Annotated in this window: 41 protein-coding genes (1 of these 41 only partly in view); 17 read left to right on the top strand and 24 right to left on the bottom strand. The window is 42.0% G+C overall.

Going from position 1 to position 57,671, the window contains the following annotated elements:
• Nucleotides 1-607: 607 nt before the first annotated feature.
• The 4 genes from C4F40_RS10995 to C4F40_RS10980 form a co-directional block, all read right to left on the bottom strand.
• On the bottom strand, nt 608-1,540 hold the full coding sequence (locus C4F40_RS10995; RefSeq protein WP_196939454.1) for a dihydrodipicolinate synthase family protein: 933 nt from the start codon (nt 1,538-1,540) through the stop codon (nt 608-610).
• A 36-nt stretch (nt 1,541-1,576) separates the two neighbouring features.
• Nucleotides 1,577-3,127, bottom strand: a complete 1,551-nt coding sequence (locus C4F40_RS10990; RefSeq protein ID WP_196939453.1) for a sodium:solute symporter family protein — start codon at nt 3,125-3,127, stop codon at nt 1,577-1,579.
• Nucleotides 3,128-3,232: 105 nt separating this feature from the next.
• Complete coding sequence (locus C4F40_RS10985; RefSeq protein ID WP_196939452.1) at nt 3,233-4,840, bottom strand: fucose isomerase; 1,608 nt, start codon at nt 4,838-4,840, stop codon at nt 3,233-3,235.
• 428 nt (nt 4,841-5,268) lie between these two features.
• Nucleotides 5,269-5,520: an RNA polymerase sigma factor gene (locus tag C4F40_RS10980; protein WP_196939451.1), complete on the bottom strand. Its 252-nt coding sequence runs from the start codon at nt 5,518-5,520 to the stop codon at nt 5,269-5,271.
• 332 nt (nt 5,521-5,852) lie between these two features.
• On the opposite strand from C4F40_RS10980, the gene C4F40_RS10975 reads away from it, so the two are divergent.
• The 6 genes from C4F40_RS10975 (at nt 5,853) to C4F40_RS10950 (ending at nt 16,206) form a co-directional block, all read left to right on the top strand.
• On the top strand, nt 5,853-6,905 hold the full coding sequence (locus tag C4F40_RS10975; protein WP_196939450.1) for a FecR family protein: 1,053 nt from the start codon (nt 5,853-5,855) through the stop codon (nt 6,903-6,905).
• A 118-nt stretch (nt 6,906-7,023) separates the two neighbouring features.
• Nucleotides 7,024-10,500, top strand: a complete 3,477-nt coding sequence (locus C4F40_RS10970) for a SusC/RagA family TonB-linked outer membrane protein (RefSeq protein WP_196939449.1) — start codon at nt 7,024-7,026, stop codon at nt 10,498-10,500.
• 18 nt (nt 10,501-10,518) lie between these two features.
• The gene (locus tag C4F40_RS10965) at nt 10,519-12,489 is read left to right on the top strand and encodes a RagB/SusD family nutrient uptake outer membrane protein (RefSeq protein ID WP_196939448.1); all 1,971 of its coding nucleotides are present in this window, start codon (nt 10,519-10,521) and stop codon (nt 12,487-12,489) included.
• Between the two features lie 20 nt (nt 12,490-12,509).
• On the top strand, nt 12,510-13,868 hold the full coding sequence (locus tag C4F40_RS10960) for a DUF4959 domain-containing protein (protein ID WP_196939447.1): 1,359 nt from the start codon (nt 12,510-12,512) through the stop codon (nt 13,866-13,868).
• Nucleotides 13,869-13,907: 39 nt separating this feature from the next.
• Nucleotides 13,908-15,386 (top strand): metallophosphoesterase family protein, encoded by a 1,479-nt coding sequence (locus C4F40_RS10955; protein WP_196939446.1) that lies wholly within the window; start codon nt 13,908-13,910, stop codon nt 15,384-15,386.
• A 7-nt stretch (nt 15,387-15,393) separates the two neighbouring features.
• A complete protein-coding gene (locus C4F40_RS10950) occupies nt 15,394-16,206 on the top strand; it encodes a sialate O-acetylesterase (protein ID WP_196939445.1) in 813 nt (270 codons plus the stop codon).
• 22 nt (nt 16,207-16,228) lie between these two features.
• Here the strand turns inward: C4F40_RS10950 and C4F40_RS10945 are convergent, their stop codons facing one another.
• The 10 genes from C4F40_RS10945 to C4F40_RS10900 form a co-directional block, all read right to left on the bottom strand.
• Entirely contained in the window at nt 16,229-16,840 is a 612-nt protein-coding gene (locus C4F40_RS10945; protein WP_196939444.1) for an RNA polymerase sigma-70 factor, read from the bottom strand.
• A 339-nt stretch (nt 16,841-17,179) separates the two neighbouring features.
• Nucleotides 17,180-18,496 (bottom strand): sugar MFS transporter, encoded by a 1,317-nt coding sequence (locus C4F40_RS10940; protein WP_196939443.1) that lies wholly within the window; start codon nt 18,494-18,496, stop codon nt 17,180-17,182.
• 13 nt (nt 18,497-18,509) lie between these two features.
• Nucleotides 18,510-21,062: a family 20 glycosylhydrolase gene (locus C4F40_RS10935; RefSeq protein ID WP_196939442.1), complete on the bottom strand. Its 2,553-nt coding sequence runs from the start codon at nt 21,060-21,062 to the stop codon at nt 18,510-18,512.
• Between the two features lie 10 nt (nt 21,063-21,072).
• Nucleotides 21,073-22,620: a beta-N-acetylhexosaminidase gene (locus tag C4F40_RS10930; protein ID WP_231390022.1), complete on the bottom strand. Its 1,548-nt coding sequence runs from the start codon at nt 22,618-22,620 to the stop codon at nt 21,073-21,075.
• A gap of 10 nt (nt 22,621-22,630) precedes the next feature.
• The gene (gene nagA / locus C4F40_RS10925) at nt 22,631-23,833 is read right to left on the bottom strand and encodes an N-acetylglucosamine-6-phosphate deacetylase (protein WP_196939441.1); all 1,203 of its coding nucleotides are present in this window, start codon (nt 23,831-23,833) and stop codon (nt 22,631-22,633) included.
• A gap of 32 nt (nt 23,834-23,865) precedes the next feature.
• Entirely contained in the window at nt 23,866-24,627 is a 762-nt protein-coding gene (locus C4F40_RS10920; protein ID WP_196939440.1) for a 6-phosphogluconolactonase, read from the bottom strand.
• 8 nt (nt 24,628-24,635) lie between these two features.
• On the bottom strand, nt 24,636-25,409 hold the full coding sequence (locus C4F40_RS10915; protein WP_231390021.1) for a glycoside hydrolase family 16 protein: 774 nt from the start codon (nt 25,407-25,409) through the stop codon (nt 24,636-24,638).
• Nucleotides 25,410-25,427: 18 nt separating this feature from the next.
• Nucleotides 25,428-26,870 (bottom strand): CBM96 family carbohydrate-binding protein, encoded by a 1,443-nt coding sequence (locus tag C4F40_RS10910; RefSeq protein WP_231390020.1) that lies wholly within the window; start codon nt 26,868-26,870, stop codon nt 25,428-25,430.
• Between the two features lie 39 nt (nt 26,871-26,909).
• Nucleotides 26,910-28,283, bottom strand: a complete 1,374-nt coding sequence (locus C4F40_RS10905) for a RagB/SusD family nutrient uptake outer membrane protein (RefSeq protein WP_196939438.1) — start codon at nt 28,281-28,283, stop codon at nt 26,910-26,912.
• A gap of 11 nt (nt 28,284-28,294) precedes the next feature.
• Complete coding sequence (locus C4F40_RS10900; protein WP_196939437.1) at nt 28,295-31,411, bottom strand: SusC/RagA family TonB-linked outer membrane protein; 3,117 nt, start codon at nt 31,409-31,411, stop codon at nt 28,295-28,297.
• Nucleotides 31,412-31,753: 342 nt separating this feature from the next.
• Between C4F40_RS10900 and C4F40_RS10895 the strand changes: the two genes are divergently transcribed.
• Nucleotides 31,754-32,794 (top strand): LacI family DNA-binding transcriptional regulator, encoded by a 1,041-nt coding sequence (locus C4F40_RS10895; RefSeq protein WP_196939436.1) that lies wholly within the window; start codon nt 31,754-31,756, stop codon nt 32,792-32,794.
• A gap of 153 nt (nt 32,795-32,947) precedes the next feature.
• Here C4F40_RS10895 and C4F40_RS10890 read toward each other — a convergent pair whose 3' ends face one another.
• The 7 genes from C4F40_RS10890 to C4F40_RS10860 form a co-directional block, all read right to left on the bottom strand.
• Nucleotides 32,948-33,187, bottom strand: a complete 240-nt coding sequence (locus C4F40_RS10890; RefSeq protein ID WP_196939435.1) for a hypothetical protein — start codon at nt 33,185-33,187, stop codon at nt 32,948-32,950.
• A 64-nt stretch (nt 33,188-33,251) separates the two neighbouring features.
• Nucleotides 33,252-34,028 (bottom strand): SDR family NAD(P)-dependent oxidoreductase, encoded by a 777-nt coding sequence (locus tag C4F40_RS10885; RefSeq protein WP_196939434.1) that lies wholly within the window; start codon nt 34,026-34,028, stop codon nt 33,252-33,254.
• Between the two features lie 335 nt (nt 34,029-34,363).
• Nucleotides 34,364-36,376, bottom strand: a complete 2,013-nt coding sequence (locus tag C4F40_RS10880) for a RagB/SusD family nutrient uptake outer membrane protein (RefSeq protein ID WP_196939433.1) — start codon at nt 36,374-36,376, stop codon at nt 34,364-34,366.
• A gap of 20 nt (nt 36,377-36,396) precedes the next feature.
• The gene (locus C4F40_RS10875) at nt 36,397-39,624 is read right to left on the bottom strand and encodes a SusC/RagA family TonB-linked outer membrane protein (protein WP_231390019.1); all 3,228 of its coding nucleotides are present in this window, start codon (nt 39,622-39,624) and stop codon (nt 36,397-36,399) included.
• A 698-nt stretch (nt 39,625-40,322) separates the two neighbouring features.
• The gene (miaA, locus tag C4F40_RS10870) at nt 40,323-41,198 is read right to left on the bottom strand and encodes a tRNA (adenosine(37)-N6)-dimethylallyltransferase MiaA (RefSeq protein WP_196939431.1); all 876 of its coding nucleotides are present in this window, start codon (nt 41,196-41,198) and stop codon (nt 40,323-40,325) included.
• A 32-nt stretch (nt 41,199-41,230) separates the two neighbouring features.
• Nucleotides 41,231-42,403: a Gfo/Idh/MocA family protein gene (locus tag C4F40_RS10865; protein WP_196939430.1), complete on the bottom strand. Its 1,173-nt coding sequence runs from the start codon at nt 42,401-42,403 to the stop codon at nt 41,231-41,233.
• Between the two features lie 100 nt (nt 42,404-42,503).
• Nucleotides 42,504-43,259: a hypothetical protein gene (locus C4F40_RS10860; RefSeq protein ID WP_196939429.1), complete on the bottom strand. Its 756-nt coding sequence runs from the start codon at nt 43,257-43,259 to the stop codon at nt 42,504-42,506.
• 135 nt (nt 43,260-43,394) lie between these two features.
• On the opposite strand from C4F40_RS10860, the gene def reads away from it, so the two are divergent.
• Nucleotides 43,395-43,982: a peptide deformylase gene (def, locus tag C4F40_RS10855; RefSeq protein WP_196939428.1), complete on the top strand. Its 588-nt coding sequence runs from the start codon at nt 43,395-43,397 to the stop codon at nt 43,980-43,982.
• A gap of 46 nt (nt 43,983-44,028) precedes the next feature.
• Here def and C4F40_RS10850 read toward each other — a convergent pair whose 3' ends face one another.
• On the bottom strand, nt 44,029-45,081 hold the full coding sequence (locus C4F40_RS10850; RefSeq protein ID WP_196939427.1) for a sugar phosphate isomerase/epimerase family protein: 1,053 nt from the start codon (nt 45,079-45,081) through the stop codon (nt 44,029-44,031).
• 306 nt (nt 45,082-45,387) lie between these two features.
• On the opposite strand from C4F40_RS10850, the gene C4F40_RS10845 reads away from it, so the two are divergent.
• Nucleotides 45,388-45,813 carry a hypothetical protein gene (locus C4F40_RS10845; protein ID WP_196939426.1) on the top strand — a complete coding sequence of 142 codons (426 nt, stop codon included), beginning with the start codon at nt 45,388-45,390 and terminating at the stop codon, nt 45,811-45,813.
• A 41-nt stretch (nt 45,814-45,854) separates the two neighbouring features.
• On the opposite strand, the gene C4F40_RS10840 is transcribed toward C4F40_RS10845, so the two are convergent.
• Nucleotides 45,855-47,120: a glycosyltransferase gene (locus C4F40_RS10840; protein WP_196939425.1), complete on the bottom strand. Its 1,266-nt coding sequence runs from the start codon at nt 47,118-47,120 to the stop codon at nt 45,855-45,857.
• A 186-nt stretch (nt 47,121-47,306) separates the two neighbouring features.
• Between C4F40_RS10840 and C4F40_RS10835 the strand changes: the two genes are divergently transcribed.
• The 3 genes from C4F40_RS10835 to miaE all read left to right on the top strand — a co-directional run bounded on the left by C4F40_RS10835 (nt 47,307) and on the right by miaE (nt 50,370).
• Nucleotides 47,307-49,043 (top strand): GMC family oxidoreductase, encoded by a 1,737-nt coding sequence (locus tag C4F40_RS10835; RefSeq protein ID WP_196939424.1) that lies wholly within the window; start codon nt 47,307-47,309, stop codon nt 49,041-49,043.
• Nucleotides 49,044-49,050: 7 nt separating this feature from the next.
• The gene (locus tag C4F40_RS10830) at nt 49,051-49,683 is read left to right on the top strand and encodes a gluconate 2-dehydrogenase subunit 3 family protein (protein WP_196939423.1); all 633 of its coding nucleotides are present in this window, start codon (nt 49,051-49,053) and stop codon (nt 49,681-49,683) included.
• Nucleotides 49,684-49,788: 105 nt separating this feature from the next.
• Entirely contained in the window at nt 49,789-50,370 is a 582-nt protein-coding gene (gene miaE, locus C4F40_RS10825) for a MiaE family protein (RefSeq protein WP_196939422.1), read from the top strand.
• Here miaE and C4F40_RS10820 read toward each other — a convergent pair whose 3' ends face one another.
• Nucleotides 50,371-51,009, bottom strand: a complete 639-nt coding sequence (locus tag C4F40_RS10820) for a DUF6266 family protein (protein WP_196939421.1) — start codon at nt 51,007-51,009, stop codon at nt 50,371-50,373.
• Between the two features lie 287 nt (nt 51,010-51,296).
• Between C4F40_RS10820 and C4F40_RS10815 the strand changes: the two genes are divergently transcribed.
• From C4F40_RS10815 to C4F40_RS10795, 5 genes are all read left to right on the top strand, one after another.
• Nucleotides 51,297-52,334 carry an LLM class flavin-dependent oxidoreductase gene (locus C4F40_RS10815; RefSeq protein WP_196939420.1) on the top strand — a complete coding sequence of 346 codons (1,038 nt, stop codon included), beginning with the start codon at nt 51,297-51,299 and terminating at the stop codon, nt 52,332-52,334.
• Between the two features lie 248 nt (nt 52,335-52,582).
• Entirely contained in the window at nt 52,583-52,969 is a 387-nt protein-coding gene (gene apaG, locus C4F40_RS10810) for a Co2+/Mg2+ efflux protein ApaG (protein ID WP_196939419.1), read from the top strand.
• Nucleotides 52,970-53,205: 236 nt separating this feature from the next.
• Nucleotides 53,206-55,074, top strand: coding sequence for a ribosomal protection-like ABC-F family protein (gene abc-f, locus C4F40_RS10805; RefSeq protein WP_196939418.1), 1,869 nt, complete (start codon nt 53,206-53,208; stop codon nt 55,072-55,074).
• A 53-nt stretch (nt 55,075-55,127) separates the two neighbouring features.
• On the top strand, nt 55,128-56,987 hold the full coding sequence (mnmG, locus tag C4F40_RS10800; RefSeq protein WP_196939417.1) for a tRNA uridine-5-carboxymethylaminomethyl(34) synthesis enzyme MnmG: 1,860 nt from the start codon (nt 55,128-55,130) through the stop codon (nt 56,985-56,987).
• 199 nt (nt 56,988-57,186) lie between these two features.
• Nucleotides 57,187-57,671 carry the 5' end (the start) of an Ig-like domain-containing domain gene (locus tag C4F40_RS10795; RefSeq protein WP_231390017.1) on the top strand. 1,072 nt of this gene lie beyond the right edge of the window, so only the first 485 of its 1,557 coding nucleotides appear in the window; the start codon lies at nt 57,187-57,189; the stop codon falls past the right edge of the window.

The raw sequence follows: 57,671 nt of genomic DNA, 5'->3' as shown, positions 1-57,671 counted from the left end.
CTCAAAAGGCCATCTCATACTGACTAATAGCGAAAAATGGAATCCCTCCGTGATATTTGTGAATCATGTGTAATCATCACATCCTTTGCTATATCATGAATTTGTTAAGGAAATATTAAATGAATAATCTGTCTATGCAGATGTAAAAAATCGCCCGTATATTCGCACAGGTTATATTGAATTGACCGTCCGCAGAGCGTTAGCCGGTAACGTTCCGAAGGTTCGAATCCTTCCTCTGCAACTATCATAAGTTAGGTTTATAATTGGTTAGTAGATCAAGCCCCTTCTCCCCGTTGGGGCTTGTCGTATATTTGGTCGTTTTTTACTAAAGTAGATGCTAACGTTTACGTGTTTATAGCCGTGAAAAGTTGGTCATAGTTTAAGATTGATTGTACACCACAAAATCTCCATCTGGTGAAAAGGACGGTGTGCGATGATCGGTAATCAAGTCAAAATTACCTCCCTCTCGTTTTACTAGCGTTATACGAGTCGTCAAAGATACCCAATATATTTGTTAAACATTCTTCCTAACTGTACACTGCAACAATAGCAGTGATAGGTTCCTTGTTCTCACCATATTTTGTTTATAATTGTATAACAAAACTATTTATATCTTTTGGAGAATATTGATTTCTTGGGCTAACGATTCATAATTTGCTAATAACTGATCGAGCTGCGCGGCTATAGCGCCGTCTGGCAGTAGACTTCCGTTTCTACAAGGCAACCCTATGTCCAGCCCACGTTGTCCCAGAATATATTTTGCACTAGCCGGATAAGTCTCATGCATGACATCCATATTCGTTGCGAAAAATTCCTGTACTTTGGTTACCTCAGCCTGCCTTTCTGTGTTTGCGTAGTTGTCGCATAACCACACCACAAGCTCCGGGAAATAGTTTCCTTGAATACAGGATAGACCTGCAGATCCAGCTTTTAGCGATTCCACAGCATGCACCATATAGGCATCGTATAGTCCAAAAGTGGGTTCCGTTTGGGTATTGGCGATTTTTTGACGCACATTTACGATATCCAGACAGGTATCTTTATGGTATTTTACGCGGCCTGTGCTGACCAATTCCCCTAACAATTCAGGAGATATAACACGCTTGTAGGGCACGGGGCATTCATAAAATCCGACCGGAATGTCTCCAGTTAAGTCCAGTAATTGATGAACATTCTTGCTGAATACCATTTCGGAGTCCTCCTCTTTCGCCAACAGACCGGATATTAAAATAATCGCAGAAACACCTGTTTTATATATTTTCTTCACATTTTCCGCCTGCTTTGCTATGGTTTCGCCAAAAGAACCTGTTGCGACGATGGGAACACGTCCATTGACACGCTGCACAATATAACGCACAGAATCCTCCATTTCTGCTACCGATAGTTGGTACATTTCGCTGGAAAGACAGTTGGCAAACAAGCCCCCTGCCCCACGCTCCAAATAAAAGTCAACCAACTGACCCAATACATCATAATCAATAGATAAATCTTCTTTAAACGGCGTTAGCATTACCGGTATAAATTTTTTGCTGTTACTCATTGTTAAAAATATTAATATGTTTTTTACTTTCACTCATTACGCTTCACGCCTTAACCGCTGCCTGATATTCCCCACCAAGAGGATTGCCATCGTTCCAACCACGATAATCATGTTTGCATGAAGCATATTTTTGAGAAAGGCGTACTCCTCCGGGAGTAGATAGGAAAATGTCATCCATAAAATAACGGCTATTCCTACTCCTGTCGCGAGCATTGCATCGCTATTGCCTACTTTTTTATTGGTAATCCCTAGCAGGAACAAACCGAGCATACCCCCGGCAAAGATTCCCGACAGGGTCCACCATACATCCAATATACTCTGCACACCGATCATCGCAATTCCCGCAGACATCCCTATCACACCAAATACACCTGTACCAATCAACAATAGACGCAGGTTACCTTTGTCCGAAATATTCGGATTAATATAACGCTTATAGATATCTTCTGTAAAAACGGTGGCCGAAGCATTCATTCCCGAACTAATGGTGCTCATGGCTGCTGCCAAAATTGCCGAAACAATCAGACCCAAAATTCCCACCGGAATGTTATTCACCATATAATGAGGCAATACTTTATCTCCATAATCTGCCGGCGTCAATGTCTTCACCACATTGGCAAGATCCCCACCTGTTACACCCATCCTCTCTATCGCTGCCTGTTCTTTAACCGTTGTTAACAATTCCGGATTAACGTCGTAATACGCATATAAACATGCTCCGATAATGAAAAATAGCAAAGAAATCGGTAGATAAAGCCAAGTACACAACCACACGGACTTAGCTGCTTCTTTCGCATTTGACGCAGCATGATAGCGTTGGACATAGTTTTGGTCCATCCCGAAGTTCGTGAGGTTCATAAAAAAACCATACAGCAAGATCACCCAAAACGTAGAAGAGGAAAAATCGGTCAGCGAGAAGGATCCTAAACTAAACTTGTTGTCCCGCAGACCAATATCCACAATGGTAGTTACACCCCCTGGAATACCATATACCAAGGTTCCGATCACAATCAGTGCGCCTATCGTCAATAATATGCCCTGAAACACTTCTGTCCATATTACCGCCTCCAATCCGCCCAAAATCGTATAGATGATAATACACACCCCAGTCACCAGCATAATTAAGGACATATCCAGCCCCGTCAGAGCCTGAAGGGTGAGCGATATTCCGAAAAAAATCGAGCCCATTCTCGCCACTTGGGTTAGCAGAAAGCATATAACAGCGTAGCTCCTCGCCCAAGTACCAAACCTATTTTCTAAATTCGTATAAGCAGAAACTTGTGTATGCTTGCGATAAAATGGGACAAAATATTTTGCTGCTATGAACGCTGCTAGCGGCATCGATAAACTAAAAACAAAAGCATTCCAATTAGATCCGTAGGCTTTTCCGGGAACGCCTAGGAACGTGTTAGAACTGAGGAATGTTGCATACAACGAGATACCTATCGCCCAGGCTGGAATCTTCCCAGTAGCCTTTGTATAGGCCTCAGAGGTTGTATTTTTTCTCGAAAAATAGACACCGACCAGCATCATCGCCAGCAAATAAACTGCTATGACAGCTAAATCTATGATTGGTAAATTATTCATAATACATTTATAATGTCGTTAATGTCGTATATCGATGGTATAAAACCTCATATATTTTTTGAGTTGACAAATTTGGTCGATAGGTTCCTGCATCTATCTGTTACTTTATATTCCGCAAAAATTAACCTTAATTCCCAGCGCTTGAAGTGCTGCCGCTTTAATTTCCGCTGCTCTTCTCACATCAAAATCGCCATCTACATAAGCCACCTGTATATGGTTAGCCTTATGCTTTGCCATCATCTGGTCTCTACTTACGCCATCCAGCACACCGTGCATAATCGGCCATTGTACATCCGTAAGTGCCCATCTTCTTTCTGTTTCCTCTTTCGGTAATTCTACGGCCCGTCCGGTACCGATATCACACCACAATTCATCCCGCTCCATATATATTCTGCTCCACACTATTTTACCCGGGCGACTGACACCACGAAGCGTTCCTCCTCCTTTTTTGAAGAACATAGGTGGTTGGCGCATGCTGCTCGCATTGGCATATCCGTCAACAAAATGGGACGCAGGCACCGCCCCGGATATCAAGAATACCCAGACAAACTCCTCTTTTCCATCCACAATAAAATTTTCGCCGTAACGTAAGTCATGCAATGTATTATCACCGTTCAACCCTAACTGTCTCCAAAGGTGGTAGGTGACATATCCGTCGATACCCGCACATTCATCTACTTCATTAAAATGCGGTAAAGCCACGCCCGGATATAGTTCTTTTCCTTTTTCATCATAAACAGGGGGGCGTTCTGTATTGTTTAAAAGACCTTCTACCAAATCGCTCGCCGCCACTAAGTCTTTCAAGCCCTGCTGGTATTGTATACCGATAGTATCACATCCAAATTCATCCGCCAAACGCAGCGCTGCAATGTACATTTTACATTGTTCCAATGTCTGCTCTTTGGTCAGTTCGTTAACAGGATCTGTTCCCCAATCGAATTTCATTCCTTTTTTCAACAGCCAGTCCAGAATAGTGTGCGCCTCTTCATCCGAGACAGTCAACATCTTTGCATATAAAGTCGACTGGCTGAGTCGTTCCTTGAAAATGCCCAACTGATGGATCAATGCATCGGGCACGATAGCATTGAACATCCCCATACAGCCTTCGTCAAAGACACCCATAACCACCTGGTCATGTTGTAGTTTTGCGGCGAATCCCGCCGCTAATTCATGGTCTGCTACCGTCATCGACGTTGTTTCAAAAGCACGTACATGAGTATAATCGTGAATCACTGTGCCTGTATCCAGCCAGTCCTGAAGTTTGTTGATAAAAAAGTCGTCCGTGAAATCCTTACTCCAGAGAAAACTATATTGTACGTTGGCTTTCGTAAGCGATCCCGTCAGGTTCAATGCACCGACTAATCCAGGATAGGTACCATCCCAATTCGTTACGATCAGAATGGGCCCTTCATGAGCAATTAGTCCCGCTAAAACATGATGGCTATACTGCCATACACTTTCAGCAACAATAAGTGGGGCTTTTTTATCAATTCCTCTAAAGATTTTGATCCCCACATGCTGATAGTCAATAAAACCGTGTCCTTTTTCTTCGTCGTATGTATGCGCTCGTTTGATCGTCCAACCTAACTTTTGCAAGGCAATATGGAGCTTTTCTTCCATTTGCTGTTGCATCGGCCAACACTTGATATTCGCTGAAGGTCTTAAGTCTCCACTACATACTAAATAAGCTTGATTATTATTCGTTGTCGTCATGTGATTTGTATTTGGTATTACAAAGATGCATTCGAAAAGCAGCTATTTCTTAGCATAATTTTCCCAAAGTATCCAACATCTTATCACATATTCGGGGGAAAACGAAACTTTGACTAAATTAGATGGCACCATTTATAAATAATGTGATGAACCCGACATGATTAAAACAATCATTAAGCATAGAGCGCAATGAATATTTATTCTCGGGTGACTCAGAATTTACCATGCAGCATATTGCAATAGAAAAGCGGTTTTGAAAAAACCTCCAATTTTATATACATTTCAGTACACTTTAGCCGACATTCTTTGTCAAAATCTATAGAAAGATACAGTTCGACAACTCACGTTCATAAGCAGGCATTCTCCCTTGAAGTAACGGATCAGTGCATTTCTTGATGGTCGGTTATTTTTATTTATTCTTTACGGGATTACATAATGCCCTGACGTAAGATACCAAAAAGATATTCATCCGGTTTCGAGACGTCTACCAACCGACGTTTGTATTGCCATAGTTTTAAAAACGAATTCATCACCAGCTCTTCAGCATCTTCTCGATTACGAACCATTTGTAGTGCGAAGTCGAGCATTTGATGGTAATAGTGATCCACCACACCATTGAACGCCAATTCGTCTCCTCTCAGCCACTGCTCAATGAATCCTTCTATTTGCCTCTTTCTCATACTGGTTTGTACAATTTCACGAAAAAGTTAGCCAAACATAAAATCAGTCATGGATTATGTTTTTGTTAACTTGCTATTAAAACAGGGTATCATCATGTAGCGCGCTATAACATACAACACAGTGCTTTGTTCTTTCCGCTCATTAGTGTAATTATGCGCACATATACGAATCGATTTTTGGCCTTGCCAACTTTGGTCCGCGACCTGCGCGCCAAATATTTTTAACACAATAAAATTGGCGCTTTAAAAAATAACTAATTAAAAAACAACACCTTACATGTTTTATCAGATTTAGACCCCTACCGATCTTTCACTTTGGGATACTATAGGGTATGGAGGACAAAGAGATCTTAATCCTAATCGGGAAGCTACGCTCAAAAACCATCTCTTCAGAAGAACTGAAGGAGCTACAACATATATTGTATAGTAGCCAGAAATCGAGAAAGTTGCTGGAACTTATGCATGATGCATTTGAAGATGCTACCGAATTGTCGTCGTCCCTACCGGAATATAAACACAAAGATCTTGTCAAAGACCGTTTGGCAAGACAGATCTCTCCTAGAAGTCAATCTCGTCACAAAGGACGGACCAACCTGTTATATTGGGCAATCTCAGTCTCAGCGGCATGCATAATCGCAAGCTTTATCTTCGTTTCGTCATTCAGAAAAAATGTATCTCATGACATAATTTGGGAAGTGGTATCTACAAAGCATGGCGAGCGGAAGCGGGTATCGCTCAGCGATGGAACCCATATATTACTGAATGGCAACACTTCCTTAACATATCCCAAGCACTTGATAAATAATTTGAGATTGGTAAAACTGGATGGAGAGGCATTTTTTGATGTTGCCGAAAATTTGGAGAAACCGTTCTTGATTATTTCGAAAGACTTTACCACACAGGTTGTAGGCACATCGTTCAATATCGATTCAGATATCGGAAAAGTTGTCGAAGTAAACACAGGAAAAGTAAATGTCTTTGCAATGAGTGGCAACGAGGTACTTCTATTGGTCACTCAAAATACCACCGAACAAACGGATATTTTAGGACAAATAGCAAACAAATCCACCAATAACGTATCGTTAATAAATGGACAGCGAGCTCAATTAGATATCAATAGCTTCTGGAGCATTTCGGCCTACCAATATAAAAACTGGTTTAACAATGAACTTATATACTTAAACGAACCAATGTCCCAAGTCATCAAAAAAGCTTATCGGAACTTTGGCGATTCGATAACTGTGCATCCAGATTTAGCACAAAAAAACATCACAATCACTTTCCGGGATAAAAACAAATCACAGATTTTAAATACCCTCGCAGAGCTATCAGGAGGAACGTTAACACTAAATCACAAGACAAAAATTTGGGAGATTAAAAAATAAAAAAGCCAGAAATGCTAGGCATTTCTGGCTAGACCAATGAAGACAATCGGTGCGCCTGAGAAACTCGCCGACTGTCGAACTATTAACAAAGTATCAACCTTTATTAATTATTGCAAAGATGCAAAAAAAAGGACATAATTATTATATTCCTAACTTAAGACAAATCATGAAGATCTCATTTATGCTCTGGGGATCGCTTCTTACAACTTGTATTGTATTTGCCAGCAATGAAAGCTATGGGCAAAAAGAGTTGGAGAGAACTATTCGCGTAACCTTCGAGAATGTCAGTTTGAAACAGGCCCTCGAACATCTTCAAACAGCGCATCGTATCCCGCTAGCGTATAACAATGATGCGAGTTATCTAACCGCTAAGGTCAACTATTCGGGAAACAAATTGGCCCAAGAAGTACTGAAGGATATCCTCCATCCACACAACCTCACGTACGAGACCCGTCACAACTTTGTACGGTTGATTAAACGGGTTTCTACTCCATCCGTTCTAGATATAGATAAGCAGTCAGACCAAGAAAATATAGTCACCGGACTAATAATAAATAATATAAATCAACCCTTGCTGGGTGTTACTATTGCGGTAAAAGATAAAGTCAATAGCAAAACGAGCACAGACTTTAACGGTCGGTTTGTCCTGAATATCGCTAAGGGAGAGACAATTGTCGTTTCTTTCGTCGGTCACATCACACAGGAAGTACTTATAGGCGACCAACGGGAGATCACGATCACCATGGAAGAAGACCTTGCCGGTCTTGAGGAAGTTGTGGTTGTCGGCTTCGGCACACAGAAGAAAGAAAGTGTAACCTCTGCTATTACTACAATTTCACCCAGTGATTTAAGAGTGCCGAGCAGCAACCTGACAACCGCCTTGGCCGGTCGTATCGCAGGAATGATTGCCTACCAGACCAGCGGTGAACCGGGGCATGATAATGCAGACTTCTTTATTCGCGGTGTTACTACGTTCGGTACAGGTAAGGTTAATCCCCTCATACTCATTGACAATGTGGAAGTATCTACATCTGATCTATCAAAGATGCATCCTGATGATATTCAGAGCTTTTCTGTTTTGAAAGATGCAACAGCAACTGCTTTATACGGTGCACGCGGAGCAAATGGAGTAATTCTTATCACGACCAAAGAGGGCAGGGAAGGAAAAGTTATGGTGAATTTCCGTGTGGAAAACTCTTTTTCGCAACCTACCTCTACGATTGAGATGGCAGATCCAATCACTTATATGCGCCTGGCAAATGAAGCGGCTTCCACCCGTGATCCGTTAGCATCAGTTCCCTATTCTAACAACCAGATCGACGCGACCATGAACACGGATAGGAACCAATTTGTATATCCTGCGGTTGATTGGACCGATATGCTAACGAAGGATGTTGCGATAAACCATCGGGCCAATCTAAATATTTCTGGTGGTGGCCCCGTGGCACGTTATTACATAGCAGGTTCCTTTGCAAAGGACAACGGTATACTCAAGGTGGACGAGCGCAATAACTTTAATAGTAATGTCAACTATGAGCAATACCTAATCCGTTCCAATATCAATATCAACCTTACCCCATCTACAGAAGCGGTTGTCCGCCTACATGGCACGTTCGACGATTATAACGGCCCCATTACAGGGGGTAGTGATATGTACAGAAAAGCACTTCAGGTAAGCCCGGTCCGTTTTCCGGCTTATTTCGAACCAGACAAAACATTCAGCGGAGCTGACCATATCCTATTTGGCGGGTTTGAGGGCGACTCATACATGAATCCCTATGCAGAATTGCTGAGAGGCTATAGACAGGAAAGCAGATCCAAGATGATGGCGCAAATGGAATTGAAGCAAGATCTGGGTGGCATTATACAAGGCCTTACCGGTCGTGTACTAGGGAACACAACCAGAAACTCGGGTTTCGACCTGACTAGGGCCTACAGTCCCTTTTATTATCAGATACTACCGGGCCAATACGACAGGTTTACTGATGAGTACAAGTTGATCGAATTGAATCCGACTACCGCAAACGAATATGTTGAGTATACGCCTGGGTACAAAGCTGTAGAGAGTTCATTTTATGGAGAAGCCTCTCTGGCCTATAACCGGACTTTCAATGAAAGGCATGCTGTTAGCGGTATGGTTGTGGGGATTGCCCGCAATTCGCTTACGGCGAATGCTGCCACGCTTTCCGCGTCGTTGCCACAACGTAACCTTGGCTTGTCTGGAAGGCTCACCTATGGATACGACAGCCGTTATTTTACGGAATTTAACTTTGGCTACAACGGGTCTGAAAAGTTTGACAAAGGACATCGTTGGGGCTTTTTCCCATCTGTCGGTGTAGGTTGGTCCATAGACAGGGAGAAATTTTGGAGTGGTAGATTGAAGGAGATCGTTTCCAAACTGAAACTCCGTGGTACGTATGGCCTAGTAGGAAATGATGAAATTGGCGCACAACGCTTTTTTTATCTTTCGGAAGTGACTATTGGCGGTGGTGGTAATTTCACCACAGGTTATAACTTCAATGGCATCGACCATAATGGTGTCCTTATCAGAAACTACGCCAACCCGGATATCGGATGGGAAATAGCCCGTAAAACCAACTTAGGTATAGAACTGGGGCTATTTAACGGGAAGGTGGACATTATAACAGACCTGTTCCACGAGCACAGAAGCAATATTCTTCAATCGAGGGCAGATATTCCTTCGGAAATGGGCTTGTGGGGAACGCCACAGGTTAATGTGGGCGAAGCGCAAGGACGAGGTTTAGATGCTTCCGTAGATTACAAACACAGCCTCACAGGGGGTGCCTGGTTGGTCGGGAGAGCAAACTTTACATTTGCGCGCTCAACCTATCTGTATTACGAAGAAGCCGAATATTCCCTACTCAATATGGAATGGCTGTCGCGTAAAGGTCATGCGATATCACAGCGGTGGGGACATGTTGCAGAAAGGTTGTTCATTGATGAGGCAGACGTAGCCAATTCCCCGCGTCAGGATTTTGGTGAATATATGGCAGGCGATATCAAATACAAGGATATCAATGGCGACAATATCATCAATGAACTAGATAGGGTGCCGATCGGCTACCCCACTACTCCTGAAATAAATTATGGCTTCGGACTGTCCGCAGGATATAAAAACCTCGATATATCTATCTTTTTCCAAGGTTCGGATCGGTCTTCGTTTTGGGTTGATGCCGCAACCATGTCGCCTTTCCGCCAGCACTCTTCTGGAGGAAAGACGCTAGAGACAGGTCTAGCGCAGTTTATTGCGGATGACCATTGGACAGAATTATCGCAAGACCCCAACGCCGCATGGCCCAGGTTGTCGAATATACTTATTGATAACAACAATCAACGTAGCACTTGGTTCCTTCAAAATAATTCGTTTTTACGTCTCAAAAGTGCGGAAGTCGGTTTTGCTCTTCCCGAAAAGTGGACCGAGCGTGTTAATTTATCCTCTTGTCGTCTTTATCTCAGCGGTACCAATTTGTTATTATTTAGCAAGTTCAATCTATGGGATGTAGAAATGGGTGGCAATGGATTAGGGTACCCTCTTCAACGGGTGTTTAATTTAGGTATCAATGTTTCGCTTTAACAAAAAAACTCAATGAATATGAAATATATAGTGATAAGTGGAGTTAAAAATAGAATTTTCATGTATCTGTTGTGTATATCGTGTTTTTCAACGATATCATGTGGGGATTTTCTGGACGTCGTGCCCGATAACACCCCTACCGTTGATCATGCATTTAAAACCCGTTACCAAGCAGAGCGCTTTTTATATGGCTGCTTCAGCTTTCTTCCCAATTTTGCTGATGCGGGTTCCAATCCTGCGATGCTAGGTGGTGACGAAACCTGGTATATAGACCCTGTTGATGGAATGAATCCACGGCTTTGGTATATTGCAAGAGGTGCACAGGGCACCAATTCACCGTTGGCCAATTATTGGGCGAGCGAGCAAAATCAAACCGCTTATAGTTTGAATGGTGGAAAAGCGCTATTCACCGCACTGAGCGATTGTAATATTTTTCTAGAAAACATCCACAAACCTTATGATCTATATGACGAAGAGCGAACGCGCTGGATCGCTGAGGTCAAATTTCTCAAGGCCTATTATCATTTTTGGCTGTTCCGCATGTATGGTCCCATTCCTTTGATCAAGGAAAATCTGCCACTCAGTGCAAAGGGAGAAGAAGCCCAACGATATCGTGAGCCGATCAACGAGGTAGCTGAATACATTGTATCACTGCTAGATGAAGCTGTAGAAGATTTACCCCTGTTGATAGAAGACCAAACCAACGAACTGGGGCGCCCGACCAAGCCTATTGCTTTAGCGATCAAAGCCCAAGTGTTGACATTGGTTGCCAGCCCCTTATTTAATGGCAACCCGGATTATTCCGCTATTGTAGATGATCGCAATATAGCGCTTTTCCCGCAGGCCTACAGCAACGAAAAATGGCAGAAAGCGGCTGACGCATTGAAAGTGGCCATTGATGTGGCACATGAAGCGGGACATAAGCTGTATGATTTCAGCTTTACAAACCCTGCTAATGCTGCTCTTTTAAATGAAAAGACCATTTTAGCCATGCAGGTTAGGGGAGCTGCTACCGAACAATGGAATGAGGAAATTATTTGGGGGAGCTCCGAATCGAATACACTCGCTTTACAGAGAGCCTGCCATCCTGTCTTTTTTGTAGCGCAAAACGGTGGAGGTTTAAATAGGACATTTGCACCTACCTTGCAGGTTGTTGAACAATTTTACACCAAGAATGGGGTTCCCATTGAAGAGGATAAAGCATGGATAGGTGTCGATCCGATGGAGATAAAAACAGCTACCGCAGCTGACAAATATTATATCCGCGAGAATCATCCTACCATCCAGCTGCATTTTGACAGGGAATCTCGTTTTTATGGATCAATCATGTTTGACGGTGGTACACTATATGGCAACAGCAGAATTACATCCGATAACAATATGTGGGTAACCGATCTACTGGCTGGAAAAGTGGGAGGGGGTGGCAATCCGGTGCAACGTTATCCTTCTACAGGTTATATCTGCAAAAAATGGCTCCATTTCCGTTCGGCGGTCCCCGATAATAACGCCTCGTTTAGCGCCCATCGCTATGCCTTCCCTATTATCAGGTTGGCAGACCTCTACCTGATGTATGCCGAAGCACTAAACGAAACGCTTTCTTCACCGACAGATGAAGTATATTATTATATAGATCTCGTGAGAGCACGCACCGGGCTGACTAATGTTGTAGAGAGCTGGCGCGATCATGCTATTGATGCCAACAAACCATCGACTAAAGATGGTATGCAAGAAATCATCCGACGCGAACGCCTGAACGAACTGGCCTTTGAAGGTGCGCGTTTTTGGGATCTAAAACGCTGGAAACTTGCAGAGACATATATGAACCGTCCTGTACGGGGCTTGAACGTGCGTGGAGAAACGCCTGAAGAATTTTATCGGGTAACCGAAATATATCCTTTGACCTATAGCAAAAAAGATTATCTGTGGCCTCTCAAACAAAGCACATTGCTTACTAACAGGAAATTGGTGCAAAATCTGGGTTGGAACTAAAAAATTGAAAACAAATACTCATGAAAAAGTTATCGTTATTTATAGCTGCACTTCTGCTGGCTCTCTCTTGGGGTTGTACTGAGGTACAGGATTGGGCGGATCCAATGGATAATGTCCCCCCAGGTACAATTACCAATGTACGGGTAAAAAATATTAATGGCGGAGCGGTCCTTTACTATACGCTACCCCATGACAGCGACTTATTAGGGGCAAAAGCTGTTTACAATTTTAGTGAAAGTGAAGAAATCTTAGAAGTTTATGCGTCTGCGTTCAAAGATTCTATAGTACTCGACGGATATGCGGATACCGACGAGCATATTGTCCAGCTATATGCGGCAGACAAAAGCAACAACCTATCGAAGCCCGTACTTGTGACCATTCGCCCGCTAACTCCACCTGTGGTGGAAATACGCGAAACATTAACAGCGCAGACCGCCTTCAGTGGAGTGCGTGCATTATGGAATAACCCTTTAAAAAAACCTGTAGCTATATCCTTATACACAACTGATTCCGCTGGCGATAAAGTACTCTTCGAAAGACATTATTCAAGCGCAGAAAACGGTGGTTACACCTTTAGAAATTTCGATGCTGTTGAACAAACTTTTTCGTTTGAGGTGAGCGATCGATGGAACCATATTGCAGCTCCTTTGGACACTGTATTGACGCCTTTATATGAAATACAGATTCAAGGGATGGTCGGCACGACATATCTATGGGACCTGTATGATTACAGCAACAATATATACAGAGGAGAACCCCTACAAACCAATGCAGGCTCTCAGTCGGCCTACCGTGGAAAAGTTCGGAATCTTTACGATGGAAATACGTGGGATAATTCTAACTATTTCTATTATAGACCTGGCACGATGAATCAATTTGTTCCGGGAGCAATTTCATCGGTGTATACGCTTCCTGCGTATATGACAATTGATATGGGAGTAGCTGCCAAATATAGCAGGTTTAAATATTTTACCAGGGGGCGTTCGCCGGTTTATTCTGCTTGGGCATGGTATGAATTTGAAGTTTGGGGCACCAATAATCCGAAAGCCGTTACTGAAATTGGCGACGGAAGTCAGGCGGATAACCTAAAATATTGGACCTCATGGCCTGAGGCCGGCGGTACGGACGAGTGGAAAAACGACTGGGAAAAACTTGCTGATTGTACGGTTGAATTTCCATCAGGAACGCCTAATAATTCGCCACAGGTCGAAAGTGCCGAGGATATCGCTTTCGTGATGGATGGTTTCGGCTTTGATATTGACCCTGACAAGAATGACAAAGCGTTTCGCTATATACGGTTTGTACTTAAAAAGAATAGTACGGACAATGTTCCTTACATCCAATGGAGCGAATTGCAATTTTGGGGTTCCTATGATTAATAAAAGATGTTGTATTTAAAGAAAATTAACCACAGTAAAATGAGACGTTTTATTTTTGCATTTTTAAGTATTCTCTGCGCATGCACTTCGGTCAATGCCAACCAGATTGTATATCCTTGGCGGGCTAGTCCAGCGATCTTAGCAACGGGACAGACAATCGAGATCCTATACGACAATACCGCCGGTATGCCGATCGATTCTATCCTGCTAAAAGGACCGTACAATCGCGTGGTTTTGCAAGTTGATACAGTCAGGATAGGGCGGTTCGAATATGATACGTTTACAAAGGCAACCGTCAGCAATCAGATCCGAGTAACTATTCCGAAAGGCACTCCTGAGGAATTGTATGACCTGATCGTAATGAGTGGAGGTGAAACCAATATTTCAAAACGATCCGTGAAAGTGCTGAAAGCGTTTCGTAATCCGCATCGCTTTATTCATATTAGCGATCCGCATACCTCTCGGCAATGGATAGGAACGCCCGAGAACGGCTATGCGAAAGAACTGGAATTACTCGATCGCTTTATTGAAGTAGCAAATATTATTCATCCCGAATACATTATCGTGACTGGTGATATTATTCATGATTATACCCGTTATGATGCCGATTCGCTGGGTTGGGGTGGAGTGGTTCGCTCGGGGTTCGACAACCCGCCACTGGCGGAGGAAAAATATAAGAATTACTTTGAAGGAGCAGGTGGATTTTCGGGTATTTACGGTTTTAATGCTCCTGTTTTTTCTATTCCTGGCAACCATGATTTTTACGGGCCAAAACCAGATAATTATCCCGCTAAAGCGGCCCAATGGAATCGATTGATGGGGAAGCGGGTGTACGGTTTTTCCTATCTAGATACCAGAATCATAGGTTCAGACGATTATTTGGGAGATCCTGTTGCTGATGTTCCTGATCTTGCGCCGATGTCGGGATTACAGGGGATGTTGTTAGATAGCTTTCTGAACACAGCGGGGCATGGCAAATTACGCATCATGGCACAGCACAGGCATAACCGAATAGATACCGCTTTTGTCGATCGCAATAAAATAAATATATTGCTCAACGGGCACAGCCATCGACCACATCAGGAGCTTGTTGGCACTACGCCCACGCTCAGTCTACGACCGGGGGTCGTGGTTAGAAGCGGCGAGATTGCCAACTGGGAAAAAACACTGGGTTTCTTCCGTATTTTCACGATTGATAGCGATACTTTCCAGCACTCCCCTCCGCTTAGGTTCTGTAAAAATCCTACGGCAGCTTATGATGATTTGATTATGAACCTGACGTTGGATTTCAAAAAGAACAATACAGGCGAAGAAACGTCTAATGAAGCGCTCATCACCAATGATTTCGAAGTAGACTTGCCAAATTGTAATGTCCGCTTTGTTATGGCGAAAGGGAAATACAAGGTGTCAGAGGGAAGTATTCATCAGGTTATCGAAACATCGGAATTCTCGGTATTGGATGTACGCGTGGATGTGGATGCGCAGCGTAGCAAATCAGTAAAAATTACAAAACAATAATGTCAACATGCAAAAATTCCTAGCTTTTTTATTTTTCTGTACTTTGGCCGATGAAATATGTGCACAAACCGCAGCAATACCTCATGAGCGAGAAAAAGTTGAAATAGCGGTTGCGAAAGAAAATTTCCATCTTTACCTCTTAATCGGTCAGTCAAATATGGCTGGCCGAGGTATAGTAGAGCCACAGGACACCGTTGGGAGTCCTCGTATTTTAAGACTAAATAGTGAGGGTGACTGGGAAATCGCCAAAGAACCCATACATTTTGACAAACCCGCTGCCGGTGTTGGTCCTGGTCTTGCTTTCGCTCGAGAGATGCTCGCTGGCAACAAGAAGGAAATAGTCATCGGGTTGATCCCTTGTGCTGCAGGGGGCTCTAGTATTGATATATGGAAACAGGGAGTCTATTGGCATCAAACGAACTCGTATCCCTACGACGATGCGCTGAAAAGAACACAGAAAGCCTTGCAAAAAGGCGTATTGAAAGGCATTCTATGGCATCAAGGGGAAGCAGATCAATCACCAAAAAAAGCATCGGTTTATAAAGAAAAATTGGTCGCTTTAGTGGCTACCTTACGTTATGATTTTCAGACACCTGAAGTTCCTTTCATTGCGGGTGAAGTTCCGCATTTTAGAGACAATGAAGCAATGATTAATCAGGCTTTTCATGAAGCAAAACAAATTATTATGCACTACGATGTGGTTTCAGGAGAAGGTCTAACATCGCTGGAAGATGGCGTGCATCTGGACGCGATTTCTCAACGGAAATTCGGCAAACGGTATGCCCAAAAGTCGAAATATTTGAAGAAGCGTACTGAATAAGTAAGCTGAGGGAGTTCGGTGATTAAGACCTGGTCACGTCCATAAACAAAAGAAAGAAAATCAATAATTTCAGAATCACATCATGGTCTTTGGCAATATAATCCCGTATCGATTTCATCGCTAAAGACATATGCTCTTTGACAGTATTGGGTGAGATCTCCAAAAATTGAGCGATTTCCTTATAACTCAGTCCCTTTTCTCGAGACATAATAAATATTTTCTTGCGCTGCGGTGGCAGTCGATCAATTGCCAATTCATAGATGCCTTCGTATTCTTCATGGATGACTAACTGCTCTACAGATTGTTGTACGGCCCTCTTTTCTTCAAAATAACGTAACTCTACCATTGCTTCAGCAGACTTTAATTGGGATTTCAGCTGTTTGAAAATTAGGTTTCGTGTTATCCGGAATAGATAGCCTTCAATCGGATGATTTCCTTCGATCCGATGCCTTGCGTTCCAAAGATTAAGGAAAGCATCGTGTATAGTATCGTCGATAACGTCCGTATCTTGAATGAACTTCTTGACAAAATGATACAGCGTCTTGTTGAAGCGATTGTAGATCTCTAAAAAAGCCTGGTGATCACCTTCTCTCACACGAATATTAATCCAATATACTTCTTCATTTTCCGACATGGTAACTAATCTTTAATCGCTAAAGTTATCTTTACAATATTAATTAGTCATTAATTTAGTCTTAAAAAATAGCCAAAAAATGATTTCTTATTTTAAGTTGTGAATTAGAAAGTACTAACAGACCGCACGGAGAAAGCGATCATGGTGGTAGCGGGATGGATAAGATGTTTGAGATTATCCGAAATTGTACTTTGCAAGTCTAAGTTGAGATCTTAAATTTGCAAAGTACGCGGTGGTTACCAACTACAATTTACTGTTGACGTCTATAGCGTTTAACTCTTCAAATGCTTGAGTAAACCTAGAAACCAATGATTCCTCTCCGTATATTATTAATATAATCTACCTCCACTTCTTTAGTTTAAAGCCATAGTACGCATAAAATATTAGGTATACATAGCAGGGCACCAATACCCAGTAGGCTTCTTTCAGTCCATGTGTATCGGCCAAATAGCCATATATCAAAGGCATTAATGCATTTCCACACAAGCCCATGATCAGTAGGGAAGCGCCTATTTTGATAAAACGTCCGAGATTGTCCAACGCTAAAGGCCATACGCCCGCCCAGATCATGGAATTGGCAAAGCCCAACAACACGATAAACCAAACCGATACATCGGTATAATGCCCGAATAAATCGACCTTACCTTCTACCAATATGACCAGTACGCTCAGCAACAGCCCGGAAATGGTACATATTCGTAATGCAGTTAATTGGCTCATGACTTTGGGAATAAATGCGATCCCCAACAAATAACCAACAATCGTAGCCGTCAATGTGTAAGAGGGGAAAACCTTGGCCTCCAAAAAAGGCACACCAGTCTCAGCCACGTAGTTGATGATGCTGTCCACAGCGATTACCTGCGAACCGACATGAAAGAAAATCGCAATAGCACCAAGTACTAAATGTGGAAAATCAAGAATACTTTTCTTATTTGCATTGGAGGTTGCCATCTGCTCATCTTCAGTCTCCGTATCGATTTCGGGCAAAGGTGAGTAACGCACTAGGAGACCTAGTAACAATAACACAACCGCCACGACCGCGTAAGGTACGATAACACGCGCAATAAGCGCGTCCAACGCCTGCTCTTTCACAAGGCCTTCCATCAGATTTATCTGCTCGAATAGCGCATTATCGGTCGAACGTAAAATAACCGCAGCAAACAGTAATGGTGCAATAATACCGGCCAGTTTGTTACAGATCCCCATAATACTAAATCGCTGCGCTGCGCGTTCTTTGTCGCCCAGGATCGTAATATACGGATTAGCGGCCGTCTGCAATATCGACAACCCTATACCTAAGGTAAAAAGCCCTGTCAAAAACACCGGATATGCCCTGGAAAATCCCGCGGGAACAAACAGCCCAGCACCTATGGACATAATCAAAAAGCCCACCATCATCCCCCTCTTAAATCCGATCTTTTTCAATAGATAGCCGGCAGGCAATGACATAACCAGATAAGCAATGTAAAAGGCAAAAGCGACAAGATAAGATTCAAAGTGATTGAGTTCGCAAGCGATCTTAAAATAAGGTATCAAGATCGCATTGATCCACGTCACAAAACCAAAAATAAAAAATAAGCCCCCAATAATCGAAATGGAAATTATCGTGTCTCTTTTACTGAGTGAGGATACGGATACTGTCTTACCTTGTGCCATTATTCTTCCGTTGTTAATTGTTTATAGTTGAGACATCAGACCCTCTGCCTAAATCACTAAATGATCTAAAGCGTACATCTTCTTTAAATTCAATCGGCTGTGTATACAGCGGACTATGGACAGTAGGCTCTGAACCGTCTACGGTATATCGAACGCTAAAACCCGGCAGCTCGGTATTTACATATAGCTTTCCATCAACCGATTTGACACCTGGTCGCGGGATACGGTAATTGAAACCTCCGGCATAATAATCCATACGCTTCAATTCACGACTACCCAAGGTATGGTAAAAAGTTTTCAAGTCTCCGGTATACTGCTTTTTGAAAAGAGCGTCATCCGTTTCGGTTTCCCAACTTGGAGCTTGTGCCCATGCTTTTTCGGCCAGCGCAAAGAAGCGGGGTAAAATCAGATACTCCATCTGTGCCTTATTTTTGACGGTCTCTGACCAAAGTAGGCCCTGAATTCCTATGATATTTTCCCGGCCGACTGCGGTTAATTTTTCCGCATTTTGCAATACTTCAGGCCGCAGTTGTCGCCTCAGCCAATCCTGTTGTTGGTTTTTTAAATAATCAAACGGAATAAAGCTATAGGGTCGCTCTAAATTAATGAGACCTCCCCAATAAAACCCAGGCTCGTTGAAGCTTTTGTAATATGCCATATCCAAATAAAAGTTGCTCACAAAAGAAAGCATCACCTTATACCCTGCATTCGCCAACCGATAGGCCAAGTCTTCGTTTCCAGATAAGTTATTCCAGACATTAAGGTGGATATTGCGGTTTTTAAACTGTTCATTGGGTATCCATTTTTTTCTTCCATTTTCATCAAGAACCTTGTGCATCCCTACTTCCTCCCAACCAAATAGGGTTAGATTTCGAGCTTTCAACAGGTTATAAACGTTATCAAAAAAGTAGTCCCACAATTGATCTGCCTGCTGTATTTGCGAATTTGTAGCTTTTAGCGTGGCAAATGCCGGTGATTTTTCCCAAACTCCCTGCGGCACTTCATCGCCACCAAAGTGAATGGTCTCCAAGGGGGCGCCAGCCTCTTGATAGAGCGCGATAACATCATCTACTACGACCTCCAAAAAATCGTATACCGAGGGCATCGAAACATCCATTACATTATCATTCCATTTTTGAACCGACCGGTACACAGACTGATCGTCGAAATCCCGTAATAGATACTTTTTGGCTTCGGCTGCTTTGCCTTCTTTCATCAACCGATGATATCTAGCCTCCATCGCTTTGATTGCAGCACGGGCATGGCCCGGTGTTTCGATTTCGGGAATGACACGAATATGTCGCGCTGTCGCGTATTGCAGTATTTCCATAAAATCTGCTTTAGTATAATAACCCGATCCGGAGTTTTGGCCTACAAATGGCCCTGAACCATACGAGGGTGGGAGACTAGTGTGCTCTTCGCCAAAGATATGCCCCCGCTGACTGCCGATTGCTGTTAGCTCTGGAAAACTCGAAATTTCCAAGCGCCAACCTTCATCATCATTCAGATGAAAATGCAAGGTATTAAGCTTATATAATCCCATCATATCCAACACTTTAAGTATCTGTGCTTTGGGTTGAAAATTTCGTGCTACATCCAGCATCAGTGCCCTTCTGCCAAATCGGGGTTCATCTGCAACGGTGATAGCGGGCAACGGAATGGATTTATTATTCGAAGAGGCGAAATACTGGGGGTCAATGAGTGTCTTCAACGATTGAATAGCGTAAAAGGCTCCTGCTGCTTCGCTGGCGAAAATCCAGATCCCATTTGGATTTATATCCAAACGATAACCCTCGACAGACAGTCCGGCTTCTTTTTTAAATTGTATGATATTTTTAGTGCCCGCACCGACTGGCAGATCAACTCCTGTTAAATTAAAAATATCTTCTTTCAACAGGTTGACTTCCTTCGAAAACGCTTCATCGCCGACTATTTTTGTGGAATGATTGATCTCAAATTCACCGGCTTTCTCTTCGTAAACCTGAGGTGTCGGAAAGATCCTCGCAGAAGTTACCTTGGTTTCACCATGGATCATTTGATTCTGCGCAAATAAAGACGCCGATGTTTCTTCTTTGTCATTCGCTATCCGGTAGAATTTTTTTTCATTTGCTGGAGCAAGAATTTGCACGGGTGCCAAAGGCTGGATTCGCTTGTCATCCCAAACGACATAAAATCCCTGTGGCGCATCCGAACGGTTGACTAACCACGAATGGGAAACCAGCTCATAGCTAATTTCTTCTCCTGGCTTTAGTCCTTCGAAGTCTTTGGAGGGCGTAAAATAGAATAGATCACCATTAACATGGTTAATATCCAGCAGATTTTGCTCGTTTTTGGCTGTCGCAATTCGTATAAAGTTAAAATACAGCCGCCAGCCGGTTTTAGGCAAAGCTACCTGGCCATTATTTTTAAACGTCAATACAGAAAGTGCCTGCTCTTTACCGGCATAGTTGTTTTCAATCGGCAACCAGCTCACATCTATTTGTAAGGTATCTTGTGGTGATGCGCCATTTACTTGCGACGCAAATAATACGAAAGCACATAGGCTTGAACATATCGCTTTTATCATCGTGTATATCTTAATGTTTTGTATGTCGAGCAAGTCGTTCGTAGAGAACGCTGATTTTACTGTTTCGCAGTTCGTTTTCTTGCGCTATTTCGGCATCGTGTAACAAGTACTTGTTTAACGCGGCGAATCGCCGGTCCAATGCAGCGGTATCAATAGCTTTCAGCTCTGCTAATACCGATGGAATATCCTTTTGCTGAAAGCCTGGTTCGTTTGTCCTTAATTCAATAGACATGTACGTCAAATATTGCAGACGAATATCCGCCATCAACCGGTAATGCTCAAATTCTTCTACGTTCTTCCGTGGTTTTAGCTCATGAAACGCTTTTGAAACAAATTGTGCACTATCTAAAAAAGCGCTGATTTCGAAATTTTCGTTGCTTATTTTGCCCTGATTGATTTCATACGGTATAGCGCGCAAAGCTTCCCAGAATCGTGTAGCTTGCTTGCCGTCAAAACCATATTGCTCTTTAGCATATGTGGTCACAAAAGAATGAACATCTAATGCCGCGCTGTTATTAACGCTCTTAAAGTAAGCTTCGATCAACATATTGAATCCTGAAATCGGATATACACGACGGACCGTATACAAGTCTACTATATCACGAGTCGATTCCCATACAGGCGAATACAGTCCCGACGTCGACCAAGAGGTCATGACCATGCCCTGATAGCCAAATCCTCGGGCCAGCGGAACAAAATCCCGTATGTTGTTAAAATGCTTCTCCCACTGTGTTAAAAAGTAATTGTCGGGATGGCTTCTGATTGACGGCGCACCCCATATTTCAAAACCACTGTTCAATAAGTTGTCGTGTTTGCCGAACATATTGATATCCCACCCGTAATTCCAGTCCACAAAAACAGTCTCCTTGGGCAAGCCATCCAACGCGTCTGGATATTTTAACGCAATATCTGCCCATAGTACGGGACGTTTGCCGAGACTGACCACAATATCACATAACAGTTTGATGTAATCACCATACAATCGGCCTTTGCCCACAGCTTCGACTTTTTTCTTTGATTCGGCAGAATGCCCCAATAAATAGGTTTCGTCTCCGCCGATATGAATATAATCTGAGGTATGCGTAGTGATCAAATCTTTATACAGACTCGTAAACAGCTCCTTGTTTAATTCTTCTCGAAGTGGATTGACCTGGGAATAATCTTTCTGATCTTCCCGTAGATCTTTGTACCGGTAATGCCGAAGGATATATTCAACATGACCAAAACTCTGTTGTAGCGGAATCACATCGAGTCCCAAAGAATCACAATACGAAATAAAATCTACGACCTCTTCTCTTGTATATGCATATCTATTTGGTATCAGTGGATGATCTTTAAAAGGATAGGTAGCCTCCCACTCCATCACTAAGGTATTCAGCCCGTTGTCCCTCAATTTTTTTGCAAAATCCTTTAACGCCGGCAGCTTCATAACCTGAATCCGGAGATCCAAATGAAAACCTTTTACTTTGAAATCCCGAGATACATCGCGCTGAGCAAATGCAGTCGAAATAAACAACAACCAAATTCCAAACAGTAGACTTATATATTTTTTCATCATAATAATAATTTTAACCCAGATTTAGGTCGTCTCGCCTATACCTGACTTCTCCTGAAACTATAGTGGCAGCAACACAAATATCATCGTCAAACAGGGTAATATCCGCATCCTTGCCGACCTCCAAACAACCTTTGGTATCTAGCCCCATAATTCGTGCAGGTGTTGCCGTGATCATACAGACCGCATCGATCAGCGATACGCGCCCTTCCTGCATCATGGTTCGTACCAGGCGATCGGCTGTAGCGACGCTACCGGCAAAAGCAGATCGGTCCATCAACTTGGCTACGCCATCTTCAACAATGACTCGGGTACCATCTTGTTTCCCTCCCAATATACTTTCTCCGGCCGGCATACCTGCAGCACGCATGGCATCCGTTATCAACGCAATTCTGTCGACACCTTTGATTTTAAACACCAAGCGGAGCAACGGAGACGGAACGTGGATACCATCAGCTATAATTTCGAGATCCATCTCGTCGATCAAATACCCGGCTTCCACAGCGCCTGCATACCGATAGGCATTTCTTCGGGTTATGCCCGACATGGCCGAATAAAAATGCGTAGCCAACGTATAGCCGTTATCAAAGCCTACTTGTACTTCTTCATACACTGCATCGGTATGGGCTAAAGCCAATATCTTACCTTTGGATCTAACATACTTACCGAAAGCTATCGCCCCAGGCAACTCTGGCGCGGCACTCCAACGCACAATATCATCCGAGTATGCTAATATTTTCTCGTATTCTTCGGGGTTTGGATGACGGATATATTTGGGATCTTGTGCTCCTTTTTGACTCATCGCAAAATAAGGCCCTTCGAGATGTACCCCTATGAACTGTGCTCCCTTGGTATTGATTTCCTTGGCGGCCTTATAGGCGTCCAAAGTCTGGAACAATGCCTCGATCGTGCTGGTCAACGTGGTCGGGCTGAGTGCCGTCGTACCGTACCTGATGTGTGTTTCTGCCACCCCGAGGAACGCCTCAACCGTGCCATCCATAAAATCATGACCGCCTCCACCATGCACATGCATGTCAATAAAACCGGGAGAAATATACAAGCCCTCGGCGTTGATCAGCACCGCTTCTTCGTCCATATGCATTGGTTTACCGGCACCGATATCGCATATAACGCCATCTTCAGCATAGAGATACGCGTCCGCTAAAATACCTGTCGTACCGATCAGTTTTCCATTATATATCAACAAGCTGTTCATGCTATTAAACCTAGTGAAAATTGGCTGCAAAATCAAACCTTCGTTGTTTCCACTTCGCTATATGCTTCTTTATCGAAAAAATACTGACAATTTGGATGTTCGCGTAGAATTGTCGCCGGCCAGGAAGCATCAACCGGACTGAGCAAAGCATGTCGGACGGCCTCCTTTTTATGTGCTCCTATAACAACACAAAATAGTGCATTGCCCCGAAGCAAAGTTGGTATCGTTAACGTCAGTGCCGTTGAGGGTACATCATCTAGTTTGGAAAAGCATTTATCATTGACTTGTTGTTGTCTACATACAACATCCAGTTCCACCAGTTTAACCGTATCGGGATCATTGAAATCTGCTACCGGAGGATCATTGAATGCGAGATGACCATTTTCTCCAATACCGAGACATACGATATCAACAGGTCCGCTTTCAAGCATCTCCGAAAAAAGGGTTATCTCGTCCGCTACATTTCCGTTTGTCGATAGGGTATGCCTGTTCCGTACCCCTACTTTTGAAAACAGATTCCTTTCCAGGTATTGGGAAAATAATTGTGGGGCATCCTCCGCCAGACCTACATACTCGTCCATATTGAATGCGGTGATGTTTTTCCATTGAATTTTTTCTGACCGGGTAAGGTACTCCAGCATATAATCTTGTGAGGGCGCGGCCGCAAATATCATTCGGATATGCGGTTTCTCTTGCTGTAGCTGCACAATTTGTTCCTCAATAGCCCGCCCTGCCGCATAACCTGCTTGCTGTGCCGACTGAAAAACATGGACGTTCTTAAAAACTTCTGACATATTCTTTTTTATTTTTTAATAAACTCTACTTTTTCGATGATGATTTCCTGCTCTTTCCCATCCGATGGAGCTTTACCACGGAACAGCCATAAGTTCATGCGCAGGCGTTCTTCATTTTCAGGAGGGATATCGTTTCCTGTATAACTCCATTCATGTATTAGATTTTCAGGTTTGGCGATCAAGCCATGCCCCTGCAAACTGATGAAGTCAATTCTATCCGGTTGCCAGTTGAAGGCATGTGTCGATTGCGTGCCCAATAGATTGAGGTCATAACGCACCTTGTTTCCCGTTCGATCCGACGGCTGCACGGCAAACTGCGAATCTTCATTATCCGCGACCGACCATCGCGAAAATTCAATATCGATCTCTTCGTGATCATTTTTGTATGTAAACAAACCGGCTACTACGTTTTGATCCAGCTTACTCACATCACTCGAAATATAGAACACATATTTGCCGTACCCCATGCTTCGACGCAGAATAACTCCTGCGCAATACCAAAATCCTCCCTTTTGCACAATTTTTAAATGCAAGCGCCCCTGTTCATCTACCCACACGTTTTCATTGGCGTCAGCGAACAGATTTGGACCAGGACCTTGCTGTGTTGTGCCTGAAGAACGTACGATCCATTCCAATCCTGAAAAAGATATTGTCCTATCTGTACTTATCGTGTCCTGACCCGCTTCGTTGACAGCACTTTTCGAACACGACATAGTAGCCAGCATGAGGCCCATACACAGCAACGTACGGCCGATTGGACTGAAATCAAACTTTCTTACCATACTGGAAGTATTTTTAGATTACTGTACATTAATATTAACGGTTATGTCATCAATCAGGCCGCCTGATCTATCCCGTGCAGATAGGCCAATGGTACTCGCTGCGCTGTTTTCTCCATTATGAATGAAGAGAATATTGTTCAGGTCAATATCCAACTGAGTAAACCGATCCCCTGGACGCAGGATATTTGCGCCTTTAATTAACCAACCATTAGATGATATCGCGTCTACTGTATAAGCAATATCAGCCGCTGCAGCGCCGCTTACAGCCAAGGTCTCCTTATCCAACACAAACACCCCACCACTGGATACGTTGATAGCTGCATTCGCGTCCAATGTCAACGTACTTACCCCTGATGCCAATATAGCAATCAGCATGGGCGGTGCTAACGTGGCGTGCTCTTTTGAAGCAAGATCCGTTGTTTCATCGGAGCCTGCTTGGGCATCCAGCATAAAGGTCACACGCTCATGATCGGGCTTTGTGTTATAAAAAGCTGTAATATCAAAAACAAAAGGCTGTCCGGCAACGGCGATAAAACTTCCAATAGGACTAGTGCCCGCGGCCGGCTTTTGTGCATTATTAAAATTAATCGCTGTTTCCGTCCAGTCTGTGTATCCTGGGACATCATATAAGTAGGTAAATACCCCCTTGCCAGCTGTAAAAGCTGTCTGGATCTTCAATTGCATATCGGTCACGATACCTTCTTTCTTAAAATCTTCAAAATTAAATAGCAGGTAAACACGACGGTCTACTTCACTGTTGCCGTTAAGATTTTTAAGACGCAATGTTGTGGCAGTTCCAAAATTCGTTCCTGCGGACGGAGGTCCATTGACATACGAATCGTGAAGCGCATAAATGGTATCACGAATGAGATTAGGATTGGGTGCGGCAGCCTCACCTGTAGGAGCGGAATAATAGACAACCGAATTGACGACATGAATTACTCCATTGGTCGGCTCTAGATTTGACGTCCGGATTTGCCATTGCACATTGGTGCCCTCATTGATCAATCCAATAAAACTGCTGTTGTGCGAAAGGTACATCACCTGACCATTTTCTGTCTCATAAGCGACCGGACGATTGCTTGGCGCCAATGTAGGATCCGTGAAGATAACGCGATCCTTCACCGTGTGGTAACGTAATATATTACGCAATATGGGCAGCGGGATGTCTTCTATTGTGCTGTATTGGTTTTCACGTAGATAAGTCCGGAAAGCGGCGTTGTTAGGAAGAATATAGGTTTTCGCTTCCGATCCATTAAACAAGGATTGAACCTCTGCATACGTGATTGCCTGTTGCAGGAAAGACAGAGAATCGCTCTGTTGGATATAGTCCCAGGCGTTTATGTCTAATTTGCCATCGACATTGGATGGCTGATATTTGAAGTCTTCTTGTATCTCACAACTGCTGACTAATACCAAAATGGTACAACAAGAGAGAAGAAGATGTCTTATTAATTTCATACTTTTCATGTCCGTAATATTTTAAACCCAACTGAAAGGTTATTTGTAAAACTCGTTTTGCTCAATATTTGGATTCCGGTTGATGATGTCTTCGTGAATAGGCGATACAAAATTGCGGCTATCACTTATCGAATTAATCGGCCCCATAACTTCAACCACCCTTCCGGTTCTAACCAAATCAAACCAACGATGGCCCTCATAACACAATTCAACAGCACGCTCATGCAACACAGCTGATTCCAAATCGCCATACAGGTCTGTCGCTTCAGACAAGTCTAAGCTGCCCAAGCCTGCACGTCGTCTGATCTGGTTCAATAACGGAAGCGCTAAATCCGGCTCATTCAAATTGGCATGTGCTTCTGCTTTTAATAAGATGATATCGGCCAACCGAACCAAAACGATGTTATTCGACGATGGGTCTGGGCTTTCGTCATTAAATCCTTCACCAAAAAACTTCCATATCTTGCGTGGTTCCGTTTGCGTGACATCGTAAATACGGGTTCTTCGAAGATCTCCATCTTCAAATGTGTCTCTAAATGCTAAGCTGGGAAAATAATAACTATCTGAACCCAGTGCATAAATAACGCGCAATGCATTGGTTTGAATTTCATTGTAGCCGACTTCAAAAATGCTTTCATTGCTCATCCCATCCGTAAATATTTTATTCCAGTCCTGCATAGATACCAAGGAATAATACGGACTTTCCATAACGCGCTCTGCAGCATCGATCGCATCTTGATATTTTTTGCGCCACATATAGACTTGCGTCAAGAATGCATCTGCCCCACCTTTGGTTAAGATCACGCGATTACGCGTGCCCGTATAATTATCGGCACAGTAGGTAGATGCAAATACCAGGTCTTCCTCAATCAAATCCAGTACCGCTTCCTGGTTGGTTCGCGCTGAAAAGATATCTTGTTGAACGCTTTCGAAAGGTTCCACGATGAGCGGAACATCGCCCCATACACGTACGGCGTAAAAATAAGCGATAGCACGCAGTGCCCTAGCCTGTCCTATTAATTGATTACGCAATGTTCCTTCCTCTGAATCAAACACTTGAGGAACATACTTGATCGCATAGTTAGCCCGGCTTATGACCGTATAAAGATTATCCCAACGGGCGGACTGCATGACCGGTGTAAGGTCGTTTTGTATCAAAGCAAGTGGATCACCAGATTGATTGGTTGCTACGGCATCTGCTCTACCCTCACCCCATAAGGCAAAATTCTGGCGAAAGGCCGACTGCATCGAATTATAGATACCATATACACCGGCTTGCGCATCACTTGCATTTTTGTAGAACCCCTTAGCCGAAAAACCACTGATCGGTTCTTTATCTAAAAATGAGTCTGCACATGAGCTAACAAGTAAGATCAGCGTGCATAGCAGGAATTTTATATTCGTATTTTTCATCTTTTAATTTTTTAAAGCCCAATATTTAACCCAAAAATGAACATACGGCTTTGTGGATAAGAACCTTGATCCACACCGATACGCAAACCAGAAAAGGAATTGACATCCGGGTCAAATCCAGTGTACTTGGTCCATGTGATCAAATTGGTGCCTGTTACAAATGCATCGACCTTACGCAATCCGATTCGGTTGACCAGGCTATTGGCGAACGTGTATCTTAGGTTGACATTTTTTAATTTGATATAGGAGCCATCCTCGACCCATCGACTGGATATACGGCTATCGGTCTGCTTCGGATCATCCCGTACTGGTTTCGGAAAGTTTGTGACGTCGCCTTGCTCTCTCCATCTATTCAAAGCATCTGTCGACAAGTTATTATAACGCACAATAGAATTTCGCTCTTGGTTGATCGCGCTGTAGATATCGTTACCGTATGAGAATTGGAAAAACACATTTAACGAAAGGTTTTTGTACGTAAAGTCGTTCCCAAAACCCCCAAAGAACTTGGGTTCGGCCATACCAATGATCTGACGGTCATCCGGTGTAATAAAATTATCCCCATTTACATCGTGCCAGATGGGATCACCACCTTTAAACAATGGTCCTAATGCACCATGGGTAATCGCATTCACATTATCCTCATCGCGCGCATATACACCATCAAATCGCCAACCATAGAACACGCCGATAGGCAACCCCTCTTGTAAGATATGGTATGCTCCATTTTGGATATACCCGTTTGTCAAGAGATTTTCTGGCAACGACAGCACCTTATTTCGGTTCAAACTGATATTTAGGTTCGTTCCCCACGAGAATTTCTCACGGGATATATTTTTAGTGGTCAGCAAAAACTCCGCACCACGATTCTGGATGCTGCCAATATTCTGCATGAAGCTACCAAAGCCGGTTGTCGTTGGAATAGGAACGTCGTATAATAGATCGTCTGTATTCTTGATATACAAATCTGTCGTAAAGGTGATTCTGTTAGCAAGAAAAGATAAATCCAAACCTGCGTTGTATTGCGTCGTCGTTTCCCAGGTCAATCCTTCATTCGGCATCACTGTTGGCGCTGCTCCTGAAAAGTCGAGGTAGTTGGCACCAACAACGAATTCACCTTGGGAAGTATAGTCTCCAATGGCTTCATTCCCGGTCTTACCCACACTGAAACGGATCTTACCGTCGTTAACTACATTGGTATTGAAAAAATCTTCCTGTGAGAACCGCCAGCCAACCGACGCCGAAGGAAAGTAGCCAAATCGCTTCTGCCGGCCAAATCTAGATGAACCATCGGAACGCAGGTTGATTTCTCCCAGATACTTTCCTTGATAATCATAGGACGCACGACCAAAATAAGACAACATTGCATGTTCTGAAGCAACATTGATATCTACACCATTCACATCTTTGTTAGAAATCGTTCCCGCGGCATTCAATGTCCTGATATTATCGCTCGGGAAAAACATCCCGTTCAATCCGGTACGATCATAACGCCAGCCTTGCAAGCTAAAACCCAATAAGGCTCCGAAATTATGATCTTGATTGACCGTTTTGGTATAACGCAAAAAACTCTCACTTCCCCAGTTCATATTGGTACTGCTTCTAACTGCTCCCGTATTATAACCTTCTCTGTAATCCAATATCGTCGGCATGAACTCCTCTTCCTTCATGGATGTGAAGTCAAAATTCAAATTACTCCGAAAAACCAAATCAGGTATAATATGATACTCGAGGTACTGGCTGCCTATTATCCGGTTACTCTTATTTAGATTGGTCGCATATTTGGCTATTCCTACCGGATTCCGTCTTCCTAAACTATACCCGTTCAACGAACCGTCAGGTAAATACATTGACATAATCGGTGGACGAACCAACAATTCACGGATTACGCTTAAATTGCCTGCACCGGCAGCGTTGATCCTATTATTCAGCGCATTCGTATACGAAATACTTTGGCCGATCTTCAACTTATCTGTGATGTTGAAATCCGTATTTAACCGGGAAGTCAAGCGCTTAAAATTGGAATTTAAAATAATACCGTCCTGATCAAGATACGACGTACTCCATGCGTATTGCGTTGTTTTGCTCCCTCCTCGAACAGATAAATCTACCTTATACTGCGGAGCTACGCGCATCAACTCGCTTTGCCAATCCACATCTCCGTTATTGGTTGCACTTAATGAATCCAAAATCGTCCAAAATGGTTCTTCCGGGTTATCCATATTGTTGTACGAATCAATAATCGCTTGACGATATTGTGTGGCATTCAACACACTCAGCCGGCGCGTTAACTCGCTTACGCCTGTAGTAAAATTGACATCGACGATCGCTTTACCTTCCGCTCCTCTTTTGGTCGTGATCATGACTACCCCGTTGGCGGCCCGCGAACCATAAATAGCCGTAGATGCTGCATCTTTCAGTATTTCGATCGATTCGATATCGCCTGGATTTATGGCAGCCAATGGGTTTAGACCAAATCCTTCACTGCCATTGAGGTTGGACATGGACCCGGATTCGATGGGAATACCATCCACCACAAATAGTGGATTGTTCCCCGAATTCAGCGACGAGCTACCGCGCACGCGGATCGTCATCTCGCCACCCGGTGCTCCGGAGTTGGAAGTAACCTGAACACCGGCAGCTCGCCCCTGCAAAATAGATATCGGGTCTTGCAAGGCTGTCTTTTCAATCTCGGTGCTATTTACAGAAACGATCGACCCCGTCAAGTTTCGCTTTTTCTGCCGCCCGTATCCCACTACCACCGTCTCTTCTAGTTCATTTGCTGCGGGCTGCAGCGAAACATTAAGTACAGGTCGTCCTTGTAGACTTATTTCCTGTGTACTATAGCCTAAGATGGAAAATATTAAAACAGCATTATCAGCGATTGCTTGCATACTAAATTCGCCATTCTGTCCCGCACTCACGCCCTGAGTTCCTCCCTTGACTAGCACACTCACCCCAGATATTGCTGCTCCTGTCTGCGCATCAGTAATCCTTCCGGATACCGCTCTTGTTTGCGCCAGTACAGACTGAAAGAGGAGGAAATTAAAAGCAACCAAGGCTACCCACCTAACGATTGTTTGATTTCTTTTTTTTCTGAAAGAAATTTTAGGATTGGTTTCTAAACTCATATATCATCATTTATCGAGGTTATAAAATGTTAGTCTAAACTAAAAAATAAGATTTATTAATGCAAACATTTGCCCAAAATATTTTAGACATAAAAGGTTATAAAAAGCGAAATATAAACACATAAAACATTAATATATAATATTTTATGTACTACAAATAAATATAAAAATAAATCTTAAAAAACACATAAACAAATAATTAATGCAAACGTTTGTCACTAAAAAGCACAAATACAGCATTACATGGGAATTTTGCTTATCTTTATTTGCTATACTAATCTTATGTGGTTTCGCCTGTTATAGAATCATAACGCTAAATGGGTGCAACATGTTGATATCGAGATGAACAGAAAAAAAACAACACCTATAACGATAAAAGATCTAGCCCAAGAGCTCAACCTTTCGGCTTCAACCATATCAAGAGCGCTTGCAGATCACCCTAAAATAAGTCAAGCAACCAAAAAGCTGGTTACTGACAAAGCTGAACAGTTGGGATTTCGGCTCAATGCGATTGCTTCAAGTTTTAGAAGCAAAAAAACAAAGTCTATCGGGATCATCGTTCCAAGGATCGATATCGACTTTCACTCCCGTGTGATCAGCGGTATTGAAGACTATGCGTATAAAAGCGGCTATCATGTTATCATATTCCAATCCAAAGATTCCTATAAAATGGAGAAAGAGATTATTCATAATCTGCAAAATATGATGGTGGAAGGTATGATTATCTGTTTGGCGATGGAAACCAAAAATTTCGATCACCTCAAAAAACTCATTAAAACTAAGCTTCCGATTGTTTTCTACGACCGCACACCTGAAACTTTCGACACTAACAAAATTACGATAAACGACTTCGAATCGGCGTTCAATGCAACGGAACATCTGATCAAGATCGGTTGCAAGAACATTGTACATGTAGCGGGGAATCAATCAACCGGCATTTTCAGGGCACGGCTGGAAGGATATAAAGCGGCGCTGAAATCACACCATCTGCCCGTACAGGAAGACCATATTTATGTGACGCATAACTTAAGCTATCAAGAAGGAATGGCATGCACCGAAAAAATTCTGGAATTAGATCCTCTACCCGATGGTGTTTTTTGCGCCAATGATTACACCGCTGCCAGTGTCGTACAGGTTCTCAATAAACGAAAAATAAAGATACCAGAACAAATCGCCGTAGTCGGTTTTAGTGACTATCCGATTGCGCAGATTATCGTGCCCAGCCTAACGACCATTAACGACCGGGCGGTACAGATGGGGGAAGCAGCTGCGAAAATGCTTATTCAGCACATTCAGGATCACGACTTTGACATTATTGATCATCAAGTTATTACGTTGAAAACAGAATTGATTGTGCGGGAATCTTCTGCACGGAAAACCTGACTGCTGCTCGTAAAAAAATCAGTAAGGGAAGCTAATTTGACAATATGCTTCCCTTTTTGTTGTTTACTCTTCAATAAATGGGTCTGCTTTTTCGGCGGCACATTCAGGCGTCGTACCTGTCAGATCACGTTTTGTGCGTCTTGGCCTAGCCGGTTAGAATGACGACCGGTTATACAAATAGACATCATACTTATGATGACCTTTGCCCTTCTTATTCTTATATCTTTTCTTCTGTTGCCCGGGGGCATATCGTTTTGCGGATTTATCCCCATATATCTTCTTCGCCTTCCCTGGGGGTACATGTCCATGGGGATGTCGATGCGTATAACACGATGAAAAGCTTAACAAAATAGCGAACACGACAACAAACCCTAAAATTTTTCTTATTTTCATATTAATCTTCTATATTTCTATCTAAACAAATACTAGACCATTTCATTGGGCTTTACCAAATAAATTAAGCTCCCTGACCAAGATGGATGCTCAAACCGCCATCAATCGTGATGGTCGAACCCGTTATATAGTCGCTATCTGTTGTCGCCAGAAATACCGCAGCCGCTTTGATATCCGTGGGCCGGCCGGCCTTTTTTACAGGTATATGCTGCTCTTTCTCGTTCCTTACCGCTTTGTCGTCCATTGCCTCCTGGTTCATTTCAGTTAAAATCATTCCAGGAGCGATATTATTGACTTGGATATTATCGGCAGCAAGCTCCAGTGCCAAACTCCGGCTGAAATTCTTGAGGCCGCCCTTTGACGCATTGTAATCACTGCTTCCCGCGGTAACAACTTCCTCGTGGATAGAGCTGATGTTTATAATCTTACCGCTTAATTGTTCTCTTTTACGAAGACGTAGGTATGCCCTTGAACAAAAGAAGGGACCATATAGGTTAGTTTTAATACAGGTATCGAAGACTTCCGTATCCATATCTTGAACAGAAACATTCCTGCCATTGACACCCGCGTTATTCACTAAAATGTCAATTTTACCATATTTAGCGACTACCTTCTCAAATACATCGTGTACACTCTGCTCATTACTGACGTCCAGCTGAAAGACGCTATGCTCTACATTATTGCTGCTCAAAAATGCAGCGGCATTTTCCGCACCTTCTCGGTCTGAATGATAAGTAATGATTACAATTGCTCCTTCCTCGCCATAAGCTTCAGCAATGGCTCGACCGATGCCGGAGTCGGATCCCGTTATAAGTGCTACTTTATTGTTGAGTTTTCCCATTGTTTACGTGCTGATTGCTTATCAAACAAGGGAGCTCCATTTTTGTTTAAAAAATTTAGCCCACGTCATGAAGTTTCCTTCCTTCATATCATACTATCTTATCGATTATAACTCAACACCGCGAAAATTGAGACACGAACTTTATCCGATACAATTGTGATGGTGCAAAGATCTGGTAACATGCGGATTGTGGGTGATAATATATTTCCTAACGGAATCCGTAGTAAAAGGTTTACAATTTTGATAGGTAAACCTATCCAAAACCAAAAACCCCTGTGAATAAGCCGTATATCGCAACAGCTTATTCACAGGGGTTAAAGTATAAACAGAAAGTCTTACTCAGCTGTTTCTTCGTCAGCTACCGCATCTTGCCAGTTGTCCCATTTTGGCACGCTTGGATCATAACCACTATAGCCATAATTTTGGCTTAGTCGGCCATTTCTGTTTGCGGTAATCGCTGCATTTGGAATAGGCCAGTACATATTCTTTTTGTCCATCCTGTAGTGCGGCCTATTATTTCCAGTAGCATCTATTGTAATAACTCCTTTGTTGTACATGCTGTAGTTTACAATACGCTGGTACCAATAACTACCTCCAGCATTATCTGTACCGCTTTGCTTATCAAAGTTCTCCAGATTGTAGGTATTGCCCCATTCGTCGGGTCTTCCACTACGAGCTAGACAAAGCGACACACGTTTTAATTCCACATTACGCCACTCCTCCCAGTACAGTTCGCGGGCGCGCTCGTTCATGATATCGCCAATTGTCACTGTACCGGTGTATAGTTCGGAGCATTGCGCGCGTTGTCTTATGATATTCAGGTCATCCTTAATGGTAGGATCGCTCGGATTAATATAAAATTTTGCTTCAGCCCGCAGAAGGTACGCTTCAGCCAAACGATACAAATACCAATCCGCATTACCGCCGTTGGTCGCTCCTTGATATCCGTTGGAGTTTGGATTCGCTTCATTGATCGGGTCATCAAGGTAAAGCTTGTAATGGGGTACGTCAAACCAACGACGAATAGTGTCGCTACACAGTAATGCACCGTTGTCGGGATTCCTCAGCACAAGTGGCTTACCGAATTCAGTAGATGCCTTATTATTGACTTTGTAATCTTCCATGCGGATCCAGTTCCCTGCTTCTGAACTATGGCGCAAATCCGTCTCGTCCATGACTCCATTGACGCGCCAGAGATCGGTCATCTGAAAGCGTGTAGGACGGAATGTGGCGATGCCGCGTCCGAATGCCCGCATATAGTCGTATTCAGGATTATAGTCTGCGTTACTTCGGATAATGTTGAGTAATGCTTGTCGGCCATCTTTTGCTTGGACCCTATTATCGAATACAAAAGGATAGAGAACACGCATGGTCAACATTTGAACAAAGGATTCTGCTGATGCTCCTCGGTTTGGCATACCCATAATCAATTCCCTATTATCCGCACGAAGTTTATTTTCTGCACGATGCATATCCCAAATCACGTTACGGGTAATGGGCCAGGTTTGGGGTTCGCCACCATCGTTGAATGTCCCAAATTGGTCGCCTTGTAACAAGGAATAACCGGATTGATTGATCAGGATATCCAACTGCTCCTTGGCTTTTTCATATTCGCCCATCGCCAGATAGCATTTGGATAAGAGCATGCGGCAAGCTCCCTTATTCACCATACCGATCAATCCGATTTCACTCTGGTTAGGCACCCATTCCACCGCAAATTCCATATTCTCCGTAATCATCTGCAGGATCGCTTCCCGCTCCGTACTGTGATAGTTCCGTTTGGGCACGTCCAACAGTCTGGTTACTAAGGGCACATCTCCGTATTGGAAGACTAAAGCTAAATAGCGAAAAGAACGATGGAAATAAGCCTGTCCTTTGAATCTATTTTTGGTCGCCTCGTCGAGCTCTTCGACATCATCTACGTAATTCAAAATGGTGTTAGCATTCATAATGCCCTTGTACGTCTCGTCCCAGAAGTACCAGAGGCTATTGGTTCGACCAATGTTGTTCGCATTGCCATCATCACTGGTCGGTGACAGCATCGTAGCGATGTCAGCCATCATATTGAGCTGATCTGTCGCAGCAGCTACCATCAGTTCGGAAAACATGTACTCTGTACCCAATGAAAGGACTTCCCCATGGTCGGTCATCCAGTAGAGTTTAAGGTGACGGTCGCAAATCGCTAAAGCGGCTTCCAAGCCTGATTTCGTATTGAACGTAGCTTCGGGGTCGAAGAATGAAAGTGGGTCTGGTGTCAAAAAGTCGCGCGAACAGCTGCTGCTCAAAACAGTACCCCCCAAAAGCAGTGACAATAATATTCTATTACATTTTCTTGTTATATTTTTCATCTCTATGAGTTCTTAATTGTCTACAAATTTAAATTCACTCCAAATGTGAATGTGCGGGAAGCCCAAGAGTCTGGAAAATCTCCTGCATTTACCTCAGGGTCACCATAAATCCACTCCTGTGCCCACGTTGCAGCATTACGCACCGCACCAAATACTTTTATTCTATTCAGGTTGTATCGGGATGTCCATTGTTTTGGTAGTGTATATCCAATCGCAATATTGTCCAAACGGATGAAAGAAGCGTTATACAATTTTGGAGCTGATGCGGCATCACTGTTTCTCGGGCCAGCAGCTTGTATACGTCCGAATTTATTGGTCGGGTTCTCTGGAGTCCAGTATTCCTTGGCTTGTCGATTGGCAAGTCCGTGCTGCATGTTTCCGCCAGAATCGTCATTATTTAGATAGTTGCCTGACGTTCTTTTATGTCCCATAAACGAGTAAATCTGGAAGGAAAAGGTAAGGTCTTTCCAAAACGTAAATTCATTACGCAAAGACCAGTGGTAAGGAGCGACAGACTCGCCCAATAATTGCCGATCCATATTGTTATATGTAGGGGTAATTGATCCATCTTGATTTACAACATCGTCGCCCGTATAGCTGTTTTCTACTTTTGGGTCACCTGGCCGTTGTCCATAACGAGCAGCTTCTTCGATCTCGTCGACCTGCCAAATACCAGTCACTTTGTAATCCCAAATGGCACTAATGGATCGATCGACAAACCAGCGATTATCCTCATCATCAAGTTCTCTACGACCAATCACATTTCCATCGCCATCCAATTGATCTTCGTAGTCATAGTACAAGTGCTTGATGCGGTTTCTATTGTAGGAAAACCCAACGGTGGTGGACCAACGGAAATTCTCCTTTTCGATATTTCTTGTATTGAGCGCGAGTTCAATCCCACTGTTGTTGACTTGTCCAAGGTTGGTGATGATCCCTGCAAACCCTGCAAACCCTGGTAGACGTTGGTTCATGACCATATCATGGGTTTGCATGTGGTAGTACTCGAGACTACCGGAGATACGGTCATTGAGAAACCCAAAGTCTAAACCAAAATTCCATGAGGCGGTTTTCTCCCACTCCAGGTTTGGATTGGCCAACCTACCCATAATTAAGTAACGATATTGAAGCATTTGACCAGAAGAATTGAGGTATCCCTGCATTCTTCCTCCTCCGCGATTTAAATCTGCCAAAGCAAGATAGGGGCTACCTAATGATCGGTTACCATTTTCGCCGTAGGAGACTCGAAGTTTTCCGCTGTTCATGATGTGGCTCCACTTTTGGAAGAAACCTTCATTACTAAATGCCCAGGCGGCCCCAAAGGAGGGGAAAACACCATAGGGATCATTCGTTGCGAATGCCGAATAACCGTCGCGACGGATAGTAGCATTAAGCATATAGCGGTCATCGTAATTGTAGAACAAGCGTGCCATTAACGCATCAGCGGTTTCGTTGACATCGTTGCTGGAAAAGTTAGAGTATTCTTTATCACCATAGCCAATGCCGTGGAAACCTAAGGCATCAGAGGGTAGAATGTTACGCGCCTCAATACGTTCCTGCCAATACCGCAATTGCTCAGCTTCTTGTACCAAAGTGACATTGAATCGGTGCTTCTCCGCAAAGGTGTGCTCCCAGGTAATCGTATTGTTCAACGACCAATCAAAACGCTTCGCCGACTCCCGGTTAGCTCCTCGATTGATGGGATTGGAGCCCGGTAGTTGGGCCGACATAAAGTAGCGGTCATGGAAAAATTGGTACCGAGGTGCAGCATTGAAGGCATAGGTAATATTAAAAGGCAATTTGATTTTTGCCTGTAAGATCGTATTGAATACCGTAAAGCCCTTGTCTAACTCCATATACTGGCGTTGAAAATCGAAATTGTATCCCCGCTGTCCAAATTGATCATCCAAAGGGAATTGTAGTGGATTGCCCATTTCATCCGCATAATCGGCAAACGGACTGTTGCGCATTGTCTGTCCGAAATCAATCTCAATGTTTCCATCCGAGCGGTCTTGAAAATTGACGTTGGCACCTATCTCCAACCAATCTGTTACTTGCGTGTTCAACTTTATATTGGCGCGCACTGCCCGATAATCGTCGCTGACGATTGCTCCCTCATTTTTGAGGTAACCCATCGAAAAATAGTAGTTTGACCGCTCGCTGGCACCACTGACACTGGCGTTATAATCCTGATCCAAGCCGGTTCGAAAGGCGTGATCCTTCCAATTAACGACCTTGCCGTTAAGAAAATTCTGTAGGGCATTACCATTATTATTATTACCCCCAAGACCTAATCTCCTACCCCAAATACTTAGATCAGACTCTTCCGCATTATTAGTCGTATATCCCCGCCAAGTGTCTAAAGAAATATTGGACGGTAGCTCATCGGGGTGCGAGTAAAATTGAGGTTGGTTCACCCTATTGCCCGTTTGATAAGCTTCATAAGCACCTGTTTCTGGGTTAACACCGTAGGTTGATTGTATAAGCCAATCCCGGCGATGGTTCATATAGGCGTCAGGATCCCATCGCTCACGAAAATTACTTACTCCTGTAGCACCTAGGTTAGCTGTGAAATTGATCACAGGCTTACCTACCTTTCCACGCTTAGTGGAGATAATAATCACGCCATTTGCCGCTTTTGAACCATAGACAGCCGCCGCTGATGCGTCTTTCAACACGTCAATCTGCTCAATATCATCCGGGTTAATTTCCGAAAGCTCGCCATAAAAAAACATGCCGTCCACCACGAGCAACGGGCTGTTGTGATTATTGGTTGTATAGACAGAACGTTGCCCACGAATCTGTAAGGATCCACCTCCCTTCGCGGAAGGATTAAACCCAACATTAATGCCCGGCGTGCCGCGCAGGATATCCTGCACCGTTCTCGGATTTTCGTTTGCAATGCGATCCGGACGAATTTGAATAATGGAACCCGTCAGATCCTTTTTCCGCATCGTACCATAGCCCACCACCACAACTTCGTCTAAAGACTCATTGGTTGGGGTTAATTGAATCTGGAATTCATTTCTACTTCCCACAGTAAGTGTCTGTGACGTATACCCCACAGAGGAAATTTGCAATACAGCGTTCGCCGGAACTTGTAAACTAAAACCCCCATCTGCGTTTGTACTCGTTCCCACTTCGCTATTCTGAACTTGTATAGCAACACCCTGAATGGGTTGGTTTGTTTGTGCATCAGTCACGGTACCGGTGATGGATCTATTCTGTCCGATTACAATGAAGGGCATCAAGCAAGTGCATAACACTAAGATTACGCCTCGCACACTCATTTTTCGATTATGAGGTCGCGGTAAATATGTATCTATCATCATAAATTAAAGTTTGATTCTTTCCTATTTAATTTGTCTAATACGTCTCGTATCAAGGTAAGGGTAGGTGATAAAGTACTTCTGTTATTTTCCATAAGTTTATAAATTGTTGCTCTGCACTATTGTAAACTTCTCTCATCAATGTATTTTGTTCAAAAAAGCAAGGGGGCTGGGTACCGAAAGAATTGGTTACGCTACTAAAGCGTGTACGACATGACCGAGAAATTCAATTTGCAGTGTTGTTTATAAATTTGCTAACTGTAATTCAAAAGTAAAGTAAACAGAACGTTTGCTATTGCAATTTCCGTTCATCTTTTTGCTAATCTGTCTCAAACTACAGTACAGGAGATTTAAAGGAAAAATGACGAATTCAATTACGGAGTCCTTATCATCAGGGGCACAGTAGGGTAATACGGCGTAGTAGCACGAGCCACAAGGCGTGAAGATGTTCTAGAAGCTATATCGAAGCTATTCGCAAAACCCAAACTGTATCATTATCGTTAACATAGGTTAAAAACTTGCCATTTGTCAATTTGAAGCTTATCTTTGTTGTTCATAATTTAGGTTAATAATTGGTTAGTTAAAGGTTATCAATCTCCCCGGTTGATAACCTTTTTTTATACGTAGTAAAGCCAATGAATCTTCACCCCATCCTTTTCCATTTTTCGAAAATAGGTCATCTGTCTTTTGGCGTAGCGATGAATTTCTGTTTCCAGCTTGATAACAAATGAGGTATAATCTAGCTTACCTTGCAGGTAATAAGAAATATATTTATACTCTAATCCATAGTATTCCATTTCTTCATAGGTAATGCCCTCGGCCACTAGAAATTTTACCTCATCGATCATACCGCTTTCCAGACGTTCTGCCAAACGCTTCGAAATACGCTCCCGTCGCACCTCAACGGCGGGATTAAGGCCGATAACGGTCGCCGCATAAACTGGTAAACTGGGTATTGTTTCACTTGGATTATCCGCTAACCAGGATAACACTTCCAAAGCTCTAATTAACCGTTTTTTGGAATTAAAATCTATATTGTAGCCCGGCGGCGGATTCTTCGATCGAACCATTTTAACAAGTTCTTCCTTCGGTGAATTTATAAAAGCCGATCGAAGGTCATCATTAACCGAAATATGCATATAAGGCCTACTTTCCAATAAAGCCTGCAAATAAAATCCCGTTCCACCACATACAAGTACCTTCTTCCCCCTGCTTTTAATAGCTTGGAAAACCTCATCAAAATCCCGCAGGAAAGAACTTATATTATACTTCTCTCCAGGATTTAAGATATCGATCAGGTGATAGGGAACGTCTTGATACTCCTGCAGATCTTTACCTGTACCAATATCCATATGTCGGTATACCTGACGGGAGTCGGCGCTGATGATTTCAGCATCGAATACTTGAGCTAGCGATACGGCTAATTTCGTTTTTCCGCTGGCCGTGGGGCCTAATACGATTAGTATATCTTCAGACAGAAAGTCCGTTTCCATCTGAAGATATTTAACGACTGATTGGGTGTTTATCACACCACAAATTTAGTCCATTTCTCAGAACTAACGTTGCTTTCTACTACAGTATCTATAAATGCCATGCCACGTACGCCATCTGCCACATTCGGAAAATCTAATTCTTCAGGCTTGGGTTGAAGCCCTTCCCGCTTCGCAGATACAGTAGATGCAAAATTTCGGTAAATATTAGCAAAAGACTCCAATAATCCCTCAGGGTGGCCTGCAGGAATACGCGTATTATGCGTTGCAAAGGAGCTTAACGTAAAGGGTGCTGCATATGCATTGCCAGTACGATAAATCTGACGCGGCTGATCCAGCATTTTGATAATCAGATTATTGGGATCCTCATTAGCCCATTCCAATCCACCTTCTTCACCGTATATGCGAATACGCACCGCGTTTTCTTCGCCTGCAGATATTTGCGAAGCCATTAATACACCCTTAGCTCCATTATCAAATCGTAGCAATACAGAACCATCGTCGTCCATTTGGCGTCCTTCTACAAAAGTGGTCAGATCCGCACATAATTCAGTTATCCGCAATCCGGAAACATACTCTGCTAAATGAGCAGCATGTGTACCGATATCACCCATTACCAGTGATTTACCAGAACGCGCTGGGTCTGCTCTCCACGCCGCGCCCGAGTTACCTTCGCGTTCCGACAGACGACTCAACCAACCTTGCGGATATTCTACGACAATTTTCCGGATCTTTCCAAAATGTCCATCTTTCACCATCGCTTTAGCCTGCTTTACCATGGGATACCCCGAGTACGTGTGCGTAAGACATAAGGTACGTCCGGTACGATCTATGATCTCCTGCAGTTTTTTTGCCTCTTCCAACGACACGGTCATCGGTTTTTCCACCACAACATCAAATCCACTTTCTAATGCTAACCTTGCGGGTTCAAAATGTAAAAAGTTAGGTGTCACAATGGTTAGAAAATCCATTCTTTCCCCATCGGGCAGAAGAGCTTCCTGTTCAATCATTGTTTTATAATCCGGGTAGATTCGGTCCTCTGCGACGAACAAATCTCTTCCTGATTCTAGGGAAACCTCCCGATTTACACTAAAAGAGCCACAAACGAGTTCAATTTTTCCATCCATAAAAGCGGCAATTCGGTGGACAGCACCGATAAAGGCGTCATTTCCTCCGCCTACCATTCCCATACGAAGTTTACGTGTCATATATATTTTTTGTTTGTTTATTTCGTTGATCTAACCTTAAACTTAGGCAAAATTGCTTTCAAATGCAATTTCTTTAGAAAGGAAAAATACTAAAAAGAGTTTAAAGGATAAGCTTTAATTTCAAACTTCCTTTATTTTCAACCCAATAATCCCCATCCTGCTCATTCGCTGTTAAACTCTTGTCGAATACACGGACGCCACTTTTTACAAGAATCACCTGCGGTAAGATTGTCTGAATTGGTTCGAATCCGATTTTTTCCAATGACGAATCTTGACACCAATCCAGATCAGCATACGTCATAATGTCCCCTGGTTTAAAGTCACTGCTAAAAGCCTTTATTAATTTAGACAATCCACCGATTACGATATAAGGTCGTTTGTGACAAAAACGAAGTAATTCAAAAGATCGGTAGTCTACGGGTGTATCATTCATTTTTCGCCCGCCGCTGAATACAGCTATCGACACCAGATCTCCTTTATAATACAAACCATACCTATATTTTCCGGGTAAGGCAGATTGGAGATGATGGTCTTCCTGAAATTCCATAGATATGCGTTTGTCAATCCGGACAGCCACGGTATCCCTAGCATAAATACGATTCCCAAATCCAAAAATACTTTCTAACCGAGCCATTAGTTTTTCAGTTGAAGAGACAACTACATCATAATCGATATGAATGGTTTTTCGGATTGGGTCATTTGATAAGCGAGTAGACTGTGGGTAATAGAAAACGACATGGAATCTTTCAGACTGCAAAACAATGGTTTTCTCTTTCACAAGTACCGTAAAAATCAACGGAATCCGTCGGGTTATTTTTCCAATAAATTCTAAAACTATTTGCTTGTGATCGCCCATGGCTATAAAATTACTAATTATTCGTTCAGATCCTTGTCACAAATAATTGGTAACTTTGCACTTTGCAAAATAAGGAGATGATATCTCTCCCGATGATGTCGGGAGAGATATCATCAACCATTGAAAATTAAATAGATGAAATTACCTATAGTAGCATATGGCGATCCAGTATTACGAAAAAAGACCGCCGAGATAGATGAAGATTATCCAAATTTAAAAGAGTTGATCGACAATATGTTTGAAACGATGTATGCCGCTCGTGGTGTGGGTCTCGCCGCCCCGCAAGTAGGTTTACCAATTCGACTTTTTGTTATTGACGCGTCGCCTTTTGCCGAAGATGATGAAGACGAAGCCGGAGATCCATCGTTGAAAGATTTCAAGAAAGTACTTATAAATCCAATTATAATAGAGGAAACCGGCGATAAATGGGCCTTCAATGAGGGCTGCTTAAGTATCCCGGATATTACCGAAGAAGTGCAACGCCCTACCAATATTATCATCAATTACCTAGACGAAGACTTCGAAGAGCATGAAGTCGCACTATCTGGACTTGCCGCGCGTATCGTACAACATGAATACGATCATATCGAAGGAAAGTTATTTATTGATAAATTAGGTCCTGTAAAAAAGGCAATGTTAAAAAGCAAACTGGATGCTATTTCAAAGGGAAACGTTAAAGTTTCCTACAAAATGAAATTCCCTTTCGAGAAAAAAGGGCGATAATGTTGTGAAGAAGTAAAGTCGAGTACGACTTTACTTCTTCACAACATTATAATCCCAATATCTTTCTGTTAAAATTCGCATCAGTTTCCGCTCCAGCAAAATCGTCAAAAGCTTTATCAGTTACATGGATGATGTTTTTGCGAATAAATTCTGATCCCTCACGGGCACCATCTTCCTGATTTTTGATACAACATTCCCATTCCATTACCGCCCATCCGTCAAAATCATATTGCGTTAACTTGCTAAAAATAGTTTTGAAGTCTACTTGGCCATCGCCCGGGGAACGGTATCTTCCTGCCCGATCTGCCCAACCCTGATATCCACCAAATGTCCCTTGTCTTCCCGTCGGATTAAATTCGGCGTCTTTCACATGGAAAGCCTTAATCCGCTCATGGTAAAAATCGATGTATTGAATATAATCCAATTGCTGTAATACAAAGTGCGATGGATCATATAACAAACATGCCCGGGGATGTTGATTTACCTTATCTAAAAACATCTCATACGTAACGCCGTCGAATAAGTCTTCTCCTGGATGTATTTCATAGCACACATCTACCCCACATGCGTCAAATGCGTCTAAAATAGGTGTCCATCTTTTCGCCAACTCGGTGAAAGCCTCGTCGACCAATCCATCCGGACGTTGCGGCCAAGGATGAAAATATTGCCACAATAACGAACCACTAAATGTTGCATGCGCTTTCAAACCCAAATTCTGTGACGCCTTTGCAGCATATTTCAATTGTTGAATCGCCCATTCTGTTCTCGCTTTTGGATTATTTTTCACTTCAGGAGCAGCAAAAGAATCGAATAATTCGTTATATGCTGGGTGAACAGCAACCAATTGCCCTTGCAAATGCGTAGACAACTCGGTAATGTCCAAACCATATGAAGCTACTTTACCCTTTAGCTCGTCGGCGTAGGTCTTACTTTCTGCAGCAAGCTGCAGATCAATGAATCGCTTATCCAATGTAGGCATTTGAATTCCCTTAAAGCCTAAATCAGCTGCCCATTTACAAATACTATCCAACGAATTGAAAGGAGCTTCATCTCCTATAAATTGTGCTAAAAAAATACCCGGTCCTTTGATTGTTTTCATTTAGTTTGTTTTTTGATCGATGAAGTCTTTTTACAGTAAACAGACTTGCAACAATTACATGTTTCTTTAATAACTACTTACGATGATAAAGATAATAAATCTCACGCTAGAATTTGAGCTAAACAGCAGGACAATTTATAATGCGCTTTTAGTAGCGTGATCCATTTTTCAATTAGGCGTTTTTAAGCATTGGTACAATAGTTGGTATATTTAAAATAGCATATTAAAAATATCCAAGTAGTACATACTTTCCAAACAGAAAGGAATGTCTTTTGGATACCGCGATAGCTGATAAATTATATAGATATGAAAACAAAAATTACACTAATGCTATTCATGGCTGTATCCATCGTCGGACTGTCATCATGTAGTGAAGAAACGATAGACAACATCAGTCGTGATACAGCATTAAACATTATCACAGCCGGAGTTTGGCAAAAAGCCACCAAGACGGTATCTGGAAATTCAGATAACACATTAAACGTAACTACCGAGTTATTAGCTGAAAATCAGACTTTAAATTTTGACAAGGATGGTAAAGCCTGGATAAAAACAGAAGGATCTGATGTACAAACGTCCAAAAGTTACAACTTATCGTCTCCCAAGAAAATGACATTTGATGGTTTAGATTATGATATTAAAGAAAATATCGTACAGTCAATCGCAACCTTAACGTTAGTAAATATAACGGGGCCGGTCCGAACCGAAATTGTATTTAAAAGAAGGAGATAAGGCAGTAACTAATCGTTAAATTAGAGAGAAGAAAAGCGCAGCTAAGGTTGCGCTTTTTTGTTTTTTTCGGCTATCCAGCGTGCCATATATTTTGTTGCTTGGTGTTGATGATGAAGTAGAATCTGCCCCATAAAGTTTTCATCCCTGTCTTCCTTCAAATGGCTGATTTTATCCGAACACAGGGATAAAAGTGCTGTACCATAAGCCGGATTAGCATAACGGTCATTCAGAATTTGCGCACCGATACGCTGGCTATTGTACCAAAGCTCTTTATTCTGATATAGCGCAGCTGCTTTCTCTACAAATTCGGAATAATCATCACATATAAAACCATTCCATTCGCCTTTTACCGACATGGATTCAGCTCCTACAGTAGAGCTAACGGAGGGCGTTCCCGCTTGCATGCTATCCACGAATTTACCCTTTGCTCCTGCCCCAAAAGGAATAGGTGCCAACAGTACCCGATATCGCTCTAATTCCTGTCGTGCATCGTCGGCTCTTCCTTCTATATAAAAGCCTTCCGCTGGTTTATGTAACTGGAATACTTTCTGTGAAGCATAGGCTCCATAAATATGTAGTTCTGCAGCAGGAATCTTCTTTCTTAATACCGGCCAAATTTTATTTTTCAAAACCTCAACAGTACGCCAATTTGGTTCATGGATGAAATTACCAACAAATACAACATGTTGGCGATCTTCGAAACGCAACCATTTTTCGATCTTATCCGCTGAAATTTCATCTTCCTGAAAAGGCAAGTAGTACAAAATATTGGAGGGTATATTAAATTCATTTTGTAAAAGTTCCATTTCATTTTCTGAAATGATAAGTGAAATATCGGAGCGTAAAATAGACGCTATCTCCCTTTTTGCGGTGTCCGATTTTAGGTTAACTTTCATTGGACTTTCAAGACCATGGCTACCGCTAGTCATGGCGTTTTTTTTATATGCTTCTTGTCGGGCCAACCGCAAAAAATGCAAATCTTCGGTATCTAATATCCGTAATGCACTAGGGCAGTATTCTGCGACACGCCAACCATACTGTTCCTCGATCATAAAGCGATCGAATAACACGACATCAGGCTGAAGTTGACCAATAAACTCATCAAAAGAGTTGTGATTTAACAGAATAACATGTTCGTGAACCCCCAGTTCCGCTAAATTATGCGAGTAATCTGATTTTCCTGCGGCGGAGGCGAAATGTACTTGGTGGGAATTCAGAAACAATTTAATCAAACGTAACATCCTCCACCCCGCGGCAGATGAAGTTGGTTCCGGCCAAACAAGTCCTATGATTAAAATTTTTTTCATCCACCTGGTTTTAAAGCAACGAAGCTATCATGTTGGCTTCAACTTCCGAAATTAAATATTTTATTTAGCAATGAGAAAAGTAATAAAGCTGTCTCTGTCTCCGTTTTTTGAAATATTTTATCTATTTTTATGTTTACTAAATTGTATTAGCATAGTGAAAAAACCTAAAAATTTGTATACACGTTTATGATCAACTTTCAAATTAAAGAAAATCCAGAAGAGTACGATGCGATAATTGTCGGTTCGGGCGCTGGTGGAGGGATGGCGGGCTATATATTAGCCCATGCTGGACAAAAAGTCCTGATGTTAGAAGCAGGGCCGTATTTTGATCCCGCAAAAGATGCCCTCCAATTGCGATGGCCTTGGGAATCTCCCCGTCGTGGAGCATCAACCACCCGGCCTTTTGGGGATTTCGATGCCGCATTTGGAGGCTGGCAGCTAGAAGGTGAGCCTTATACTAAAGCTGCAGGAACGGATTTTGAATGGTTTAGAGCGCGCATGTTAGGTGGTCGAACGAATCATTGGGGAAGGATTTCTCTCCGCATGGGCCCTGATGATTTCAAACCCAAAGATGGTGTTACCGATCCTTGGCCAATTACCTACGACGAAGTAAAACCGTTTTACGACCGCGTAGATCGTTTGGTAGGTATATACGGTACAGTAGAAGGCATTCCAAACGAACCTGACGGTATTTTCCTTAAACCGCCGAAACCGCGATTAAATGAATTATATATTACAAAGGGCGCGAGAAAAGCAGGTGTAACTGTTATTCCGGGACGTGGATCCGTTCTTACAGAAGCGTTGCCAGGAAACAAAGACCGAGGCGTTTGCTTTTACTGTGGACAATGTGGAAGGTCTTGTAAAGTTTATGCCGACTTTTCATCGTCATCTTGTTTAATCTTTCCTGCAATGAAAACCGGAAATCTAACTGTAATAGACAATGCAATGGTGCGGGAAGTATTGACCAACGATGAGGGCACCGCTATCGGCGTTTCGTATGTAAGCACAGCAGATTCTCAGGAGTATACGGTTAAAGGAAAARCCGTAATATTGGGKGCCAGCGCATGCGAAAGTGCTCGCATTATGTTAAACTCCAAATCTTCAGCCCATCCCGCCGGTGTTGGCAACAGCAGTGGCTTGGTTGGAAAATACTTACATGATTCGACAGGGGCAAGCTTATCGGGTTTCCTACCCCAGTTAATGGAAAGAAAACGGTACAACGAGGATGGCGTAGGAAGTGTACATATCTACTCTCCTTGGTGGTTGGATAATAAAAACTTAAAATTTCCGAGAGGGTACCACATTGAATATGGTGGCGGCTTACATATGCCTTCGTATGGTTTTTTAAATTGGGTACCAGAAGCGAATAATAAAGCGGTCAGTCAAAATGGACAATCAAAGGAAAGAGGGGGATACGGCCTAGGATTGAAGCAAGATTACCGTAATTTCTATGGTGCGAACGTAGGCATGGCTGGACGTGGGACTGCTTTGGCACGAAAAGACAATTATTGTGAAATAGATCCTAATAAAGTGGATAAATTCGGTATTCCTGTTTTAAGATTTCACTATAAATGGGCAAACGAAGAAATTGAACAAGCAAAACATATGCAGGAAACGTTTCAATCCATTATGCATGAGATGGGAGCTATCATAACGTCTAAAATTCCCGGAAAGGACACCTTGTACGGTCTCGAAGCTCCTGGAAAAATCATCCATGAAGGTGGAACTACCCGCATGGGGAATGATCCACAAACTTCTGTGCTTAATAAATGGGGACAGGCACACGACTGCAAAAATCTATTTGTCGTAGATGCCGGTCCTTTTGTCCAACAAGGTGATAAAAACCTTACCTGGACTATCCTCGCGCTATCCATGCGAACATCAGAGTATATTTTAGATCAAAAAACCAAACTTAACGGCTAAACCCATTATGAACAGAAGAGATACATTAAAAGCTTTAGGTCTTTTAGCCGCTGGAACGGGAATGCTCGCTAATTCCTGTAAAGACAATAAAAACATTAAAAATGCGGATGCTAAAGCTACAGATAAATTACCAGGAGTTCAGGATTTTGAACATGCGCGAAATACGCAGCTTGCGGAACAAACTTTTTTTACCGAACATGAATTTGCTACGATCACGTTATTGGTCGATTTTATTATACCAAAAGATGAAATCTCGGGATCTGCCTCAGAGGCTGGGGTACCGGATTTTATTGAGTTTATGGTAAAAGATCTTCCTGATAATCAAATACCTATGCGGGGTGGTCTTAAATGGCTGGATGTACGCTCTCAAAAGAAATTTAATAATGTCTTTATTAAATGTAAGTCGGACCAACAAACAGCATTATTGGACGAGATTGCTTATCCTGACAAAGCAAAACCAGAAGTACAACAAGGTGTTGCATTCTTCGCACTACTGCGAAATCTAACGGCATCTGGATTTTTTACCAGTCAAATGGGTGTAAAGGATATTGGATATGCCGGTAATATGCCTGGTGTATGGAACGGGGTACCTCAGGACATTTTAAAAGAACATGGCTTTGATTTAGAGGGCGTCATTTAGATAGAAGAAATCCGTTCTTTCTTCTGAAGCGGGGGACGAGATAAAGTTATTTTTTGCACATAAAATAACTTTATCTATGTTTGGGGCTAGAAAATTGGAATAATTATGCTTGGTTTAAAACTATTAACGGATCCGCGTTGGGCAAATATTGCTGAATCAAATTTGGAAGAAATTTTGACCGATCACGCTTGGTGTGAGCAAAAAGCAGCATCTAATGCCATTTCCTTGATTACACAAAATTCAGAATACGAAGATCTGGTACATGAACTGACGGCGATCGCCATCGAAGAAATGGAACATTTTAGGATGGTGATCGACATCATCAAAGAAAAGGGTTATACATTAGGCCGCGAACGGAAGGATGATTATGTCGGTCAATTGATGAAATTTTCGAAGAAAGATGGTTCGCGCAATCAAGCCTTCATCGATAGACTACTATTTGCCGCCATGATCGAAGCCCGAAGCTGTGAACGTTTTCGTGTGTTAACCCAAAACTTAAAAGATGAAGCCTTGGCCAAATTCTATTATGATCTTATGGTATCAGAAGCTAATCACTATACTACCTTTTTAAACTTTGCGCGCAAATATACCATAGACGTAGATGTTGATAAGCGATGGAAAGAATGGCTAGATTTCGAAGGTCGCCTTATTCAATCTTACGGAAATAAAGAACACATACACGGGTAATTACCCCACCACACCAAGATAAACCGAATCGGATAGCACGCCCTCAAGCACATCAACAAAACCCGCATAAACATGTACAGGACTTTTGCTATTCTTCAACAACGGAAAAGATATCACACACTGGCCCAAATTTGCGTCGACCACAGCGATCTTTATTGCTGCTTCAACACCAATTTCGTAAATTAATACATTCAATTTATAAGAAGAATCATTATACGCGGAGTTAATCCGCCAACGGAATTTTAAGTTATCACCATCTTGTTCAACGACACATTCCTGAGGGGACGATAATTTTCCCCGAAAAACCAACACCTTCTCTGGGTTTACAAAAGGTTCCTGTCGATCATTTAATTCCATACACTCTTTTAATACATGCGATTGTGCCATTTGCACTGGACCTACACGGCTCCCCTTGGGTGCGATGTCTTTATAGCCATACCGTACTACGGGGTATATCATGCCCATAAACTCTCCGGCAACCTTCATCTTCTTTCGATTTAGTAGTTCCGCTTCACTCAGTTTCCTCTTTTTTTTCTTCTTTGGACCCCGAATAATATTTTGTCCGTTCATTACGTATCCGAACACGCTGCCTACTTTTCCGATAAAAGCTCCGTTTGGTCCATCTTTTTGTATTGCCATAATTCTTTATTGGGTTAGTTGTCTGTTAAAGTTAGACATAATTTCGCTATTTACCATCTATTTAATTTATTTTTAAATGGTAATTACTGAGATATTATAGTGTTAATACCCCTGTTAACCCCCTGTAAAACCCCTGTTATATCTCTGTTATATCCCGGTTAATATCGAAAACAAATCCTTGTTGTATCCTAGTAAAAGCAAAAAAGTTAAAATTTTCAAATTATTAATCTAGTTCAAGATTTATTAGAGATTCCGGTAGTACCTTTGTTTTAAAAGGAGGAAAAATTATGTTAGAATTAGGAATAGGGATGTTTGGTGATCTCCAAATAGATCCCATAACAGGAGAAATCCAATCTACTCAACAACGTCTTCAAGAAATTATCGAAGAAGTAAAGTTAATGGATGAAGTTGGTTTAGATTTCTTCGGAATGGGGGAACATCATCGGCCAGATTATGCTGTTGCCTCCCCTGAAATTATTTTAGCTGCGGCTTCAACTGTTACCAAAAACATTAAACTTGGAAGTGCCGTATCGGTATTGAGCTCCACGGATCCTGTAAAATTATATCAAGATTTTGCAACAGTAGATTTACTTTCGAATGGTCGAGCTGAACTGATGGCGGGGCGCGGCTCTTTTATAGAATCGTTTCCTTTATTTGGATATGACCTTAAAGACTATAGTGAACTTTTTGAAGAAAAATTAGATCTCCTCGTAAAAATAAACAATCAAAATCCCATTAACTGGACGGGAAAATTCCGTAAATCTTTAATTGATCAAGAAGTATTACCGCGTGCTATGGACAATCATTTGCCGATTTGGATTGCTGTTGGCGGAACGACTTCTTCCGTTATCCGAGCAGGAAAGTTAGGTTTACCGGTTATGTTCGCCATTATAGGGGGAGCTTGGGAACAATTCAAACCACTATTTGAATTGTACGAGCAGGCCTACGCGGATAACGGCCATGATATGTCCAAATTTCAGGTGGGCGTTCATATGCATGCTTTCTTCGGTGAAAATAGCCAAGCTATAGCTGATCAATATTATCCGGTTTATTCGGCACAGATGAATAGAATAGGAGCTTCAAGAGGATGGCCTCCTTATCAACGTTCTCAATTTGACTTCGGAAGATCTCCCCACGGTCATTTGATTGTAGGAGATGCAAATGAAGCGATCGAAAAAATTCTCCGCGTAAAAGATACATTTGGTCTGACCCGTTTTTCTGCACATATGGATGTGGGTAGTCCTTCTCATAAAGAGATGATGAAAGCGATTGAAATATATGGAAATAAAATCGCCCCAAAAGTGCGGGAAGCAAGTAAAGTTTAAGTACTTTTTTGCAGATTTGCGTATTTGCAAATCTGCAAATTTGTGCGCATTTACAGTATCGCTGTAAAAAGTCCCCCTATGTCGTTATTTTTCCGCTATTAATTAAATCCTAAAGGCAGAGGAGAGAGCGATAACCGCACTGCGCTCATTCATGCAATATGAACCAAAGCGAATGATTAATTTGTTATCATATTCATCGCGATTATATTTTGTATATAAAAACAAATTTATCTAAGTTTGAAACAAATATGATTACGCAATCGACATCTGGAATAAAAGTCTCAGTAGAATGTATCTATCAACCGGAATATTCTAATCCTACTAATATGCATTTTATGTTTGCCTATCGTATTACGATCGAAAATGCGAGTGATCATACGGCTCAACTAATCAGTAGGCATTGGGAAATTTTTGATTCCATCGGTGAACATAAAAAAGTTGATGGCGATGGTGTAGTGGGGGAACAACCAACCTTAGCTCCAGGAGAAATACACCGATACGTTTCTGGTTGTAATTTAAAAAGCGATATTGGCTACATGGAGGGATTTTACACCATGGTTCGCGAAGTTGATGCCGCTGTTATTCATGTCGATATTCCCCGTTTTCATTTAATAGCCGACTTCAGGCTTAATTAACAGGTATTTGTAAAAACATTTCCTGTCATACTATTTTCCCCGCTAAAAAAGAATATTTCATTACTTTTGTACTTGGATAAGTATGTCTATAAAAAAAGATGACGCATTGATCTTGGGCGTCAACGAATTAGTTGGTGTCCTAAATTTCTATTTGCGGTTAAAGAAAGAATGTACCTATCGCTACTTTTTCGAGCAAAGGGATTTACATTTATAAAACAGAGAAATAAAAAAATAGCGTGAGTATATTAGGAACAGAACAAGTAAGTCATTCTTTCAACGACAAATGGCTCTTTAAAGATTTACATTTTGCACTACAGCGAGGCGAAAGGGTCGCTTTAGTAGGAATTAATGGCACGGGCAAGTCTACACTATTGAAAATTCTTGCTGATGTGTTTCCACCGAATCTGGGGAAAGTAGTAAAAGAGAAAGGAATTCGTATAGGTTATTTACCTCAGGAACCGGATTTCACCGGATTAAATACAATCAATGATTTTATATACAGTGCGGATAACGAGCAGCAGCAACTCATAAAAGAATACGAGCAACTAATTGATAGTCAAGATATTGATAATAATAAATTAGCTGATATCACCGACAAATTAACTGCTTTAAATGCCTGGGAATATGAACATAATATTAAGACTATTCTAAATAGATTACAAATCTCCAATTTTGATCAACGAATAGATAGTCTTTCTGGGGGACAGAAAAAACGCCTTTCGTTAGCCAAGCTATTAATTGACGAACCAGATGTATACATTTTAGACGAGCCTACCAATCATTTGGATATAGAAACGATTGAATGGCTTGAAAAATTGTTAACGACAGGTAACAAAACGGTTTTAACAGTCTCACACGACAGGTACTTTTTGGATAATGTTTCTTCAGAAATCCGTGAGTTAGATAAAGGCCAGCTTTTCATTTATAAAGGTAATTACGCTTATTATTTAGAAAAAAAATCAGATCGCGAATACAACGACGTGCTTTCTGCAGAAAAAGCTCGAAATCTACTTCGAAAAGAATTGGAGTGGATGCGGAGACAACCTCAGGCACGCGGAACAAAATCAAAAGCACGTATAGAAGCCTTTTATGATCTAGAAGATAAATCTAAGGGTCCTCGTCAAAATGACAAAGTACAGTTGAGTGTAAAAGTATCTCGTCAGGGATCGAAAATCCTTGAACTGGAAAATATAGCTAAAACCTATAATAAGAAGGAGATTATATTTGGTTTTAGCTATATTTTTAAAAAAGGAGATCGTATTGGATTGGCGGGCAAAAACGGTTCCGGTAAAAGTACGTTTTTGAATCTTATTACGAATGAGATACAGCCCGACGGCGGAAAGATCGAAATTGGGGAAACAACTAAATTCGGATATTACAAACAAAGCGGACTTCAATTTAATGAAGGCGAGCGTGTGTTGGATGTTGTAAAAAATATTGCCGAATATATTCAAATGGCAAATGGAGATACGCTTACCGCATCGCAGTTACTAACTTTATTCCTCTTCCCTCCTGAAAAGCAGTTTGGAATGGTTAATAAATTAAGTGGGGGTGAAAAGAAACGGTTACATCTTATGCGTGTGTTAATGGCGAATCCTAATTTCTTAATTTTAGATGAACCTTCTAATGATTTAGATATTGACACGTTAAATGTACTTGAAGAATTTCTTTTAAATTTCCCTGGTGTACTTGTGCTAGTGTCGCATGATAGGTATTTGATAGACAAGTTAACCGAACAACTTTTCATTTTCAACGGAGAAGGATCTATTACGATTTACAATGGAAATTACGCTGATTTCAAATTGGAGCAAGACCAAAAAATAAAAGAAGAAAAAGCACTTATAAAAAACAAGACAATTACAGCCGCTCTCCCTCCTATTGAAAATTCGTCCAAAAGAAAGTTAACTTACAAGGAGATTAAAGAGTACGAAAATTTAGAACAGGAGATTACTAAACTAGAAACTATCATCGTTGATAAAACGCATGTACTATCTGAAACAACAGATCATTTAAAGCTAGTCGAAGTAGCATCTGAAATTGAAAATCTAAAATCATCCCTCGATAAAAAATCAGAGCGTTGGTTAGAATTAGCAGAGTATATATAAAGTTTCACGTGAAACATATTAATATGTTTCACGTGAAACCTCAGAATTGAAGTATGTTTAAAAAATATGATATTATTGTCGTCGGTGCCGGACATGCCGGTTGTGAAGCAGCAGCGGCAGCGGCAAATCTCGGTTCATCTACTTTATTAATAACGATGAACATGGGTGTAATTGCTCAAATGAGTTGCAACCCTGCTATTGGCGGAGTTGCCAAAGGACAAATAGTACGGGAAATAGATGCAATGGGTGGTTACACAGGTATAATCGCAGACAAGTCGACTATTCAATTCCGTATGTTAAATAAATCTAAAGGACCTGCTATGTGGAGTCCGCGAACTCAAAATGATCGAATGCGATTTGCGGAGGAATGGAGATTACAATTAGAATCTTTACCAAATCTAGATATGTGGCAAGACACGGTAAAGGAGGTAATTGTTGAGAACGGACAAGCTAAAGGTGTAATCACATCATTGGGTATTCGTATCGAATCAAACGCAGTAGTTCTTACGAACGGTACTTTTTTAAATGGCATAATCCATATCGGTGAAAAGAAATTCGGAGGAGGTAGAACAGGTGAAAAATCCGCCACCGGTCTCACTGAACAATTGGTATCACTTGGGTTTGAATCAGGTCGCATGAAGACGGGTACCCCACCTAGAATCGACGGCAGGAGTCTAAACTATTCGCTCATGGAAGAGCAATGGGGAGACGAAAAGAAAGGTAAATTTTCATATACAAATGTAGAGATGCCCTCTGAACAACGGTGTTGTTGGATAACCTATACGAATGACAAAGTACACGAGGTACTCAAAACAGGTTTTGAAAAATCACCCATGTTCACTGGACGAATTAAAGGTCTAGGTCCTCGTTATTGTCCATCCATAGAGGACAAAATCAATCGATTTGCCGAACGCGAACGGCACCAAATATTTGTCGAGCCAGAGGGTTTCAAAACTGTAGAAATATATGTAAATGGATTCTCAACATCTCTTCCAGAAGATATACAATTAAAAGCACTACAGTTAATTCCAGGATTTGAACAAGCAAAAATGTATAGACCTGGATATGCTATAGAATATGACTACTTCCCTCCTATGCAGCTCGATCTTACATTGGAAACACAGCGTGTAAAAAAATTATTCTTTGCCGGACAAATTAACGGAACTACGGGATACGAAGAAGCGGCCGCACAGGGTTTTGTTGCCGGTGTAAATGCACATCAGCGGGTAAACGATTTACATGAACTTATTTTAAAAAGATCTGAATCGTATATTGGTGTACTAATCGATGACTTGGTTACGAAAGGTACAGAAGAACCTTATCGTATGTTTACGTCGAGAGCTGAACACCGTTTATTACTTAGACAAGATAATGCGGATATAAGACTAACTCCTTTAGCACATAAACTTGGACTAGTATCTGACGAAAGACTACAAACAGTAAAAGAAAAAGTAACCAACTCAGATGCTATCGTAGATTATATGAAAAAAAACAACGTTAGTACAGATCACATGAATCCCGTTCTTGAAAAATTAGGATCAAGCACGCTATCACAGAAGTCACGCTTGTTTAATATCTTAACTCGACCTCAGGTGGGGATTACGGATATCGCTCAAGCCGATACCCACTTTCACACATTTCTAAGCACATTTAATGAAGAGATTATTGAACAGGCCGAAATTAAGGTAAAATACGATAGCTATTTCGAAAAAGAACAGGAAATCGTAAATAAGATGAAAAAAATGGAAGATAGGGAAATCAATCCAAATTTCGATTACTCATCTCTGCCTTCCTTATCCATCGAAGCACGTGAAAAACTATTTAAAGTAAAACCGAGGACTTTAGGCCAAGCATCAAGAATATCAGGGGTTTCACCATCAGATATAAGTGTTTTGATGGTTCATATTAGTTAAAACACTGTAAATCAATATTTTATAAATAAAAATAAATATTTAATATTAAGCTATATAAGACGATATTTTAAAGAATATGAAACAGGGGTCCGACATATATAAAAACAGCTCACAGAGCTTAAAAAGCGGTAAATTTCAGAAATTGGTTATTTTAGCTTTTATTGTCCTTATATCGCTTACGCTTTTCCATTGCGCCAATATGCAAAGGCCTACCGGTGGACCGAAAGATTCATTACCTCCTAAGCTATTAAATGAATCCCCAATAAATCTTACTACGAATTTCAAAGCCTCGGAAATTATACTCACGTTTGATGAATTTATTAAACTCAATAATCAATTTAAAGAGTTTAGTATCTCCCCTGATGTAGAGAAACAGCCAGAATATAGAGTGCGAAAAAAAAATCTACATATTAAACTACCCGATACACTTGAAAATAATACCACTTACACCATCAACTTCGGAAAAGGACTAGTAGATTATAATGAAAGTAATCCGATTATAAACTATACATACGTATTTGCCACTGGTCCCGAATTAGATTCCTTGACGATATCTGGATCTGTTAAAAACGCATTTACAAAAACATTTGATGAAAAAGTAGATAAAGATGTTCGTGTTCTTTTGATTCCAACTCGACAAGATTCTATTTTTGGTAAAAAGAAAGCTTCTATATTTACCTCTGT

It is taken from the genome of Sphingobacterium pedocola (assembly GCF_015209965.1).
GTDB classification, from domain to species: Bacteria; Bacteroidota; Bacteroidia; order Sphingobacteriales; family Sphingobacteriaceae; genus Sphingobacterium; species Sphingobacterium pedocola.
Note: the sequence above shows the minus strand (reverse complement) of the source record. Positions and strands in the feature narration are given on the sequence as shown.

Coding starts and splice junctions, on each gene's coding strand:
- C4F40_RS10880 (WP_196939433.1), bottom strand. CDS start 36,376: ATGAAAAATATAACAAGAAAATGTAATAGAATATTATTGTCACTGCTT.
- C4F40_RS10985 (WP_196939452.1), bottom strand. CDS start 4,840: ATGACGACAACGAATAATAATCAAGCTTATTTAGTATGTAGTGGAGAC.
- C4F40_RS10955 (WP_196939446.1), top strand. CDS start 13,908: ATGAGACGTTTTATTTTTGCATTTTTAAGTATTCTCTGCGCATGCACT.
- C4F40_RS10940 (WP_196939443.1), bottom strand. CDS start 18,496: ATGGCACAAGGTAAGACAGTATCCGTATCCTCACTCAGTAAAAGAGAC.
- C4F40_RS10990 (WP_196939453.1), bottom strand. CDS start 3,127: ATGAATAATTTACCAATCATAGATTTAGCTGTCATAGCAGTTTATTTG.
- C4F40_RS10885 (WP_196939434.1), bottom strand. CDS start 34,028: ATGGGAAAACTCAACAATAAAGTAGCACTTATAACGGGATCCGACTCC.
- C4F40_RS10935 (WP_196939442.1), bottom strand. CDS start 21,062: ATGATAAAAGCGATATGTTCAAGCCTATGTGCTTTCGTATTATTTGCG.
- C4F40_RS10890 (WP_196939435.1), bottom strand. CDS start 33,187: ATGAAAATAAGAAAAATTTTAGGGTTTGTTGTCGTGTTCGCTATTTTG.
- C4F40_RS10905 (WP_196939438.1), bottom strand. CDS start 28,283: ATGAAAAATACGAATATAAAATTCCTGCTATGCACGCTGATCTTACTT.
- C4F40_RS10820 (WP_196939421.1), bottom strand. CDS start 51,009: ATGGCAATACAAAAAGATGGACCAAACGGAGCTTTTATCGGAAAAGTA.
- miaE (WP_196939422.1), top strand. CDS start 49,789: ATGCTTGGTTTAAAACTATTAACGGATCCGCGTTGGGCAAATATTGCT.
- def (WP_196939428.1), top strand. CDS start 43,395: ATGAAATTACCTATAGTAGCATATGGCGATCCAGTATTACGAAAAAAG.
- nagA (WP_196939441.1), bottom strand. CDS start 23,833: ATGAACAGCTTGTTGATATATAATGGAAAACTGATCGGTACGACAGGT.
- C4F40_RS10910 (WP_231390020.1), bottom strand. CDS start 26,870: ATGAAATTAATAAGACATCTTCTTCTCTCTTGTTGTACCATTTTGGTA.
- C4F40_RS10980 (WP_196939451.1), bottom strand. CDS start 5,520: ATGAGAAAGAGGCAAATAGAAGGATTCATTGAGCAGTGGCTGAGAGGA.
- C4F40_RS10830 (WP_196939423.1), top strand. CDS start 49,051: ATGAACAGAAGAGATACATTAAAAGCTTTAGGTCTTTTAGCCGCTGGA.
- C4F40_RS10900 (WP_196939437.1), bottom strand. CDS start 31,411: ATGAGTTTAGAAACCAATCCTAAAATTTCTTTCAGAAAAAAAAGAAAT.
- C4F40_RS10930 (WP_231390022.1), bottom strand. CDS start 22,620: ATGATGAAAAAATATATAAGTCTACTGTTTGGAATTTGGTTGTTGTTT.
- C4F40_RS10875 (WP_231390019.1), bottom strand. CDS start 39,624: ATGCCCTTCATTGTAATCGGACAGAATAGATCCATCACCGGTACCGTG.
- C4F40_RS10970 (WP_196939449.1), top strand. CDS start 7,024: ATGCAAAAAAAAGGACATAATTATTATATTCCTAACTTAAGACAAATC.
- C4F40_RS10920 (WP_196939440.1), bottom strand. CDS start 24,627: ATGTCAGAAGTTTTTAAGAACGTCCATGTTTTTCAGTCGGCACAGCAA.
- C4F40_RS10945 (WP_196939444.1), bottom strand. CDS start 16,840: ATGTCGGAAAATGAAGAAGTATATTGGATTAATATTCGTGTGAGAGAA.
- C4F40_RS10995 (WP_196939454.1), bottom strand. CDS start 1,540: ATGAGTAACAGCAAAAAATTTATACCGGTAATGCTAACGCCGTTTAAA.
- C4F40_RS10975 (WP_196939450.1), top strand. CDS start 5,853: ATGGAGGACAAAGAGATCTTAATCCTAATCGGGAAGCTACGCTCAAAA.
- miaA (WP_196939431.1), bottom strand. CDS start 41,198: ATGGAAACGGACTTTCTGTCTGAAGATATACTAATCGTATTAGGCCCC.
- C4F40_RS10960 (WP_196939447.1), top strand. CDS start 12,510: ATGAAAAAGTTATCGTTATTTATAGCTGCACTTCTGCTGGCTCTCTCT.
- C4F40_RS10950 (WP_196939445.1), top strand. CDS start 15,394: ATGCAAAAATTCCTAGCTTTTTTATTTTTCTGTACTTTGGCCGATGAA.
- C4F40_RS10815 (WP_196939420.1), top strand. CDS start 51,297: ATGTTAGAATTAGGAATAGGGATGTTTGGTGATCTCCAAATAGATCCC.
- C4F40_RS10840 (WP_196939425.1), bottom strand. CDS start 47,120: ATGAAAAAAATTTTAATCATAGGACTTGTTTGGCCGGAACCAACTTCA.
- C4F40_RS10860 (WP_196939429.1), bottom strand. CDS start 43,259: ATGGGCGATCACAAGCAAATAGTTTTAGAATTTATTGGAAAAATAACC.
- C4F40_RS10845 (WP_196939426.1), top strand. CDS start 45,388: ATGAAAACAAAAATTACACTAATGCTATTCATGGCTGTATCCATCGTC.
- C4F40_RS10865 (WP_196939430.1), bottom strand. CDS start 42,403: ATGACACGTAAACTTCGTATGGGAATGGTAGGCGGAGGAAATGACGCC.
- C4F40_RS10915 (WP_231390021.1), bottom strand. CDS start 25,409: ATGGTAAGAAAGTTTGATTTCAGTCCAATCGGCCGTACGTTGCTGTGT.
- C4F40_RS10895 (WP_196939436.1), top strand. CDS start 31,754: ATGAACAGAAAAAAAACAACACCTATAACGATAAAAGATCTAGCCCAA.
- mnmG (WP_196939417.1), top strand. CDS start 55,128: ATGTTTAAAAAATATGATATTATTGTCGTCGGTGCCGGACATGCCGGT.
- C4F40_RS10965 (WP_196939448.1), top strand. CDS start 10,519: ATGAAATATATAGTGATAAGTGGAGTTAAAAATAGAATTTTCATGTAT.
- C4F40_RS10850 (WP_196939427.1), bottom strand. CDS start 45,081: ATGAAAACAATCAAAGGACCGGGTATTTTTTTAGCACAATTTATAGGA.
- apaG (WP_196939419.1), top strand. CDS start 52,583: ATGATTACGCAATCGACATCTGGAATAAAAGTCTCAGTAGAATGTATC.